Annotated in this window: 53 protein-coding genes, 1 tRNA gene and 1 pseudogene (2 of these 55 running past the window's edge); 18 read left to right on the top strand and 37 right to left on the bottom strand. The window is 51.0% G+C overall.

The window, feature by feature from the left end; genetic code table 11:
* Positions 1-786, bottom strand: the 5' portion of a protein-coding gene (locus tag H6G13_RS03390) for an AAA family ATPase (RefSeq protein WP_190481771.1). Its footprint begins 555 nt before the window's first position; only the first 786 of its 1341 coding nucleotides appear in the window; the start codon lies at positions 784-786; its stop codon lies beyond the left edge, outside the window.
* A gap of 244 nt (positions 787-1030) precedes the next feature.
* Here H6G13_RS03390 and H6G13_RS03395 point away from each other — a divergent pair, with 244 nt between their 5' ends.
* The gene (locus tag H6G13_RS03395; protein WP_190481772.1) at positions 1031-1846 is read left to right on the top strand and encodes a prohibitin family protein; all 816 of its coding nucleotides are present in this window, start codon (positions 1031-1033) and stop codon (positions 1844-1846) included.
* Between the two features lie 153 nt (positions 1847-1999).
* Here the strand turns inward: H6G13_RS03395 and map are convergent, their stop codons facing one another.
* Positions 2000-2821 (bottom strand): type I methionyl aminopeptidase, encoded by an 822-nt coding sequence (gene map / locus H6G13_RS03400; RefSeq protein ID WP_190481773.1) that lies wholly within the window; start codon positions 2819-2821, stop codon positions 2000-2002.
* 118 nt (positions 2822-2939) lie between these two features.
* On the opposite strand from map, the gene H6G13_RS03405 reads away from it, so the two are divergent.
* The 5 genes and pseudogenes from H6G13_RS03405 to H6G13_RS03425 all read left to right on the top strand — a co-directional run bounded on the left by H6G13_RS03405 (position 2940) and on the right by H6G13_RS03425 (position 6441).
* The gene (locus tag H6G13_RS03405) at positions 2940-3125 is read left to right on the top strand and encodes a CopG family transcriptional regulator (RefSeq protein WP_190481774.1); all 186 of its coding nucleotides are present in this window, start codon (positions 2940-2942) and stop codon (positions 3123-3125) included.
* A 345-nt stretch (positions 3126-3470) separates the two neighbouring features.
* Entirely contained in the window at positions 3471-3710 is a 240-nt protein-coding gene (locus tag H6G13_RS03410; protein ID WP_190481775.1) for a hypothetical protein, read from the top strand.
* A 124-nt stretch (positions 3711-3834) separates the two neighbouring features.
* Positions 3835-3942, top strand: a pseudogene (locus tag H6G13_RS03415) (DUF433 domain-containing protein); the annotation flags it as partial.
* Positions 3943-4003: 61 nt separating this feature from the next.
* Positions 4004-4576: a hypothetical protein gene (locus tag H6G13_RS03420; protein WP_199305718.1), complete on the top strand. Its 573-nt coding sequence runs from the start codon at positions 4004-4006 to the stop codon at positions 4574-4576.
* 323 nt (positions 4577-4899) lie between these two features.
* Positions 4900-6441, top strand: coding sequence for a GMC family oxidoreductase (locus H6G13_RS03425; protein WP_190481778.1), 1542 nt, complete (start codon positions 4900-4902; stop codon positions 6439-6441).
* Between the two features lie 115 nt (positions 6442-6556).
* Here the strand turns inward: H6G13_RS03425 and H6G13_RS03430 are convergent, their stop codons facing one another.
* The 7 genes from H6G13_RS03430 to H6G13_RS03460 all read right to left on the bottom strand — a co-directional run bounded on the left by H6G13_RS03430 (position 6557) and on the right by H6G13_RS03460 (position 19945).
* A complete protein-coding gene (locus H6G13_RS03430) occupies positions 6557-8605 on the bottom strand; it encodes an SBBP repeat-containing protein (protein ID WP_190481779.1) in 2049 nt (682 codons plus the stop codon).
* A gap of 203 nt (positions 8606-8808) precedes the next feature.
* Positions 8809-9336, bottom strand: coding sequence for a 3-hydroxyacyl-ACP dehydratase FabZ (gene fabZ, locus H6G13_RS03435; protein ID WP_190481780.1), 528 nt, complete (start codon positions 9334-9336; stop codon positions 8809-8811).
* A 41-nt stretch (positions 9337-9377) separates the two neighbouring features.
* The gene (gene fabF, locus H6G13_RS03440; protein WP_190481781.1) at positions 9378-10631 is read right to left on the bottom strand and encodes a beta-ketoacyl-ACP synthase II; all 1254 of its coding nucleotides are present in this window, start codon (positions 10629-10631) and stop codon (positions 9378-9380) included.
* A 49-nt stretch (positions 10632-10680) separates the two neighbouring features.
* A complete protein-coding gene (locus H6G13_RS03445) occupies positions 10681-11934 on the bottom strand; it encodes a glycosyltransferase (protein ID WP_190481782.1) in 1254 nt (417 codons plus the stop codon).
* 105 nt (positions 11935-12039) lie between these two features.
* Complete coding sequence (locus tag H6G13_RS03450; protein WP_190481783.1) at positions 12040-18048, bottom strand: type I polyketide synthase; 6009 nt, start codon at positions 18046-18048, stop codon at positions 12040-12042.
* Positions 18049-18132: 84 nt separating this feature from the next.
* On the bottom strand, positions 18133-19560 hold the full coding sequence (locus H6G13_RS03455) for a hypothetical protein (protein WP_199305719.1): 1428 nt from the start codon (positions 19558-19560) through the stop codon (positions 18133-18135).
* A 67-nt stretch (positions 19561-19627) separates the two neighbouring features.
* Positions 19628-19945: an acyl carrier protein gene (locus H6G13_RS03460; RefSeq protein WP_190481784.1), complete on the bottom strand. Its 318-nt coding sequence runs from the start codon at positions 19943-19945 to the stop codon at positions 19628-19630.
* A 1163-nt stretch (positions 19946-21108) separates the two neighbouring features.
* On the opposite strand from H6G13_RS03460, the gene H6G13_RS03465 reads away from it, so the two are divergent.
* The 6 genes from H6G13_RS03465 to H6G13_RS03490 all read left to right on the top strand — a co-directional run bounded on the left by H6G13_RS03465 (position 21109) and on the right by H6G13_RS03490 (position 28232).
* Positions 21109-22956, top strand: a complete 1848-nt coding sequence (locus tag H6G13_RS03465) for a fatty acyl-AMP ligase (RefSeq protein WP_190481785.1) — start codon at positions 21109-21111, stop codon at positions 22954-22956.
* Positions 22957-23093: 137 nt separating this feature from the next.
* The gene (locus H6G13_RS03470) at positions 23094-23936 is read left to right on the top strand and encodes a DNA-binding response regulator (RefSeq protein WP_190481786.1); all 843 of its coding nucleotides are present in this window, start codon (positions 23094-23096) and stop codon (positions 23934-23936) included.
* Positions 23937-24133: 197 nt separating this feature from the next.
* Positions 24134-25336 (top strand): ABC exporter membrane fusion protein, encoded by a 1203-nt coding sequence (locus H6G13_RS03475; protein ID WP_190481787.1) that lies wholly within the window; start codon positions 24134-24136, stop codon positions 25334-25336.
* 71 nt (positions 25337-25407) lie between these two features.
* Positions 25408-26559, top strand: coding sequence for an ABC transporter permease DevC (gene devC, locus H6G13_RS03480; RefSeq protein ID WP_190481846.1), 1152 nt, complete (start codon positions 25408-25410; stop codon positions 26557-26559).
* Between the two features lie 138 nt (positions 26560-26697).
* On the top strand, positions 26698-27462 hold the full coding sequence (locus tag H6G13_RS03485; protein ID WP_190481788.1) for a DevA family ABC transporter ATP-binding protein: 765 nt from the start codon (positions 26698-26700) through the stop codon (positions 27460-27462).
* A gap of 5 nt (positions 27463-27467) precedes the next feature.
* Positions 27468-28232: a thioesterase II family protein gene (locus H6G13_RS03490; protein WP_190481789.1), complete on the top strand. Its 765-nt coding sequence runs from the start codon at positions 27468-27470 to the stop codon at positions 28230-28232.
* Between the two features lie 21 nt (positions 28233-28253).
* Here the strand turns inward: H6G13_RS03490 and H6G13_RS03495 are convergent, their stop codons facing one another.
* From H6G13_RS03495 to H6G13_RS03505, 3 genes are all read right to left on the bottom strand, one after another.
* Positions 28254-28910 (bottom strand): GIY-YIG nuclease family protein, encoded by a 657-nt coding sequence (locus H6G13_RS03495; RefSeq protein ID WP_190481790.1) that lies wholly within the window; start codon positions 28908-28910, stop codon positions 28254-28256.
* A gap of 210 nt (positions 28911-29120) precedes the next feature.
* On the bottom strand, positions 29121-29660 hold the full coding sequence (locus H6G13_RS03500) for a DUF456 family protein (RefSeq protein ID WP_190481791.1): 540 nt from the start codon (positions 29658-29660) through the stop codon (positions 29121-29123).
* 17 nt (positions 29661-29677) lie between these two features.
* Complete coding sequence (locus H6G13_RS03505) at positions 29678-30529, bottom strand: M48 family metalloprotease (protein WP_190481792.1); 852 nt, start codon at positions 30527-30529, stop codon at positions 29678-29680.
* A gap of 370 nt (positions 30530-30899) precedes the next feature.
* Here H6G13_RS03505 and H6G13_RS03510 point away from each other — a divergent pair, with 370 nt between their 5' ends.
* The 3 genes from H6G13_RS03510 (at position 30900) to H6G13_RS03520 (ending at position 34318) form a co-directional block, all read left to right on the top strand.
* Positions 30900-31316: a DUF2267 domain-containing protein gene (locus H6G13_RS03510; protein WP_190481793.1), complete on the top strand. Its 417-nt coding sequence runs from the start codon at positions 30900-30902 to the stop codon at positions 31314-31316.
* Positions 31317-31994: 678 nt separating this feature from the next.
* Positions 31995-32231, top strand: a complete 237-nt coding sequence (locus H6G13_RS03515; RefSeq protein ID WP_190481794.1) for a hypothetical protein — start codon at positions 31995-31997, stop codon at positions 32229-32231.
* A 494-nt stretch (positions 32232-32725) separates the two neighbouring features.
* Positions 32726-34318 carry an AAA family ATPase gene (locus H6G13_RS03520; RefSeq protein ID WP_190481795.1) on the top strand — a complete coding sequence of 531 codons (1593 nt, stop codon included), beginning with the start codon at positions 32726-32728 and terminating at the stop codon, positions 34316-34318.
* Positions 34319-34562: 244 nt separating this feature from the next.
* On the opposite strand, the gene H6G13_RS03525 is transcribed toward H6G13_RS03520, so the two are convergent.
* Entirely contained in the window at positions 34563-35093 is a 531-nt protein-coding gene (locus H6G13_RS03525) for a transposase (protein WP_190481796.1), read from the bottom strand.
* A 118-nt stretch (positions 35094-35211) separates the two neighbouring features.
* Positions 35212-35289, bottom strand: a tRNA-Val gene (locus H6G13_RS03530).
* 111 nt (positions 35290-35400) lie between these two features.
* Here H6G13_RS03530 and H6G13_RS03535 point away from each other — a divergent pair.
* The 3 genes from H6G13_RS03535 (at position 35401) to H6G13_RS03545 (ending at position 38347) form a co-directional block, all read left to right on the top strand.
* Positions 35401-36036 (top strand): hypothetical protein, encoded by a 636-nt coding sequence (locus H6G13_RS03535; protein WP_190481797.1) that lies wholly within the window; start codon positions 35401-35403, stop codon positions 36034-36036.
* 315 nt (positions 36037-36351) lie between these two features.
* Positions 36352-36924 carry a hypothetical protein gene (locus H6G13_RS03540; protein ID WP_190481798.1) on the top strand — a complete coding sequence of 191 codons (573 nt, stop codon included), beginning with the start codon at positions 36352-36354 and terminating at the stop codon, positions 36922-36924.
* 220 nt (positions 36925-37144) lie between these two features.
* Positions 37145-38347 carry a pentapeptide repeat-containing protein gene (locus H6G13_RS03545; protein WP_190481799.1) on the top strand — a complete coding sequence of 401 codons (1203 nt, stop codon included), beginning with the start codon at positions 37145-37147 and terminating at the stop codon, positions 38345-38347.
* On the opposite strand, the gene H6G13_RS03550 is transcribed toward H6G13_RS03545, so the two are convergent.
* The 23 genes from H6G13_RS03550 to H6G13_RS03660 form a co-directional block, all read right to left on the bottom strand.
* Positions 38344-38571, bottom strand: coding sequence for a hypothetical protein (locus H6G13_RS03550; RefSeq protein ID WP_190481800.1), 228 nt, complete (start codon positions 38569-38571; stop codon positions 38344-38346). The two genes, H6G13_RS03545 and H6G13_RS03550, sit on opposite strands and share 4 nt — an antisense overlap.
* Positions 38568-38801 carry a hypothetical protein gene (locus tag H6G13_RS03555; RefSeq protein WP_199305723.1) on the bottom strand — a complete coding sequence of 78 codons (234 nt, stop codon included), beginning with the start codon at positions 38799-38801 and terminating at the stop codon, positions 38568-38570. Before H6G13_RS03555 ends, H6G13_RS03550 begins: the two co-directional genes overlap by 4 nt.
* Positions 38802-39479: 678 nt before the next feature.
* Positions 39480-39809 carry a hypothetical protein gene (locus H6G13_RS03560; RefSeq protein WP_190481801.1) on the bottom strand — a complete coding sequence of 110 codons (330 nt, stop codon included), beginning with the start codon at positions 39807-39809 and terminating at the stop codon, positions 39480-39482.
* Between the two features lie 20 nt (positions 39810-39829).
* Positions 39830-40936 (bottom strand): tail fiber protein, encoded by a 1107-nt coding sequence (locus tag H6G13_RS03565; RefSeq protein WP_190481802.1) that lies wholly within the window; start codon positions 40934-40936, stop codon positions 39830-39832.
* 2 nt (positions 40937-40938) lie between these two features.
* Positions 40939-41676: a hypothetical protein gene (locus H6G13_RS03570; RefSeq protein ID WP_190481803.1), complete on the bottom strand. Its 738-nt coding sequence runs from the start codon at positions 41674-41676 to the stop codon at positions 40939-40941.
* The gene (locus tag H6G13_RS03575) at positions 41669-41914 is read right to left on the bottom strand and encodes a hypothetical protein (RefSeq protein ID WP_190481804.1); all 246 of its coding nucleotides are present in this window, start codon (positions 41912-41914) and stop codon (positions 41669-41671) included. Before H6G13_RS03575 ends, H6G13_RS03570 begins: the two co-directional genes overlap by 8 nt.
* 32 nt (positions 41915-41946) lie before the next feature.
* The gene (locus H6G13_RS03580) at positions 41947-44022 is read right to left on the bottom strand and encodes a hypothetical protein (RefSeq protein ID WP_190481805.1); all 2076 of its coding nucleotides are present in this window, start codon (positions 44020-44022) and stop codon (positions 41947-41949) included.
* Between the two features lie 3 nt (positions 44023-44025).
* Positions 44026-44676 (bottom strand): phage tail protein, encoded by a 651-nt coding sequence (locus H6G13_RS03585; RefSeq protein ID WP_190481806.1) that lies wholly within the window; start codon positions 44674-44676, stop codon positions 44026-44028.
* A 10-nt stretch (positions 44677-44686) separates the two neighbouring features.
* Positions 44687-45883, bottom strand: coding sequence for a baseplate J/gp47 family protein (locus tag H6G13_RS03590; RefSeq protein WP_190481807.1), 1197 nt, complete (start codon positions 45881-45883; stop codon positions 44687-44689).
* 159 nt (positions 45884-46042) lie between these two features.
* On the bottom strand, positions 46043-46393 hold the full coding sequence (locus tag H6G13_RS03595; protein ID WP_190481808.1) for a hypothetical protein: 351 nt from the start codon (positions 46391-46393) through the stop codon (positions 46043-46045).
* On the bottom strand, positions 46393-47019 hold the full coding sequence (locus H6G13_RS03600) for a phage baseplate assembly protein V (RefSeq protein WP_190481809.1): 627 nt from the start codon (positions 47017-47019) through the stop codon (positions 46393-46395). Before H6G13_RS03600 ends, H6G13_RS03595 begins: the two co-directional genes overlap by 1 nt.
* A 141-nt stretch (positions 47020-47160) precedes the next feature.
* Positions 47161-49338: a peptidoglycan DD-metalloendopeptidase family protein gene (locus H6G13_RS03605; protein ID WP_190481810.1), complete on the bottom strand. Its 2178-nt coding sequence runs from the start codon at positions 49336-49338 to the stop codon at positions 47161-47163.
* On the bottom strand, positions 49338-49664 hold the full coding sequence (locus H6G13_RS03610) for a LysM peptidoglycan-binding domain-containing protein (RefSeq protein ID WP_190481811.1): 327 nt from the start codon (positions 49662-49664) through the stop codon (positions 49338-49340). The genes H6G13_RS03605 and H6G13_RS03610 overlap by 1 nt, the downstream gene beginning before the upstream one ends.
* Positions 49661-50401, bottom strand: coding sequence for a hypothetical protein (locus tag H6G13_RS03615; protein WP_190481812.1), 741 nt, complete (start codon positions 50399-50401; stop codon positions 49661-49663). Before H6G13_RS03615 ends, H6G13_RS03610 begins: the two co-directional genes overlap by 4 nt.
* Positions 50402-50456: 55 nt before the next feature.
* Positions 50457-51020: a hypothetical protein gene (locus H6G13_RS03620; protein ID WP_190481813.1), complete on the bottom strand. Its 564-nt coding sequence runs from the start codon at positions 51018-51020 to the stop codon at positions 50457-50459.
* Positions 51021-51104: 84 nt separating this feature from the next.
* Positions 51105-51824 (bottom strand): TIGR02391 family protein, encoded by a 720-nt coding sequence (locus H6G13_RS03625; RefSeq protein ID WP_190481814.1) that lies wholly within the window; start codon positions 51822-51824, stop codon positions 51105-51107.
* A gap of 64 nt (positions 51825-51888) precedes the next feature.
* On the bottom strand, positions 51889-53781 hold the full coding sequence (locus H6G13_RS03630; protein WP_190481815.1) for a hypothetical protein: 1893 nt from the start codon (positions 53779-53781) through the stop codon (positions 51889-51891).
* On the bottom strand, positions 53782-54021 hold the full coding sequence (locus H6G13_RS03635) for a hypothetical protein (protein WP_190481816.1): 240 nt from the start codon (positions 54019-54021) through the stop codon (positions 53782-53784).
* The gene (locus tag H6G13_RS03640; RefSeq protein WP_190481817.1) at positions 53963-54421 is read right to left on the bottom strand and encodes a hypothetical protein; all 459 of its coding nucleotides are present in this window, start codon (positions 54419-54421) and stop codon (positions 53963-53965) included. The genes H6G13_RS03635 and H6G13_RS03640 overlap by 59 nt, the downstream gene beginning before the upstream one ends.
* Before the next feature lie 141 nt (positions 54422-54562).
* Complete coding sequence (locus H6G13_RS03645) at positions 54563-55018, bottom strand: hypothetical protein (protein WP_190481818.1); 456 nt, start codon at positions 55016-55018, stop codon at positions 54563-54565.
* A gap of 30 nt (positions 55019-55048) precedes the next feature.
* Positions 55049-56527, bottom strand: a complete 1479-nt coding sequence (locus H6G13_RS03650; protein WP_190481819.1) for a phage tail sheath subtilisin-like domain-containing protein — start codon at positions 56525-56527, stop codon at positions 55049-55051.
* Positions 56528-56576: 49 nt separating this feature from the next.
* Positions 56577-57200: a hypothetical protein gene (locus H6G13_RS03655; protein WP_190481820.1), complete on the bottom strand. Its 624-nt coding sequence runs from the start codon at positions 57198-57200 to the stop codon at positions 56577-56579.
* Positions 57200-57671 carry the 3' portion of a hypothetical protein gene (locus H6G13_RS03660; RefSeq protein WP_190481821.1) on the bottom strand. Its footprint extends 5 nt past the window's final position, so only the last 472 of its 477 coding nucleotides appear in the window; its start codon lies off the right edge, out of view; it ends in the stop codon at positions 57200-57202. The genes H6G13_RS03655 and H6G13_RS03660 overlap by 1 nt, the downstream gene beginning before the upstream one ends.

The raw sequence follows: 57671 nt of genomic DNA on the forward strand, positions 1-57671 counted from the left end.
CTTCTTATCTGCGGGAACAATATCAAATCTTAGTTCTCTATTTACCTTTTTTAATGGAAAAGGATATGTCTGAATGGCTTTCTTGAGTTCTACCGATTTATCAGTTAATGCTTTGTAAACTGTATCTTCGGTGAGTGTTAACCCCAGGGAGTTGGTTAAGTCCTGTTGATTGGGATCGAAGTCGATAATTAAAACTTTTTTGCCCAAAGCAGTCAGAATGCCTGCCAAATTTACAGTAGTGGTGGTTTTGCCTACACCACCCTTGTTGTTATAGACTGCAACTGTTAAGGCTTTGTTCGGCTTTTCAATCTTTCTGCGAATTAAGCTGACAATATCATCAATATTATCTTCGTTTAAGGGAAGGCATTGAGTGGCCGGAAAAATCACCTTGCCGTGCTTTCTAAAAAGTTGAATATGGCAGGAATTCGTAATGATTCCCCATTGGGACATTTTGCAGTTGGAGCCAAGCAAATATTGCTTTAGCTGATTGACTGTTCTCTGATATTGCGCCGCATCAGTAGATAAATTTACTTCCCTGCCTTTTAGCTCAAGCAAAAGATAGGGATTTGTTTTTGTGTGTAAAAAAACATCGTCCCCAATAGTTTTTCTGGCAGCTTGGTCTACAGCTTTCCCGCCACCAGTAGGATATTGAGGATGAATTTCTCCGGATTGAAATCCCAAGGCTTGTAATAGTTGATTTGCAAAAAAATCATTAACAGTAGCCTCTGTTGCATTATCCGGAAGGTTTCTCAGGGCAGCTTTCAAGCTGAGTGATGATGTGCTCATAATGTGAGGAAGCTTTCAGCAGTGGCCCTTTCCAGTGTGCCCAATGGCTAATGTTGATTCTTACTTCCATAAATCTTTTTTAGGAAAATCACAGAGACTTCACGACTCGTTTGCAATCGTAAACGAGCAATCTCACTCTTCTTTCCCTACGATTCTGAACTCATTTCGCCATTGACGCCTGTAGGCAAACCTAGGTTTGCGCTAGAGTCAGATGGCGTAGAACGGTAAAATGCAGGAAATCTAGATGAAAGATCAGCCAAACTGGCAAACCCTTGTGCTGGTGGGCCTGGTGTCGCTTTTAGCGGTTGTCGGCCTCAATTCCTTTGTAATTATCAATCCTGGTGAGGCCGGCGTCCTCAGCATTTTGGGTAAAGCACAGGATGGGGCGTTGCTGGAGGGGGTACACTTCAAACCTCCCCTGGTTGCCAAAGTCGATGTTTACGATGTGACGGTGCAAAAATTTGAGGTGCCCGCCCAGAGTTCTACTAAGGACTTGCAGCAGCTCTCGGCTAGCTTTGCCATCAACTTCCGCCTCGACCCGATTGAAGTGGTGACTATTCGCCGCACCCAAGGCACACTGCAAAACATTGTGTCTAAAATCATCGCCCCTCAAACCCAGGAATCTTTTAAGGTTGCAGCCGCCCGCCGCACCGTTGAAGAAGCGATTACCAAGCGGGATGAACTCAAGCAAGATTTTGACGACGCCCTAGGGCAGCGGCTTGATAAGTACGGCATTATCGTCTTAGATACTAGCGTGGTCGATCTCAACTTCTCGACCGAGTTTTCTAAGGCTGTCGAAGAAAAGCAAATCGCTGAGCAGCGCGCCCAAAGAGCTGTTTACATTGCGCGAGAAGCTGAGCAAGAAGCCGAAGCCACGATTAACCGAGCCAAAGGACAAGCCGAAGCCCAGCGTCTGTTGCGCGAAACTCTAACGTCTGAACTGTTGCAGAAACAGGCCATTGAAAAATGGGACGGCAAGTTTCCCCAAGTGCTGGGCGGCGACGGAGCAGTTCCCTTTATCAACCTAGATCCACAAGACCTGCAAACCAATCGGCGCTAGTCATGAAGACGGATCTTCTAGCAACTAGTTAAACAACAGGGAAAAAGCCCCCCCCGAAGGGGTGCCCAAACGGTGGGAGGGTCAAGTGCAGTATTAGCAGCCCCTCATGTCTCTCAAGAACCCACCCATTGCCCCTCTCAGGAGGGGCTTTTTTTATAGTTGGGTCAAAATTTCGACCCCGTCTTGAGTAACGGCAACCGTATGCTCAAACTGGGCCGAGAGCTTTTTATCTTTAGTGAGAACCGTCCAGCGGTCAGCCAAAACTTTGATTTTGTAGGTGCCTTCATTCAGCATCGGCTCAACCGTAAATACCATTCCCGGTCGCAGCTTTAGGCCGGTGCCGCGCTTGCCGTAGTGCGGAATTTGCGGCTCTGTGTGGAATTGTCTGCCCACGCCATGCCCCACCATGTCGCGCACCACAGAGAACCCATTGGCTTCGGCATATTCCTGAATCGCCGCACCAATATCGCCAACTCTGGCTCCTGGCTTAATTTCGGCAATGCCTCGCATCATCGCTTCGTGAGTCACCTCGACCAGCTTTCGAGCCAGCGGAGACGGGTTGCCTACCAAAAATGTTCTCGATGTGTCGCCGTGGTAGCCGTCGAGAATGGGCGTGACATCGATGTTGATGATGTCGCCATCTTTGAGAATGTGCTTAGGACTGGGGATGCCGTGGCACACCACCTCATTCGCGCTAGTGCAAATTGAGCCCTTAAACGGCGGATGCCCCGATGGTGCATAGCCCAGCGGCGCGCTGATAGCTCCGTGGGCTGCTGTCCAGTGGGCGGCCTCGTCATTGAGTTCCTGAGTGCTCACACCGGGTTGAACCATTGGCTCTAGGTGATCGAGTAGCTGAGCGGCCAAATGTCCGGCGCGACGCATTTTTTCGAGTTCTCTAGAGGAGAGCAAGACAATGCCCGCAGGTGCGGCGGTTGGGGGGTTGACAGCGTTTGTTAGCAAGGTCTGGTAGTTCACAGCAAGATCCTTATGAAGCCTTATGCTAGGCCATGCTAGCACAGCATAGGCTAGCAAAACACAGGCTATGCTGTTACTTGTATCCTGGGGAAACAGAGCACCGGGAGTAGAGGCCAAAATGGGCGGAAAAACCGATTTAGATAGAGTGGTGGCCTATGTTCCGGCTGAGCACAAGAAGGAACTAGAGCAGTGGGCCGAGGCGGAAGAGCGATCGATCTCGTGGCTGGTCGCAAAGCTGATCGACAAGGCTCTGCAAGAACGGCAGCAACAGGTCGACTCTCCAAAGGTGGTTAATTTGCGCTAGGGGTTGGTGTTGGGTCGCGCTGCGCTTGACGCCAACTTGGGGAGTTCAACTTTAGGGCTGGCTGCGTTCCGCAGCTTGCTTTTTTTGAAGACGGTTGAACTTCTGATCTCGTTCTGATACCTTTAACAATCAGGCTGAGCAATCAGCCGTCTCGTAGAACTTAAGGCTCTGCGGGGAAAAGAGAGGATGGCACCCTCCCTAATCCCCTAACCTTCTCAACTTAATCACGGTAAGTCGATGGGCTAGAGCCATTTTAGGATCTAGTCTCTCCCTTTGCCTAAGCTAGCTTGAGAGACTGGGTCTTGAGTTCTACTTTCCTCAACTACAACGGAAGGTAGAACAACCATGTGTGAAGAAAATAAATTTGAACTGCTTCAGTCCATCCCGCTTTCGCCTAACCAGGCGATGCTGAGGCACATTCTGCTGGGCGACTACGGTGCGATTGTTAAAACTATCCAAGCTCTGGCCGTCTTTAACTACGCAGAACCTAAGCACTGGTCCCAAATCATCCCCACTGGCAGGAGCGGCGAATACCTCTCCATCCTGACCAAACGCGAGGTGGCTGAGGCGGATTCAGAAGGCTAGATTTCTTTTCTGCAAGACCTTGTAGGGTACGTTGTTGCAAAGCGCGACGTACCTTACGAGGGAGACTTGTCTTTGCAGAGTTAAACTTAGCCAATGGCCCTGTTATTTGTACCGAAAAGTCACCATGACTGCTCAAACCACGTTCCGCTACGTCAACCGGAACCCAGACATTTTGCAAGGGGAGCTAATCATTACAGGTACCCGCACAACCGTTCATGTAATTGTTGAACTGTAAGCGAACGATTTATATTGATCGCTGGCAACAGCTTTGGCAGAATCTACAAGCTCCGAGAGTGCCTAGTGAAGCGCTAGAGCAGCTGCTCCAAGCCTATTCATCCCCAGACCGCTTTTACCACACACTCACCCACCTCCAAGACTGCCTCTCCAAGTTCGACGCAGCAAAGTCTCTCGCCCGCTGCCCTGAGCAAGTCGAACTCGCGGTCTGGTTCCACGACGCAATCTATGATCCTAAAAGAACCGACAACGAGCAAAAAAGTGCTGAGTGGGCCAGTTCGGTTATCCATCAATCTGGCCTCAGCAGCGACATCGCCGAAAGCGTCTCTCAGCTCATACTCGCTACCCGCCACAACAGCGAAGTCAGCGATAGGGATGCTCAGCTACTGGTTGACATAGACCTTTCTATTTTGGGTAGCCAAGCTGATTTCTGGCAGTACGAGGAAAACATCAGAACAGAATATGCTTGGGTTCCTGTAGATCTGTTCAGGCAAAAGCGAGTTGAGATTCTGCGTGGGTTTTTAGAGCGGCAGCCGCTTTATTACCTTGATGCCTTTAGAGAGCAGTTTGAGGTGCAGGCGCGGGTGAACTTGAGAGATGCGATCGCAAAACTAGAAGATCACCAGAAATAGAGCTGCAGTAACTAAGTTCAACATAGTTAGTTAACAAAGTATCTGTCTAAAGGAATAGCTTATTGAAACAAGTAGAGCTGGGAGAAAGCCACTGTATTCTGTTTGTAAGTCAGTCATTGTTGTATTAATAAGTACCCAGTAGTAAATTGAAAGTGCGATAGTTAAACCCAGATTTTATGCTTCAAAATATGAAAATTTAAGAGGTTCTGCAGCGAATAGTTTGTATCCCGTTAAGCTAAGAAATACTACATCCTCTTATCAAATAATCAGCAAGCTTCTGTTTCCTTTCAAACTACTCTTGGAGGATAAAAGAACACAAAAAAATGGCTGGAACCTCCTATGACATTATTATCATTGGTACAGGAGCCGGAGGCGGTACGTTGGCTCACCGACTTGCTTCCAGCGGCAAAAAAATACTGCTTTTGGAGCGAGGGCGCTTCTTGCCAGTAGAAATGGCAAATCGAGACGCCGTTCAAGTTTTTCAAAGAGACCGCTACCGAACTTCAGAAGTATGGTTCGATAGAGACGACGAACCCCTTCACCCCAGCACGAGCTATTACGTTGGTGGCAATACCAAAGTCTACGGGGGAGCTCTGTTTCGGCTGCGAGAGCAAGATTTTGACACAGTTCACCATGACGGCGGCCTCTCTCCAGAATGGCCCTTGAAATATCAAGACTTGGAGCCCTACTACACCGAGGCAGAAAATCTCTACCAGGTTCATGGACAGCAAGGGCTAGATCCGACTGAGCCAGTGCGGAGCAAGCCCTATCCTTTTTCGCCGATTGTCCACGAACCTCGCATCCAAGAGATTCATGACGGCTTAAAAGGGCAAGGCTTACAGCCCTTTCCTGTACCCTTAGCAATTAAGCTGCATGAAGGCGATCGCTGCCTTAGCCAATGTGTTCGGTGCAGTACCTGCGACGGCTTTCCCTGCATGATCTATGGCAAATCAGATGCAGATATAAACTGTATTCGTCCAGCGCTGGGCCGCAACAGACTAACGTTAATTACCGAAGCAAAGGTAACTTGTCTACACACCAGTCCATCCGGGCGAGAGGTTATTGGGGTTGAGACACAAGTTGGCGACCAGCATCGGGTATTCTCAGCAGGCATCGTTGTTGTGGCTTGCGGTGCGGTTAATTCAGCCGCGCTTTTGCTGCGTTCAGCCAACGATCTGCACCCCAACGGGCTAGCCAACAGTTCTGACCAGGTTGGGCGCAACTTCATGAAGCATCAGAATGGAGTGGTCATGAGCGTCGGCTGGAAGATAAACCCAACCGTTTTTCAAAAGACGGTGGCAATTAACGATTTCTACTGGGGTGAACCGGGCTTCGATTACCCGATGGGGCATGTGCAGCTTCTAGGCAAAATTAACAAAGACATGCTTTCTTCAGAAGCACCTAAGTTTTTACCAGGTTTCTTGCTAGAAAAAGTTGCCCATCATTCTGTTGACTGGTTAGCCATAGCCGAAGATCTACCCGATCCTCAAAATCGAGTACGTCTTAAGGAGAATCAGATCGTTCTAGACTACCGTCCCAATAACACTAGAGCCTTTGATCGCCTGATCAAGCGGTGGATTGCTGTCTTGAAGTCGATTGATCGCAGAGACATTGCCTTTCCCTGTTCCCTTTACTTCTCCAAACGCGATCCTCTACAGCGAGTAGCCCATCAGGTTGGAACCTGTCGATTTGGCATTGACCCTCAAACCTCTGTTCTAGACATTAACTGCCGCACCCACGACGTTGACAATCTTTACGTTGTAGATGGCAGTTTCTTTCCCTCCAGTGCAGCCATCAATCCGGCACTGACCATCATGGCAAACGCTCTCCGCGTTGGGGACCACTTGTTAGAGCGTTTGAAGTAGCCAGTAACTGTAATAAAGATCCCCTTAATCCTCCTTATTAAGTAGAACTTTTCGCTCCCTTTTAAGGGGGATTAGGGGGAATCTAGGTTGGCTCTGCTACTTCTCAAACGGCCTCTTACACTGCTTTATCAAATTCTAAAGCGAGTTGGCCTGTTGGTTTTCTGATGGATCGCGGTTGAGGTCTGAGCTTTGTACTTGCCCATGCAGCTGCTGCTATCAACAACAGCCCTATCCCCGAGGAAGGCTCGGGCACAGCGGCTGAAGGAGGCATTGGTTGACCATAAGGGTTGCCCAAGTAAGCTTCCAGCCCAGTACCGTAGGAATCAATGTTAAGAGATGCCAAGAAGTCTTCGAAGAAAATGTTGATATAGCTGATATCTTCATCGGTAAGCTGTGGGGACCCAGCGCTGGCCCCAAGACTGGGCGACGAAACACTTTTGCCTGGCTGTGAAGTCCCACTAAAGTCAACCAGGGTGCCTGACTCAGCATCAAGCTTTGCCACCCAAGAGTCAAACGATCCGGCACTGACATCACCGAAAGAGCCCTGAGTTACTCCTGTAACAAAGAGACCGCCAGCATTGTCACCAGTAATCGCGTAAGCCTGATCAAAGTCAGAGGTGCCAAACTGCTGCCGCCAGATCTGCTGACCCTCGGTGTTGTACCGGGCTGCCCAGGCATCAAATGACCCGGCATTGGTGCCTGCTAAAGATCCATCCGTGAACCCTGTTAGGAAAAGGTTGTCGCTGGAGTCAATAAACAGGTCAAAGCCCTGATCATTATCCACAGATCCAAACTGTTGCAGCCACTGCTGGTTCCCCAGGCTGTCGTACTTGCTTAGCCAGACATCGTAAGACCCGGCATTAGTTCCTTCTAGATCACCCAAGGTCCAACCGGCAGCGTAGACATTGCCCTGGCTGTCTGTGTCAATGCCTGAGCTCCAGTCGTAATCTGAGCTGCCAAATTGTCGAATCCACTCACGCTCTCCCGCATTATCAAACTTAGTAATGTGGGCATCATAAACCCCAGCATTGGCACCAGGGGCTTCTAAATCTCCTAAGGTCCATCCGGTTGTGTATAGGCTGCCATCTTCACTAACAGTGATATCGTACGACTCATCAAAGGCATCGTCAAAGCCATTGACTTCTGTGAACCATTGTTGGTTGCCATTAGTGTCAAACTTAGCGGCCCAAAAATCATCGGTAGCTAGATCAATAGAGGGTTTAACATCGATTCCTGTTAGGTAAGCATTGCCATCTGCATCGACATCAAGACCAAAGCTTTGGAAGATAGAATTTTGTCCAAATTGCTCAATCCACAGTTGATTGCCTTCACTGTCATATTTGGCAACAAAGGCATCGGAATCGGTAGCCTGCATTGGGGCTGCTAGGTCGCCTGCTGTAATTCCGGTTACATACAGGTTGTCGTTTGGATCGGTAGCGATGCCATAAATGGTTTCAAAGTTTGAAGTGCCAAACTGCTTAGTAAACAGCAAATTGCCATCACTGTCATACTTGGAGATGACCGCATCGCGTGCCCCGCTGGAGTTGGACTTGGCAAGAGAACCCGTTGTTCCTCCGGCAACATAAACATTGCCCTCGGTATCTGTTGCCGTCGCTCCAGAAATATCGAACTCTGCCGTTCCCTGCTGCTGAATTTTCGGTAGCGTTGTCTTGGAGGGTGTAGAGCCTCGGAAGTTAAAATAGCTGTTTTCTAGAGTCAAACTGGAGCTGCCTAGCAAAAAGCCTACGGTGTCAAACCCAGTTTCTTGCTGCAGCAGTATTGCCGAGCCCAGTCCCACATCTAGCAGCTGATAGTTGCCGGAATCGCCGTGTAGCTGAATGGAGTCTAGTTCAGGGTTGAAGTCAACGACTAAAGCGTAGTCGTTGAGGCCAAAGTTGAAATTGTCGAGGTTGCCGTTGGCGTAGTAGGGCTTCGTCCAATCCCCCAGAACAAAGGTGTCGCTCCAGGAGCGAAAGGCAGGATCATCAAGGACTACGTCACCTACAAGAATGTCAAATTGAGACTTAACGGAGGTGCCTTGAACGGGCTGAAAGCCCAGCAAGGTATCATTCCCAGCACGCCCCCAAACCAACTGGTTTAGGTTAAAACCTGCGGCCAGGTCACTACCGGGCGTGTATACCTGCAGAAGGGGTTGATTTTCCACTGTGGTTACCTGATTAGCTGAAGGTGTTAAAGCTTGAAACAAAGACTGTAACGGTGCTCTAGGGGCCTCTATTCACTACGATTTCCCCTTTTGTAGAGTTTGATTTCTGCTAACCTTTTAAGGTTTGAAGCAGCATAAATCCACCGCTTGGCAGGGTGATTAAGCCTGCTAAGCGAAGTGCTCTCTGCTTTCTCGTTTCTCCTTTATGCGTTTAATAGGGAAAACGTAAGCTGTCCCTCAGAAGCCAGTTCACCATCTACTTCAGCCCATGCCTGCACCTTGCCAAAACGATGCTGTTTGACTGACAGGACTTCAACCGTGATGACTAGCTGATCGCCTGGCACGACTGGGCGACGAAACCGAGCTTTATCGATTCTGGCAAATAGAAACAGCCCGCTGTCAGATTCCAACATCTGGGTGAGGACAATGCCCCCTACCTGCGCCATTGCCTCTACGATGAGGACTCCAGGCATGATGGGATGTTGAGGAAAGTGACCTTGGAAATGAGGTTCGTTAAAGGTGACATTTTTAATGCCAACGGCTCGCTCTCCCGGCTTATATTCAATTATGCGATCAACTAGAGCAAAAGGATAGCGATGAGGCAGTTTCTTTTGAATTTCTTCCAGTGTCAGAACAGGCTTAGCGGTGTTCAAAGCAATTGAATCGGGTTGGTTATCATCAGCATTAGATAGAGAATAGTTAGGTGAATTAACGTTAGTTAAAGTTGACATTGGTGTGCTCCAGCTTTAGTTCGTGCATTAATTGCAATGGGCTATTGGAGTTCAAATTTTTTGAATGCAAGCGTGACGTTATGCCCGCCAAATCCGAAGGAGTTGGAAAGGGCAACATCTACTGGCTGGCTGCGGCTGTGGTGGGGAACGTAGTTGAGATCGCAGGCTGGGTCGGGGTGGTCGAGGTTGAGGGTAGGCGGGATCGTGTTGTTGGCGATCGCAAGTACTGTGGCTACAGCCTCAATTCCACCGGAGCCGCCCAGCAGATGCCCTGTCATTGACTTGGTGGAGCTGACCGCAACCTGAAAGGCATGGTCTCCCAACGCTCGTTTGATTGCTAAGGTTTCATTGATATCGTTGGCGGGGGTGCTGGTGCCGTGGGCATTGATGTAGCTCACCTGATTGGGAAACAGGTTGGCATCTTTGAGGGCTAGCGACATTGCGGCCGCCGCCATTTTGCCGCCGGGAACGGGAGCTGTCATGTGATGGGCATCGCAGGTCAGACCGTAGCCTACGATTTCTGAATAGATGGGAGCCTGGCGATTCAGGGCGTGTTCCAACTCTTCTAGTAGGAGAATGCCTGCTCCCTCGCCCATGACGAAGCCATCGCGATCGCAATCAAAGGGTCGAGAGGCCCGCGTCGGTTCTGCATTGCGGGTAGATAGCGCTCTGGCATTGGCAAATCCGGTAATCGAGAGGGGGGTGATGGCGGCCTCGGTGCCGCCGCAGATCATGGCATTGGCATAGCCCCACTGAACCAACCGAAAGGCTTCTCCGATCGCGTTAGACCCAGAAGCACAGGCGGTTACGGTGCAGGAGCAGGGGCCTTTTGCTCCGGTATGGATGGCGGTTAACCCAGCCGCCATGTTGGCAATCATCATCGGAATCATGAAAGGGCTGCAGCGATCGGGGCCTCGGGTTAGGTAGATCTCCTGCTGCTCTTCCATGACTTTGATGCTGCCCACCCCACTGCCGATTAAAACGCCCACGTCGTTGGCATTGAGGTCATTGATCTCAAAGTTGGCGTGTGCGATCGCATCTTGGCTGGCACAGACCGCAAACTGAGCAAAGCGATCCATTCGTCTAGCATCTTTGCGCGGTAAATAGTCGCCCGGATCAAACCCCTTGACTTCCCCGGCAATGCGGCAGGCGAGATGAGAGGCATCGAATAAGGTAATCGGCCCAATCCCGCTCTGCCCCTGCAGCAGGTTTTGCCAGTAGTCTTTAACCGTATTGCCTAGTGGAGTAATTGCGCCTAACCCTGTGACAACGACTCGCTTCAAAGACTGTGACATGGCTCTAAGCTCCGGGTTTGTAAAACAGGATCGTCAGCATGGGGTTTGCTTACAGCCTGCTTAGACTCGTTAAATCTTTGTCGTCTTGTTTAATGCCTAAAAGCTGCTGATAATAGCGGCTTAAATTCTCACACCCTTGATCCAGCGAAAACTGTTTAGCGTCTTTTAACGCTTGCTCAACAACGCCTGTAGAATTGCTGAGCAACACATTGCCAATGCCATTGGCTAACCCTTCGGCATCGTCAGGGGGAACAAGATAGCCATTAACTCGATTTGAAATGTACTCTGATACGGCACCACTATTAACCGTAACTATCGGCAGCCCTGAAGCCATTGCTTCGACAACAGTTCGCCCAAAGGTCTCATAGGGAGAAGGGCTACAAAACACATCGCAAGAGGCTAAAACATTGGCCTTTGTTTCTCCTAATAAAAACCCCGTAAAGTGAATGTTTGAAATGGGTTTTGCCAGTCTTTTGAGCGCATTAACCACAGTGTCAGGCCCATCGCCAGCAATAATTAGAGAGCAGTTGGGTTCCTTTTCCTGAAGCTTGGCAAAAGCTTGAATGAGTAAATCAACCCGCTTCTCAAAACCCAACCGCCCCAGGAACAGCAAAACCTTGTTGTGCTGCTCCTGTTCACTCAGCCACGGCTTTAGCCATTGCCGATTTCGGCGAGCCGGACTGTAAGTGGAAACGTCAATCCCCAGAAACGGAATTGTCTGAACACTGGGAATGCCCAGCTCTTGACAGCTTTGGCTAGCAGCCAGGCTAGCGCAGACTGTGACATCAAACTGGCGATACAGGTAGCTGGCCATTTGAGAACTTCGCGCCGCCTGCCGCAGCCACTGCCAGCCGGGGTAAGATGCCGAAAAGTTGTACAGATCCGTGTGGTACTCGGCAACGTAGGGGATTTGGTTGGCTTTGGCATAGCCTCTACCCGGCAGTTGCCAGGTGCTTAGCAGGAAATAGCGCTCTACGTCTGTTACAACGATTAGAGCAGGATTGTAGTTGCCTAGTCGCTGTTTAATGTATCGAGCAGCTTTGAACCGAGGTACATGGGTGGGAGGGTAAGGAATCCAAGGTTTTGAAGGATACCGCTCAATGATTAACTTGTGGCGCAAGTCGGGGGGAATTGAGAGACTTTCACTAGGTTGCTGCCAGTCAGGGGCAAACACAACGACCCGGTATTGCTCCTGTTTGGCAAACCACTGGGCGCGTTCCCAGTTAAAGAGTGAAACGCCACTCACATCGGGGGGAAACCCCGTGACCAGAAAGACCAGAGTGTGAATATTAGAAGGCTTCATGGGAGTTGGGGAATAGGAATTAGCAGGGATTGACGCTAGCCCTAGCAGAGGCTTTCGTCAGTGCAAGAACTCACGCATCTTGAAAGAGCGTTTAGACCAAGGCCGCTAGGACAGGCTGCTCACTTCAACCCTTGGAGCCTGCAGAAAACCACTGCGAATGAGATATGAGAAGTAGGTATTGATTAAGCGCGAATCGACTGGCGGGCAGGCAATTGCTGTGTTAGCCAAGCTGGCTACGGTGGCCTGACAGTTGAGCTTGGCCCGGCGTTGCCCCAATCCAGCAAAGGTAAGCTGCTCGTCAGACCAGCGCCGCAGGAAGAAGGGCAGGAGACCATTTAAGGCATGAGTTCCAGCATCGGCTGCTGTGGTAGATGCAATCAGCTCGGCTTCCCAAGCGTCATAGGGAATTTGACGCACTGGATAGCCGCATTGATTGATGGCTTCGGCCACTCCGCTCCAGCTAGAGAAATTGGGATTGTTTAGGTGGAAGGCTTTTCCTATCGACTCTGGCTGTCTAGAGAGGTAAACGATGGCCTGGCTAACGTAATCAACCGGAACCAGCGTAATGCCACAGTTCATGTCGGGCATACTCCCCATCTGGATGCAGCCTTTGAGGAATCGACAGGTAAAGTCGTCGGTGTTCCAGAGCCCGGTTTGGCTGTCGCCTGCAATGAGAGGCGGCCGGTAGATCGTGACCGGCAACCCACGATCGCCTGCCAAGGTCACCAGTTTTTCGGAGACCCATTTGGTTTGGGTATAGCCCAGGTCTATTCCGTCTGTGTGCAGAGTGGGCTCTGATTCGGTGACCTCTCTGCCGTAGTAGGCCGATGAATCAAACACTGCATCCGTGGAAACGTAGTGCAGGGGCTTAGTTTTAGACTGGCAGGCTAACCGCAGAATCTCCTGGGTGCCTAAAACGTTGGCGGACTTTAGCGCTGAATAGGGGTAGACGAAATTCAGAACGGCCCCATTGTGATAAATCACGTCTACTTTCTGGGCTAGCTCCCCAAACTGGGCATCTGAAAGACCTAACCGGGGCTGTGATAGGTCGCCCACAATGGGAACGATTCTGGAGCTGTCGTATTTTTGGGGGAAGAAATAGGTGTCTAGATTGGCCTGAATCTTTTTCAAACCATGCTCGGCATCTGTCGCGCGAACTAGGCAGTACAGAGTTGCCTCTGTTTGTTGAAGCATTTCCTTCAGCAGAAAAGCTCCTAAAAAGCCGGTTGCCCCTGTCAGCAGAATGGTGCTGGCTTCTGTGGGTTCAAAGGTGGCTGCGCTGGGATAAATAGCGCTGTCTAAAACGGCTTCCTCAGAGAGATTTAAACCGCTAACTGCACCTTCTATGGGCTCCTGCTCTGGCACATCCTCAGGCGAGATCTGCCGCAGCAGCAGAGCAGTTAACGCGCTGATGTGAGATGCCTGCATAAAGTCAGCGATGGGCAGCTCTACCTGAAGCTGAGCCCGCAGGGAGCTGACCAGCTCAACCGCCATGAGAGAGTCCATACCTAGATCAAACAAACCCTGCTCAGGGTCGGGCAGATCGGGCAGCCGCAGCACTGTGGCCACTGCCTGCTGCAGGTAAGTTTTGAGTAGGGAGTAGCGATCGCAACCCGCCGCCTGTTCTAACTGCTGCACAATAGCGGAGGGTTGCCCGGCGGCAGAGGACTCAGCCGTTGGTGTGAGGACTGTCGGGGAAGCGCCCAAGCCCTCTAGCAAGGGGCGTTTACCCCTAGCTTCAAATAAGTCTTTGAACCGAGCCCAGTCTACGTTAGCCACCGTCGTTTGAACCGAGCCTGCCGTGAGCAAGTAGCCTAGGGCAGCAATTGCCTGATTGGGCTGCAGGGCCTCTATGCCCATGCGGGTTAGCCAAACCTGAAACTCCTCTAGCGCCATGCCGCCGCCTGCCCAAGGCCCCCAGTTAACGCTGAGGGCAGGCAATCCCAATCCGTGTCGGTAGTGCGCTAGGGCATCGAGAAACTGGTTGGCGGCAGCGTAGTGGGCTTGCCCTTTAGACCCCCAGACCGATGAGATCGAGGAGAAACTAACGAAAAAGTCTAGGCTCATCTCCTGCGTCAGCTGATGCAGAATCCAGGTGCCCACTAGCTTAGGTCGCAGCACCGCTGTTAGGGCGCTAGGCTCCATATCGGCAATCGCCTCATAGCGAGAGACGCCCGCTGCATGGACGACGCCCAGTAACGGAGGCAGTGATGTTTTGATTTGCTCAAACAGCCGAGTCATGTCGACTTCGCTAGACACGTCTGCTTGGGCAATGAGAACGCTGACCCCCGACTGCTCCAGCTGATTGACCATAGCTTGCGCCTCTGGAGACGCCTGCTGCCGCCCTGTGAGCACCAGTTGACGCGCGCCCTGAGCGACCATCCAATGAGCCAGCTTGAGGCCCAGAGCACCCAGGCCGCCAGTAATTAGGTAGGTTCCCTCGGGCTGCAGTGAGAGGCTTTGAGGCTCTGGCAGAGACTTTCGCACTAGGCGCGCGACATAGCGAGTGCCCTCATGGAAGGCAATTTGATCTTCGCCCAGGGCATCGTCTAGCTCTGCCAGCAGCTGCAGCGAGGCGGTTTCAGGATCAGCCGCGACATCGATCAGGCCGCCCCACCAGTCGGGATACTCTAGTGCCACCACCTTACCCAGGCCCCAGAGCGGCGCTTGGGCTACGCCTGTGAGGGCAGCACCCACCGCAACCGCGCCCTGGGTCGCCAGCCACAAACGTGGGTGGGCCTGCTGGTTTTGCCCCAGAGCATTGTCGGGGTTTGCCAAGCTCTGCAGCAAAGGCAACAGGCTGCCAACTCCCAGCGTTTGGGCCTGTTCCAATGAGAAGAGCGTGGGGGGAACTGACGCTGCCTCCAGGCTCCACAAATGCACAATGCCTGTTAAGTCTAAATGTTGCCCTAGCGCCTGAAAGAGTCGGTCGAAATCGGCAGCCTGGGCCGGGTTTATCCGCCAGATTCCTGCTTCTTCTGCATAGGTTGTTCCGGGATACACCAAGCTACAGCGGTGTCCCTGCTCCTGTAGCCGCGTTGCTAAGGCTCGCCCAACTCCGGCGGTATCGGCAAAAATTAGCCAATGCCCCAGACTGCGGCCGCCATTTTCCACGGCAGGCTTTACTTGACGCGGCTGGGGCTGCCACGCAATCTCATAGAGCCAATCTTGAATGGAGGCTGCTGTTTGCTGCTGCTGATCTTGTTTCACCAGCAGATCTAGCAGCTTGGGTAATAGCTTCAGCTCATCCTGTGAGAGGGTGCCTGCGGCCTGTAGCTGTTTGACGAGGTGCTGGGTATCGCCGTGCAATAGATGGGCTAGAGCAGAGGAGTGCTCGCTGGTCTTAGGGACTGTAGGAATATCGACCCAATAGCGCTGCCGCTGAAAAGGGTAGGTGGGCAGCTGCAGCCGCCGCCGAGGGTAGGGCTGATCAAAGCTGGCCCAATTTACCGCTACGCCTTGCCCATACAGAGTGGCTAAGCTCTGCAACATCTGCTGCCCCTCATTGCGACCTGGGCGCAAGCTGGGCAGCCATTGAATCGGCGCTCCGTCTGCGGTAGCTTCTGCAAGGCAGTAGCGGCCCATGCCAATCAGGGTTGGCTTGGGGCCCACTTCTAAAAAGAGAGCGTATTTTTGCTGATGCAGCGTTTCTAGGCTCTGAGCAAAGCGGACGGGCTGGCAGACATGCTGGCACCAGTACTCAGGGGTTGCGATCGCATCTGTCACCCCCTCCCCGGTAACATTGGAAATCAGCTTAATCTGGGGCGGTGAGTAGTGAACTGCGGCAGCCACCTGCTCAAACTCTGCCAGCATCGGCTGCATTAGAGGTGAGTGGAAGGCATGGGAAACCTGTAGTGGTTGGGTTCTAATGCCCCGCGCCTGCAGTGGGGCAATGGCCGCCTCTACTTCCCGCTGCTGGCCCGATATCACAATGCACTTAGGGCCGTTAATCGCTGCAATCTCAACCTGCACATAGGGTTTAATCGCCGCCGCCACCTCCGTTTCAGGGGCAAACACCACCACCATCTCACCCTCTGCCGGCAGTGCCTGCATCAGCCGCCCCCGCTCAGCAATCAGCTTAAGGCCATCCTCTAGGCTAAAAACTCCGGCTACACAGGCCGCCACATATTCCCCGACACTGTGCCCCATCGCTGCAGCAGGCTCAATGCCCCACGATTTCCAGAGCTGAAACAGCGCATATTCCAGGGCAAACAGGGCGGGCTGCGTGTAGGCAGTTTGGTGCAGGAGCGTACTCTCTGCCGGTGCAAACATCACGTCCAGCAAAGGCTGCTCTAGGTAAGCGTGCAGAATTTCGCTGCAGCGATCAATTGCTTGGCGGAAGATCGGCTGAGTTTGGTAAAGATGGCGGCCCATGCCCTCATATTGCGAGCCCTGGCCGGTAAAGAGAAAAGCAATCTTAGGGCGCTTTTTGCTAGACGTGTGGTGATGCACAGCCCCCGTCGCCGCTTGACCAGATCCAAAAGCGGTTAACTGGTCATACAGATGCTCAACACTGTCTGTCACCACAGCGAGACGATGGTCAAAGTGCGATCGCCCCGTATTGGCCGTAAAGCAGATATCTGCTAGAGAGACTTCAGAATGAGTGTCTAGGAACTCTGCATAGCGCTGCGCCAGTTGCCTCAGGGCTGGCTCAGTTTTGGCCGAAAGTGTCAGCAGGTGGGAGGTGCGATCGCAAACGCTGTCACTGATTTGATTGTTGATTTGATCTAAGAGCTGCTGCCTATTTTGTGCAGACTGCTTGGCGTCAGGTGCAGTAAACTCACGCTTCAACTCTGACGACAGCCAAACTGGCAAGACAGGCGCTTCCTCTAAAACAACGTGACAGTTAGTGCCGCCAAAGCCAAAGGCGCTTACGCCAGCTAGCCGCCGCTCTGTGCTTACCCACCAAGGCTGACGCTCACTGGGAATTGAAAACGTCGTTCCCTCCAGAGAAATATAGGGATTCAACTCCTGCAGATGTAGGTGCGGCGGAATCTCCTGATGTTGCAGTGAGAGAACCACTTTGATCACGCTGGCAATTCCAGAAGCCGCCTCTAAATGCCCAATGTTTGTTTTTAATGAGCCCAGCCAACATGGCTGATCGACGCTTCGATCCGCCATCAGCACTGCTTTGAGAGATTTGAACTCAATCGGATCGCCAAGCGACGTGCCGGTGCCGTGCGTTTCCACATAGCTGATCTGAGCTGGCGTCACTCCAGCATTCTTTAGGGCTAGACGAATCACCGCCTGCTGAGAGGGGCCATTGGGCGCGGTCAAGCCATTGCTGAGACCATCTTGGTTAACGGCAGTTCCCCGCACAACGGCCAAAACCGTATCCCCCGCTTTAATGGCATCTGTCAGGCGCTTGAGCACGACTACACCGCAGCCCTCCCCTCGCACATACCCATCGGCGCGGGCATCAAAGGTTTTACAGCGACCGTCGGCCGCCATCATGTGGGCATGGGAATAGGTGATAAACGGCTCTGGAGACAGCATCAGGCTAACCCCCCCGACCAGGCAGGCGTCAGACTCACCGCTCTGCAGACTGCGGCAGGCAAAATGCAGCGCTACCAGCGAAGACGAACAGGCTGTCTCGACGACCACGCTGGGGCCTCGCAAATTTAGCGTGTAAGAGAGGCGATTGGCCGCAATCGAAAGCGTGTTGCCTGTGCCGTCGTAGGCATTAATCTGGCTTGGGTCTTGGGCCAACAGGCGGCAATAGTCATAGTTGCCAATGCCCATAAAGACGCCTGTTTGGCTACCGCTCAGCGCTTTGGGGTCAAGTCCGGCATTTTCTATGGCTTCCCAGGCCACCTCCAACACGAGCCGCTGCTGCGGGTCCATTCGCTCTACTTCTCGGGGGGAAATGCCAAAAAAGCTCGGATCAAACTGATCAACCTGCTCTAAGAAGCCGCCCCAGCGGGTACTCATTTTCCCAACGGTGCCCGGCTCTGGATCGTAGTACTCGTCAATGTTCCATCGTTCTGGGGGCACTTCAGTGATGGCATCTTCCCCTTGGTGCAGAAGTTGCCAAAAAGCTTCCGGGTTTTGGGCACCGGGAAACCGACAGCCCATGCCGATAATTGCGATCGCTTCCACGTCCGGACCTCTCACGCTGAGTATTGCTGTTGCTGTCGCAGCCAGTTAGTTCTAGTTCGCTCGCCGGCTGCGAAGAGTGGGGCTGTGCCAAGACCAAGGTCAGGCAACAGACTGAGAGAACTGTGCAAATGCTTTGGTGTTACTAGAGATTGCCTGCTCAATCGAGCCACCTGCCGCCATAACGCCCATCTCGCGATTGATCGGCCAAAGATAGTCAATCGGCTCAAACAGCCGCCGCAGATCGGTTACCAGCCGCTGATGGTACTTCAGCGTCAGATGAAAGCCGTCATGCTCTTGACACGTGCACTTCTCAAGCCAGTGCAGAGCCTCCTGAGCAGACATGCCAAACACAGGTGATTGCAGCAGCCTGTAAAAAGAGAGCATAAAGTCAGCATCCTTGCGGAAGATAGCAGGCATGCTGCCAGAGAGCCCGCTCAGGCCCACACTCTGCGAACGGTAGATAGTGATATTGGCGAGAAACTTTTCGTAGGCCGTTGGTTTAGCAAAATCTTTGTACAGATCTTGGGCAATGAGCTGCGATGTGGTCGTATGAAAAGCTTCATCCAAGAGATGGTAATGAGAAACGGCCAGAGGAGCCGGAATAAACGCCCCTTTGCGCTCCAATTCCCGGTAGTACTGAGAGTAGCGGTACTCGTAGTTCTTGATCAGCATGTTTGCCATGAAGCGAGTCACGTAAAACAAACAGGCTAAGAAGGGCGAGCTGCCACAGTTTAAGGTGAAGTATTGCAGAAATGGGCGAGGCGCTAGCTGCCCCAACAACCCCGTCGTTTGCGCTGGGATGGCCTCCCCTTTTTCCTCTAGATTGCGCAGGTACTGAGAGTAATAGCGCGTCTGATTTTTCAACATCACCTGATTGGTGACAAAGCGCAGGGCCGAGTCTTGAAATGCCGAGAGCGGTGAACTCTGCCAGCCAAAGGAAAAGAGTTGCGATCGCACCTTGCCTTTTGCCCCCTTGCCTAAACCGCCCTTTTTAGATGACTTTCCTTGAGACGACTTCCCCTGAATGGATGCATTGAACGCGGTAGGGCCTAGCACAGCCTTTTTAGTCTTGTACCCAATCATGTGAAAGGCGTGAATATGGTGCCGCTCCTGCTCAGTTTCAAGGTCAAGCTCCTGGCAAAGTGCGTCATATCCCCCGATTGCTTCAAAGACGCCTGCTGTTACCTGGTTATAGAGCACAGCATTCGCTTCTGTAGCTGCTGTCTGGTTGTATTGCGTAGCCCAATAGAGATGGTTAAGGGCTCTTCGCTGCGAAGGGGAAGCCTGCTCGTAGAGAGGAGTACCGTAGAGCAACGACAGTTCTGGCTCACTCCAATAATCCTTGCTATTGCTGTCATAGTCAAAGCCTTGATCCAACGCTTCTATCTTTTCGGTGTAGTCAGATTCAACGTTGCGTCGATAGTTAATCTCGGTCAGCTTAATGTGCTTACTAAGCCTTTCTCCAGAGGCATCGAAAGATTGATCTGGCTGATCTTGAGAGTCTGATGCTTGTGTGATGTCCGTCATGGTTTCTCCTGAGTTGGCAAGGGTGCAAAGCCGAGATTCGTTCTACAGGAGCGCTCACAATACTCTTTTAGCTAGCTGCTAAATGATGGGCTAAAGCTTGAACAGTAGGGTAGTCATACAGCAAAGTTGGATCGAGCTTCTGCCCTAGCCAATCTTCTAAATCACCGCTCATGCCGACTGCAGCTGCAGAATCTAAACCATACTGATCAAAGGGAATGGTGACATCAACTTCATCGGCGTCAATATCTAGCAGGTCAGCTAGGTAAGAAGCAATCCAGGCTTGGATCTCTGCTGCTGCGGGTAGCTTTGCGGGCAAATCTACCGCGGTCACCTCGCTGCTCTCTAACTCTGTAGGTGGCGAGATTTGGGAATTTTGAATTTCCATCTTTAAGCCTTTGAAACAATTTAAGCTGGCCGTTTCGGAGCATTTAATCATCACTCAAAAACTTGCTGGGCTGAGTTACCCCACAAGATATAAGCAAGAAACAGCGGCAGCAACCAAACTCTCGTCTTCTTTCGCTGAAGCTTAGTTGCCGGAGCAGTCTGATTTCAATGACTATTCTTTTGATCGGACTGACTATTTTTTAGATCTTCAGTTAAGAACTAATTAAGACGACGATTTTCCGCATTAAGGTTTCAGCTTGATTCCTAGCAGTAATTCAAGCTCCATTTTAAGAATTTGAGCCACCAGAGAATATTGTCTATATTGATCCTCGCAGCGGCTATATGTCTGAAACACGGCAATCGACCGTTATCAAAGGGCTTATTATTTGACAGCTTTGCAGAATCTTTACAAACCAAAATCGTAGGGAATGGAGTTTTAACTGCTGGACTAAATAGATAATTTTGCAGAATGCCTTACAGCTACTAGGTTGAAAGGATTTTAGAAAACTCGTTCTCAATGTACAGCCAGCTCGGTTAAGTCGGCTAAAACTACTATTTTCGTATCCAAAACGACTAAACAGACAGCAGTTTGCACAGTGCACTTTACACAAGCCTCATGATATAAAGCTGTTGTGTAGTCTTGTACACAAATTTGCATTCAGAAAAGTAAGAAAAGTTATTCAAAACTCAGTCTTTAGGTAGATGATTGAGGTGTCGAGCGTCAAAGGACCTATTCCCTCTCTTCCTAAAAGCAGACAGTGTCTTGAGTCTTTTGGAATAACCCTGTATAAACAAGTGATAGTTCAAGTCTTTTTTCTTTTGAATTATTTCTAGCTACATTGCTCTGCGGCAGCTGAGTAGCTCTTTTGTTCCAACATGTCTTCGTTCCAGCATGCTTCCGGTGTGACTTTTAATGATTAGAACTGTTCTTGAGCAACAGTTTTACAGTCTTGAAAGGGGTTAAGAGCGAATCTAAGATCTTTGAGACATTCGCTGATTGAACCGCCAGTATTTACATTTCTTCACCCATTGAGTTCTGCATTGAACTTGTTCGTCTAGCGCAGAGGAGCGTCTGGATAAGGTTGGGTTAAGCATTGCAAAAGGCTGTTCAAATAACGCTGCTCGAATTAACCGTACTCAGGCAAATTGCTTCAGGAGTTTCCAATGACTACTTGCTTTACTGATACGACTAATGTCGACTATAGAGTTTTGTCTTTCGTAGAGTTGCTCAGTTGTAGGGCGCACGACCAGCCCAACCAAACAGCCTATACCTTCTTGCAAGATGGGGAAGCGGAGGCCGTCGATCTAACTTACAGGCAGCTTGATGAACAGGCACGGGCAATTGCCGCTACGCTGCAGAGCTTAAACGCCACCGGATCTCGGGCTCTGCTGATTTATCCACCGGGGCTAGAGTTTATTGCCGCCTTTTTTGGCTGCTTGTATGCCGGGGTGGTGGCGGTGCCTGCCTATCCCCCTCGCCGGAACCAAAGCTTGTCTAGACTACATGCGATCGCAGCCAATGCAGAACCCAAACTAGCACTCACCACTGCTACCCTGCTCAAAGATATCGAAAAGCGATTTACTCAGGAACTGGGGCTCAATCAACTGCACTGGGTGGCCAGCGATGCCCTCGCCAGCAGCTTGGCTACAGCCTGGCAAGAACCAGACCTAAATCGCGATACGCTCGCCTTTTTGCAATACACCTCAGGTTCAACGGGAACGCCCAAAGGCGTAATGGTTAGCCACGGCAATCTCGTGCACAACTCCTCTCTAATCCACAAAAGTTTTGCCGATACGCCCCAAAGCCAGGGCGTGAGCTGGCTGCCGCCCTACCACGACATGGGATTGATTGGAGGCGTCTTGCAGCCCCTCTATGTCGGTGCGCCGACGGTGCTAATGTCTCCAATGGCGTTTATGCAAAAGCCGCTTCGCTGGCTGCAGGCTATCTCTCGCTTTAAGGCCACGACTAGCGGCGGCCCCAATTTCGCCTATGACCTCTGTATTCGTAAAGTCACCCTCAAACATTTGGCCAACCTCGACCTAAGTAGCTGGGAAGTTGCCTTTACCGGAGCCGAACCGGTTCGGGCAGAGACGCTAAGGCAGTTTGCAGAGGTGTTTGCCCCTTGCGGCTTCCGGGAGGAAGCCTTTCACCCCTGCTACGGCATGGCCGAAACCACGCTGATGGTCACAGGCAAAGTGAAGTCAGCATCTCCTGTCCTTCATACGGTGAGCAGCACCGCGCTGGAGCAAAACCAGGTGGTGCCAACCCCCAAGGCCCAAGAAGGATCTCGAACGCTGGTGGGCTGCGGTCAAACTTGGCTTGATTTAAATGTCTTAATCGTTGACCCTCAATCTCTAACGCTCTGTCCAGCCAACCAGGTAGGAGAAATCTGGGTATCAGGCCCAAGTGTGGCGCAGGGCTACTGGAATCGAGAGGAGCAAACGCAACAGACGTTTGATGCTTATCCGGTGGATGCACAGCCAGAGACATTAGAGCAGGGCCCCTTTTTACGAACAGGAGATTTAGGGTTTCTCTTAGATGGAGAACTGTTTATTACAGGGCGCATCAAGGATCTGATGATTATTCGAGGGCAAAATCACTACCCTCAAGATATTGAGTTGACCGTTGAAAGGAGCCATTCGGCACTGCGGGCCGGTTGCGGAGCAGCCTTTACGGTAGAAAACAAAGGCGAAGAGCGGCTGGTCATTGTTCAAGAGGTAGAGCGAAACTACCTCCGTAAGCTGAATGTGCAAGAAGTTGTCGGCAATATCTGTCGAGCCATCACTGCTCAGCACTCGCTACAGGTGTATGCGACTGTGCTAGTCAAAACTGGCAGTATTCCGAAAACATCGAGCGGCAAAATTCAGCGCCACGCCTGCCGAGCAGAGTTTTTAGCGGGAAAGTTGAGCGTAGTAGAGGATTGGAGTGAGCAGCCCCAAGGCAAAGCCAAGTTCTTGACTCTACAGGCCGATGTTGAGTCTTTGCTGCAGGAACTGACAATAGGAAAGTAGATTTTGGGCCACTTGTCATTTGCCATTTGTCATGGGTCGCTGTAGCCATACGGGTGGTGTTAGCAAGTGGCCGATGACAAATGGCGCTACGAAGTTTTGAAATCTCTATCCTTCCCCATTGTTCATGGGGGGCGCATATGAAAGATAAGACTTTAGGGAAGATACTGGTGATTGAGGGGCAGCGACAGGTTCGCGATCTCTTTGCTAGAGGATTGAAAGCCCAAGGGTTTACTCCCATTACGGCTGACAGTGGTCGTGTGGGGATTCAACAGGCAAAACAACATTTACCTGCTTTAATCACCTGTAGCATTGTGATGCCGGATGTTGCTGGGTATGATGTGCTGAAAATTCTGCGCCGCTCGCCTGCTACAGCGGTCATTCCCTTTATTTTTGTCGCCGATAAGGATGATCGGACAGAGCTTCGTAAAGCTATGGAGCTAGGGGCAAGTGACTGTTTAACAAAGCCCTGCACTGTAGAAGAACTGATCAGAGCGATTTCAGCCCAGTTTCAAAAACAAGATACTCTCCAGCAGTGGTATGAATCGCAGGCACAGCCCTCCTCTGAGCTATCTCCTGCGGGGAATGTCTCTCTAGCGACTGCATCTGCGCCGACCCCTGCCCTTGAATGGATTTTTCCGTCTGATTCTAGCTTGAGCGAAGTGTTTCACTTCATCGAAGCTAATTATTATCGTCCAATTACTCTGAGTGATGTTGCCGAGGCAGCAGGATATTCACCTGCTTATTTGACCAATTTAATCGGACGGCAAACTGGACAAACCGTGCAGCAATGGATTATTGCTCGACGAATGGCAGCAGCCCGCTCTTTACTGCTGGAAACCAACCAATCAGTAGAGCGGATCGCGGCTCAGGTAGGGTATCAACACTCTGTTCACTTTTTTCGGCAGTTTCGCCAGTGTCATGGAGTCACGCCTAGCAGCTGGAGAAGCACTCAACGTCGCTCGAATCCGATGCAGTATTAGTAATACCAATTCCACAAAAAAGTGCTGCAGATAGGGGGCAGAAGAGTGAATAATTAGTAACTATTTAGAGAATTGGCATAAGAGCGAAAGAATGGTTAGTGCAATCCAAAAAATAGTTCATTGCTTAGCTTACTGCGATTGAGTAAGCTACTTCGAAAGTTTCAATTGGGGACTGCGGAAACGCAGATGAAACTGCTATGACTCTTAATTCTGTTTCAGGGGATAAGCCTCTTCTCAAACCTACAGGACGGTGGATAACGATTGCCGCCATCGCTGCAGCCTTGACGCTCAGTGGCGTTACGTTGCGATACTTTTTGCAATTGCAACATCGCCCCCAAACCGCTTCAATGCTTGAAACCAGCGCCCCGGCTCAGGCTGTTTCTGCACTGGGCTATTTGAAGCCAGCGGGAGAGGTCATTTACCTATCGGCCCCAACTAACCCAACCGGGCTTAGCTCTAGCCGAGTGGCGCGGCTATTGGTGAGTGAGGGCGATCGCATTGAAGCCAATCAGATTGTTGCTGTCCTCGACAACCTAGAGAGCCTGCAAGCCGCTCTGAATCAGGCGGTGAAGGAGGTTGAGCTGGCCAGAGCCAATCTTGCTAAGGTAAAAGCAGGTGCAAAAGCAGGCGAGCTAGAAGCCCAAGGCACGACCATCACCCAGCTACAGGCCGATCTGCGAGGGCAGCTTGCCGCTCAAGATCAGGCGGTGGCTCGTCTTGCTGCAGAGCTGGAAAATGCTCAGCTTGAGCATCAGCGCTACCATGAACTGTTTGCAGCAGGGGCGGTGACAGCCTCTCAGCTAGACAACAAGCGTTTAGTTCTAGAAACTACTGAAAAGCAGCTCAATGAGGCCGCCGCCAATCGCGATCGCATTTCAGAAACCTTTCAGCAGCGAATTCGAGTTGCCCAAGCTACGCTCAGCCAGCTAGCGGAGGTGCGCCCAACCGATGTGCAGGTGGCTCAAGCCGAAATAGACAGGGCAATGGCTGACGTGACCAAAGCGGAGGCCGATCTAAAGTTGGCCTACGTCTACGCGCCTATAGACGGACAGATTCTAAAAGTCCATACGCAAGTAGGAGAGCTGATCAGCGACAAAGGCATTGTGGCGCTAGGGCAAACAGAGCAAATGACCGTGATTACCGAAGTGTATGAGCTGGATATTCACCGAGTTGAAGTGGGCCAAAAAGCCACTATTACCAGCCATGCAATTCCCACACCGCTTCACGGCACGGTTACCCAGGTGGGCTTACAGGTAAATCCCCAGGCTCTTTTGAGCACAAACCCCGCTGCAGATATTGACCGAAGAATCGTTGAGGTAGAAATTCGTCTCGATGCCGCCGACAGCCAAAGGGCATCAAGACTAACCAATTTGCAGGTTGATGTGGTGATTGATATTTAGTGTCTTTAGGTAAGTGCTACTTCTCAAATAGCCTTCAGAACAGCTTCTCCTCCCGTAGCCCAGGCTTAATGATGTTTGATATTCCCCTAGCATGGCTGCAGCTCAGCCGCGAAAGACTACGCCTGCTGATTGCGCTGGCAGGAATTGCCTTTGCAGTAATTCTCATGTTTATGCAGCTGGGTTTTCAGGCCGCACTCTACGATAGCGCCACCCGACTGCATCAAAGTTTGCAGACCGATCTGGTTTTAATCAGCGCCCGCTCCAAATCTTTGGGCTACATGAGAACCTTTTCTTGGCGACGCCTCTATCAAGTTCTGAGTTTTGAGGGAGTCAAATCGATCAGCCCGCTATATGTCGGCTTTAGAGACTGGAGAAACCCAGATACGGGGAGCTTTCGAGCCATTTATGTCTATGGCTTTAGGCCGGGAGATCAGGTTTTTCAGCTTTCTGAAATCAATCAAAATATTAATAAGCTTCAGCTCAATGAAAATATCTTGTTTGATCGGGCCTCTCGCCAAGAATATGGAGCGGTTGCCGCTGTCTTTGATCAGGGCATGTCTATTACTACTGAGTTAGGCGGAAAAAGAGTCAATGTGGCCGGTCTATTTACCCTGGGGCCTTCGTTTGGGGCGGATGGCAATGTGATTACCAATGATTTGAACTTTCTGCGGCTCTTTAGCGATCGCAAGTTGGGAGAAATCGACATTGGGCTAATTCAGCTGCAGCCCGGTACGAATGCTCAAAGCCTTTTAAGCAGAATAAAAGCTAATCTGCCTCAAGATATTAGGGTTTTGACCCACCAAGAATTTGTGGAGTTTGAGAAGAACTATTGGAAAACCAGTACTGCCATTGGCTTCATTTTTACGCTGGGCGTTGGGATGGGGTTTATTGTGGGCACTGTTATTGTTTACCAAATTCTCTACTCGGATGTGTCTGCCCACTTGTCAGAGTATGCAACGCTCAAGGCAATGGGCTACAAAAACCTGTACTTACTCTTTATCGTGTTTCAAGAAGCCGTTATCTTAGCGGCGCTGGGGTACATTCCTGGATTTGCGCTTTCTTTAGGGCTATACGATGTGACGAAGCAGGTTACTTTTTTGCCCCTAGCGATGGCTCCAAGGCGGGCTTTGCTGGTGTTGCTTTTGACTTTCTTGATGTGTTCGCTTTCGGGCCTGGTTGCTATGCGGAGGCTTCGGAAGGCTGATCCGGCAGATATTTTTTAAGGTGGCGGGCTGGGTGGATGAGTAGATTGGTGTGAAGGGGGATTAGGAAATTTTCACTGAGTGAGCGTGATGGGAAAAGCTTTTTAAGTGCTCGCTTGGAGCGAGGATGCTGAGAGTCCTTTGGAGCAGTATTAGCTGATGTCTAAATCCATCGTTACGGTTAGGGAGCTGAACCATTACTTTGGCAGTGGCTCTCTTTGTAAACAAGTTTTGTCTGACATCAATCTGGATATTCAGTCTGGAGAAATTGTAATTTTATCTGGGCCTTCTGGGTCGGGAAAAACCACGCTGCTCACTTTGATCGGTGGGCTGAGGGCCATTCATGAGGGCAGCCTTGTAGTTTTTAATCAAGAGTTACGGGGAATTAGTGAAGCGCAATTTGTCGGGGTTCGGCGTCATATTGGCTATATTTTTCAAGCCCATAACCTATTAAATTCTTTGACGGCTCAGCAGAATGTGCAGATGTCGGTGCAGCTGCACGAAAGTATTTCTAAGCAAGAGGCTCAGGCAAAAGCAGAAGCGGCTCTGCAAGCGGTTGGGTTGGGCGATCGCACAAGCTACTATCCAGAAAACCTGTCGGGAGGGCAAAAACAGCGGGTTGCGATCGCACGTGCCCTAGTCTGCAATCCTTCCCTCGTCTTGGCCGACGAACCGACCGCTGCCCTCGACAGTAAATCAGGCCGAGATGTGGTTAACCTGATGCAGCGACTAGTAAAGGAACAGGGCTGTGCAGTTCTCATGGTGACTCACGACAACCGGGTTTTGGATATTGCCGATCGCATTCTGCACATGGAAGATGGCCGCATTGTTACAGATCACGGTGAGCCGCAGGGTGCAGCCCCAGAGCAAGCGGTCGAGCTGCTAAATCACGTGCCTTATTCCATCTTGAATCACTCATCCTGATGCTCATGGGCCACACCCCCTGGATTAAATGTTTCAAGCCAAACCCCAGCGCCTCCCTTCGCCTATTTTGCTTTCCCTATGCAGGCGGAGGGGCTTCTGTCTTTCGGGCGTGGGCTAGCCAGTTGCCCCCCAATATTGAGGTGTGTGCGATTCAGCTGCCTGGCCGAGAAGATCGAATTAAGGAACCTCTTTTTACTGAGCTTCGGCCATTGGTGCAGACGCTTGCGCCCGTGCTTCGCCCCTACTGCGACATTCCCTTTGCTTTTTTTGGGCACAGCATGGGAGCCTTGATTAGCTTTGAACTGGCCCGTTACTTTCGCACCTTGCAACAGCCCGCTCCAGTTCACCTCTTTGTTTCGGGTCGCAGTGCTCCTCATCTCCCTGATAAAAATCCGTTCAGGCATACTTTGCCCGATCAAGCTTTCTTGCAGGCGTTGCGCGACTTAAATGGAATGTCTCTAGCGGTGCTCAACAATCCTGAATTGCTGCAGATGGTGTTGCCCATTCTGCGAGCAGACTTTTCGATCTGCGAAACCTATACTCACCAGGTTGAGCCTCCCCTTGACTGCTCGATCTCTGCTTTGAGCGGAGAGGATGACTTGGAGGCGACTTGCGATCGCATGCAGAGCTGGAATCTGCAAACTACTTCTACCTTCTCATTAACGATGCTTCCTGGTGGGCACTTTTTTCTGCAAACGAATCAGGCGCTCTTTCTAGAGCTGCTGAGCCGTGAACTGAACTTGCTGAAAGTATCGTCTGTGCTTGGATAAGTGGTCCAAAATAGTCATTATTTAGGCTTGAGTGTCCTGGGTTTGCTCTCGAATCAAAGCGCTCCAGTTATCATCCGTCACCGCTGCCGCTAAGTCTGCCTGCCGCTCCCCTGAGTTGTCGGCTTTGGCCTGATCCAGCTCTTGTGACAGTGAACCATCTGCCATGGCGCGACGAAGCTTCAGCTTTTTCTCTTCGTAAACGTCTCGCTCTGCTGCAGACATCACCTGAGTCGAAGCTTCGCGAATCGTTGCAGCCCAAGTGCCGTCTAAATTGCCGGGTGGAGGGCTGGGCAGTGCTGCAATCCATTCGTCTTGAAGGGCAACCATGTCATCTCGTTTGGGGAACTTAAACGGCTGCACCGTCACCAGAGCGCAAACCGCTTCTCCTTTCTGGCTGAGATGACTCCGCAGGGACAGGGAAATGTTGCGGGAGTAACCAATAAACTGGGTCTGCAGGTTGCGATCGAGCACTGCATAAACGCCTGCCACTTTGCTGTTTTGGGCAAGGTCGCACCAAGCTTGCACGGCCATAGGCGCATCTACCGTGTGCTCTAGGGCAGGTGCTTCTACGGTATCGGCAGCGTGTTCATCAGCCGCGCTGTACAAAAACTCGTGGAGACCCTGGTGGGCGACAGGGATATTTTGATGCTCGATTGGGTTTGGGTTTTCGTCGGGCAAGGGTTTTGCTGGGTTGACAATAGGCTTTTATTATCGCCTGTAGCCGCATCTTCGTGAGGCCACCCAGGCTTAGCAAAGTAGGATGGGCAAAGGGCAAAGCCCGTGCCCATCACAATCCCAAACATTAAGCAGAATGATGGGCACGCTTCGCTTTACCCATCCTACAAACTGGTTTGAAGCGCTGAAATGCACAACAGCGCCAAGGCTACCTTAAAGCCCTGCCACTAGCGGCCAGGTGCTCAGCACAAACACAAGAACGGCCACAATCGCCAGCAGCCCATCAATCAAATTTCCCAGTAGAGAGCCGACCACCGTACCGATGCTGGCGTGTAGCGCGACCTTAGCCTTAGACTCTCCCTCGACCTCCTGGCGGGTCAGGTACTCGCCCAAAAAGGCTCCAATAAACGGGCCTATCAAAATGCCCAAAATGGGGCCGCCCAGAGGTAGGGCAGGCAGCAGGCCCACCGTTCCAACTACCAGGCCAATCAAGGCCCCAAGCTGGCCCCATTTGCTGGCCCCAAATCGTTTAGCCCCCCAGTAGGCCGCTAATAGCTCAATAGCAGCGCTGGCAATGAGCATGGCAAACACAATCAAAATGGGCCAGCCAATGCCTGCAAACTGAGTAACGACTGACCAGATCAAGATTGCCACCAAAATCAGGCTCGATCCTGGCATGCCTGGAATCAATTCACCCACAGCCCCTACGGCCATGACCGCCACCAAGATCCAATACAGCAGGAGATAGTCCATGTTTTGACCTCACGGATTTAGCGTAGACGGGGCTGCACAACTTGGGAAAAGTCTTGTTGACCCTCTTCTAACTCTGGGGGCACCCCTTGAGGATAAGTCTCTTGAATCAGCGACTCTAGCCGCTCAACCCGGTTGCCCGGATTGGGGTGGCTGTTGAGAAATTCTGGCGACTGACCGCCTTCGCGCGCCCGATCTAAAATCTCCATCAGCTCCACCAACCCTTCTGGGTTGTACTGGGCGGCAGTCATAAATTCAAAGCCCAAGCGATCGCTCTCTAGTTCATCCTGACGGCCATAGTTGAGATTGACCAATTGATTGACCGCCTGAGCAATCATCGCCGCCTGCCGACCGTTGGTAGGATCATCGCTGGCAGCGACCCCAATCGCATTGACCAGAGCCACGCCTAGCTGCCGTCGGGCCAGGTGTTCTGAGCCGTGGCGGGCAATTACATGAGCGATCTCATGGCCCAAAACTCCTGCCAACTGAGATTCTGCGGTCAGTTGGCGGAGCAGGCCCGTGGTGACAAAAATCTGCCCCCCCGGTAGGGCAAAGGCATTGACGGTATTGGGGTTGTCTAGCAGGTGAAACTCGAAGGGATAGGGCGACTGGGCGGCAGCAGAACGGCCCACCACCTCTTGACCCACCTGATCTACATAGTTCTGCAAGACTTGGTCTGAGTACAGGCCGCCAAACTCTTGCATCACGTCTTGGCGGCCCTGCTGACCTAAAATAATCTCTTCTTGGGGAGATAGGGAAACCCGCTGTTTTTCTCCTGTGATCGGATTCTCTGACACTGCCGTGAAGTAGTTGAACAGCCCAAAGAGGGCGAACAGTACTCCGATAACCAGACGAACCAGCAACTTACCCACTGCAATCACTCCTCTCGCCCACGCTGACGGTACCGCGAATCTGCGCTTCTGGCCTCTCGCCCAAGGCTGACTTACAGATTTACCCGGATAAAGCGGTTTCAGCCCGTTATAGGCCCAGATTACGGTCGTCAGCAGCATCACGCCAATCGACTATGCTACGGCCAAGCTGAGCCGATCACTCTTCAGGCGTAGATTTTGGGGTGGAGCCGTCACTGTGCTGCATATTCAGACTAATCAGAGACAGAATCTGATCGCTATACCTTCTCAATCCACTTCTATCCTTTGAGCGACGCCTTCGCTTGCTCAGATCCTTTAATCTTCTACAGGCAATTAACGCGCATTTAAACCTACTAATTAAAGGAGAAATAGAATGGCGACCCAGCAATCATTTCTAGAAACGATTAAGACAAAGGGCAATCTAAAGGATTTGAAAGAAGCTCGCCACGCGGCTGAAGTTGTATATCGAAGCATGCGCGATGTCATGCCCAACGAAGCAGTCGATCGGGTCAGTGAAGAACTTGATGAGACCCCCGATGTTGCCGAAGACCTGTGGACTGATACGAATCCCCTGGTTTATTTTCTCAGCCGGCTGCGTCCTCAGCTTGATATCAAGCCTGAGAATTTTCTAGTTCGGCTGCGTCAGGAAGCTAATCTCCCTGGTGCAGATGCAGAGACCATCATTAAAGCGGTTTTTTCAGCGACTAAAGAGGAGCTTTCTCAAGAGCGGGCTGCTGAAATTGCCGAATATTTGCCTGGGGAAATTGGTGAATTTTGGAACGAAGCCTAGTGCTCTCGGCTCAGGTTGGGCTCTCTCACCCTCAACACCAGGCTGTGTACTGGCTTAAAGAACTAGCCGATCTGGTCTAGCTGCTGCCATTAGACTAGGCGGGTGCGATGACCCGTTCAAAACTCGCCTAGTCAAAGGCAGCGAATACTTACGAGCCTTTAGGTTGGAATAGTGGCGGTATTGCATAGCATTAGAAATACTCAGGAAATGTGATGCGATCGCAATTGCGCTGACGCTTTAAGGATGGGCAGGCGTTACTTTGCCCGTTTTACGAGTTAGGGTTGCGATCGCACTGCAAATGCATCAGGCGCTCTTTCTAGAGTTGCTGAGTTATGAGCTGAACTTGCTGAAAGTCTTGTCTGCGTTTAAGTAAGTGGCCCACAATGGTCGTTGCGCGCAAAGAGAAGCAATCTATACAAACGACAAGCGTGTTAGCTCTGTTATTAATGCCTTTTTAACGTCTACGGTTGAACTCACTGAGCAGTTCTGATACCGTTTTAAGTGCAGGGAGAGCCTAGACGGAGGAAAGAGAGACTTGCACTCTCTCAATCCCCCTAACGCTCCCAATCTAGAGATGGTAGAAAGGCAGCGCTAGGCTCATTTTAGCCTAGTGCCCCTGTTCGACTACCTTTAAGGGGCTACTAGTGACCTCCCTGTTTTCCTTTAAAAGGTAGAAACATGATCACTAGCAAAACTGAATTACTGCGCTCCATTCCGGTTCTCTCAGGCCAGGAAACGCTTAAGCATATCCTCATCGGAGACTATGGAGCAATCATCGCAACGCAAAAGCTACTTGCTACTTTGAATTACGCTGACAAGACTTTTTGGACTCAACCCCAACCCATAGGAGCAACCGGAGAGTACATCAGCGTCTTGATTAAGAGAAGCGCCCCTAATGCAGAATTAGAAAGCTAATCCATCCCAGCGAGATAGCCCCCTTCAAAATTGGCCGAAAGGGGCTATCTCTTGCAAAAGAGCAAAGTAGGATAGGCAAAGCTCTGACTAAAGAAATATAAATAGAGCCTCTAAACCAAAATTAAAAACGCTTAAAGCGATTGCTTCTATATTGGATATTTTTTTAGAAGAAGTGAAGGGAATGATCTGATATGGCTAAACCTAATAAATGGAAGCATAAGGAAACGGATGTAAGGCGCTATCCTAAAGCGTTCTTTCCTTTGTTTGATTTGCTGGCTATTACTCTGGATAAGCTTAGCAATGAGGAGATTGAGAGGCTGGTGAATGCTGTACAGAGCAGGTACACCTCCTCTAATTGAATGATTAAAATAATTTAAGAAGTATCATCCTGTAAGTAGAGGAGGTATTTCCTCTACTTTTATTTGAGTAAGTTGAAAGCTTAATTTTTTTTATAAAAGCTGTCACTTAAATTGATTTGCAAGTAATCTAGATGTTTGGTAACGCCTAAAACTGAAGTAAGCGTGCGAATTTATAAAATTGAGTTAAGCAATTTTAGAAGTTTTTCAGAAGCAGAAATCAAACTATCTTCAAGAATCAATTTGTTTATTGGCCCAAACAACTCCGGAAAATCAACCTTGCTCAAATCAATAGCTTGGATTCAGCAAGGTTTCCCAGTGTCAATAGACGATATTCGGCTCTCTAAACAGGAAGCTCATTTAATAATAGAGTTAGAAGACGTAACCAAAGACTATTTTAGTCAAAGTGTCAACAGCAACGAGACTATTCAAATCACCTTAAATAAGCCTGGCAACATTAGAATACTAGCAACTCATAAAGATGCAAGGAATCCTGCCAACAAAAAAATAACATTTGATAATACTACTACTTCGACTTCTTACTCATATTCTATTCGAAGTCAAGAACCAGACAATTTCATTTATCCATATTTCTCAAGAAGAAAGACTAGCCATTACGATGAGACGATAAACCTCTCAAGTGCTTCTTCAATAACTGGAAACTTTCAATATTTGTATTCAAAAATTGATCGAATTTCCAATTCACAGTTACCTGCGAATAGAGAATACGTTGAAGCATGTCAAGAGATACTAGGATTTCAAATCACGGCAGTTCCTTCTACAAATGGGAAAAGAGGCGTCTATGTGGTGAATAATTTTGAACATGTACCTCTAGATAAAATGGGAGAAGGCATTGCAAATATAGTTGGCTTGGTAGTTGACTTATGTGTGGCTGAAAATCAACTATTTCTAATAGAAGAGCCGGAAAATGACGTTCATCCAAAAGCTCTTAAAAAACTTCTCAAATTAATTGTCGAAAAGTCTAAAACGAATCAATTTATAATCACAACTCACTCAAACATTGTCGTGAAACACCTTGGGGGACAACTACAATCAAAACTGTTTAGAGTAACAATGAACTTTGAGAATAGAATCCCTACTTCAGTAGTAGAAGCTGTCAATGATTCACCAGAATCGCGCCTGCAAATACTAGAAGAGTTAGGATATGACTTCTTTGATTTTGATATTTGGTCTGCTTGGTTATTTCTTGAAGAGTCAACAGCGGAAAAAATCATTAGAGAGTATTTAATTCCTTGGTTTGCTCAAGAATTAGTGGGTAGACTTAGAACTTTCTCAGCTCGTTCATTGAGCGAAATTGAAAGCAAATTTGATTCCTTTAATAAATTATTTGTGTTCCTACACCTACAACCCCTCTACAGAAATTTAGCTTGGGTAATTGTTGACGGTGGGGCTCAAGAGAAAGGTTTAATTGAGAAACTACGAGCAACTTATCAAGCTGGTGGATGGAATCAAGATAATTTTTTGCAATTTTGTGAGCATGATTTTGAGAAATACTATCCACAGCAATTTCAGTCAGAGGTAGATAAAATCTTGGAAATGCCAAATGGCAGAGATAAACAAGCTTGTAAGGCAAAACTTCTTGGTAAAGTGGAATCTTGGATCAAGCAACAGTCAAGTGAAGCCAGAAAAGCCTTTGAAGGCTCAGCATCTGAGGTTATTCAAATATTGAAAGAGATAGAACACACTGTTGTTTCTTCCAAAGGCAATTAATAGAAGAGTTTTTGCCAGTAACTTGACGGATTTAATTTGGAGCTTCTTCAGGGCTGTTATGCTTTCCTTTCTTCAATAATTAAAACTATTAAAATATTTTTATTTTTCAAGGCAAGGTAAGATGGGCAAAGGGCAAAGCCCGTGCCCATTACAACCCTAAACATTCAAGCAAAATGAATGGGCACGCTTCGCTTTGCCCATCCTACGAATTAAGGCATTTAATTATTTCCCTTAAGCTTCTTTATTAATCTAACTCCATATCTGCATGAGAAAGAGCAGGTAATAAGCTTGCCCCCCAATCCTCCTCATACAAGCCCTGCTTAACTGATCGCTTAAAAGAGCTATAAGGCCAATCAGCAGGCGTCAAACAATACCCATGCTTAACCGGATTGTAGTGAATATAATCCAGGTGGCAACGCCAATCCTCATCATCACGAATGTAATGCTCCCAAAAGCGACGCTGCCAAATGCCCTTCTCCCGCTTTTTCTGCTTTGAAGCATTGACAGCACCCGCTCCAAGCCCCGTCGAGAACTTGCGCTTAATCACCATCCACCGAATAGAAAAGTCATCATCTCCATCCGGTAGACGCCATAGCGTATGTAAATGGTCAGGTAAAATTACGATTCCTTCAATGACAAAAGGATATCGCTCCATACCATAACGAAAAGCTGCCCGCAGACGGTCAATATGCTCAATCAGCAGAGGTTGCCTGTGTTCAGTAACCACCGTGAAGAAGTACGAGCCCCCAGGTTGGTAATAGCGACGGTATTCCATAGCATTAGGAATACCCAGGAGGTGTGATGCGATCGCACTTGCAACTATGCTTTGTAGATGGGCACGCTTCGCTTTGCCCATCCTACGGATCGGTGCTGATTGAAAACCTTGCGGGGACTGGATGGGCGGTACTGGACTCGAACCAGTGACATCCTGCTTGTAAGGCAGCTTTCATGCCTACCAAGATACCCACCCGTACGTCTCCTGTAAAGGCCAGCCGGTCTACGTTTCAGCGCCTCTCTCATTTAGGCTTTATACCTGGGGTCACTTTCAATGGACTAGATCTGGACTACACCAGGTAGTTAAGGTGACCCCACCCACAACCCGTATTAAAGTAACCATTCAGCTGGAGACAAAGGCTGCGCTAGAGGCAGTAGCGGCCCGTTATGGAATCAGCCTCAGCCATCTCATAGTATCCGCAGCTGTGGGTCGCCACTTGATGCCTAAGCAGGAGACTGCTGACTTGGAGGCCGTGATGGAATATCTGAGGAGGCTAGAGGCCCAGGTTGAGAACTTACAGGAATTTATAAAACAGACCCCACTTAGACCCCACCCCCAAACAGAGAAGCCGAAGAAGAAACGTTGGGGGCCAAAGCTAGGTGTCACCGGCTCTGCCAAGTCTGAACCCGTCCTCGATACAGAATCCCCTTCTGTTGTAGTAAGTCCTATACAGGCTATTGAGGAGGGATTGCCCGTACACATAGACCACCTGATTGACCGCTTCAACGGAGATAAAGTCCTAAAGGCTCGGCTGTGTCAGTTGGGCGGGCGCAAGGGCGACTTATTCAAGGGCTCTATCACCCACGCTCAGAAAGTCGAGGCAGTCACCCGTGAGCTGGACCCAGAAGGTCTGCCCTGGTTTCCCACGAGTCCAGACAGGGACTTCTGGGTCCAGACCAGCAGTGTGGTGTTCGTAAGAAAGGTGCTGACTAAGGATCTCTAGTGCTCATAGCATGGCCTCATCCAAACACCAGTAGGCCAATTAGCTTAGATATGTTGGCTGTCAACCAGACTCTACTTTAATAAGACGAAAGGCGCTAAACTTGCTCAGTGCTCTACGTAGCTCAATTTTGTTGTCTTACAAACCCTCAATCTGTTACCAAGATTGTCATTCAACAAATTGCAGCTAGCCTTGCTATAGATTTTGATGAGGTGTTTTATGCAAGAACCCAGTAGGTCTGAAGAGCCCCAAGAAAGTACATCCCAAGAGCAACGAAATTCATTAGAACTCCCTGTGTATAGATCCCCGAGAACCCAATTGGGATCAAAAAATTTCATTGCGTTTACTGGGTATGTAATGCTCTTTCTCAGCGCATTCTTAGCTGCCATCATGATAACGCCACCATTTTTAATAGGATATGAGAGGCCGATCCCTCCTCCTGAAATGGGGCTTGAATTCATGTGGTTTTTGCAACATTATGGAGACAGGCTCTTAGCAATAATACTTATTGTATTCTTCGCCCTTATCGGTCTTCAGCTGCTTGGCGTGGCTGGAAAAACAACACCACGTGTAATTCCTGATGAGGACAGAGGACTGCTTGAGCCACTGGTGCGTGAAGCGAACAAAGAAGCAATTAATCAGTATGTCATTCTTAGTAGCCTAGGTGGCTTTACTGGTACTTTTCAGAAAATTGGTTTTTCTGGATTGCCCCTAGCAACAGCAATGCTAACGCTCTTATTCTGCGTATTGTCGTTTATGAATCTGGAGTTTATTGAGTTTGCGAAGCTGACTCTAGGTGCTTTCATCGGGTCATTTGTTCAACGTAGCGCGGATACGGAGAAACTACGTCAAGTAATCACAAAAGATGGGGATTCACCTGTAGGAATGTAGTTGCTGGGTGTTTCTTATTGGTTCCCCGTACCCATTCAAGCCTCTGTCAAGTAGAAATATTTTTATTGATCCCGAATGAGCCTGTTCACTCTCATGGACGGGATTCTCGTCCAAAGCTGCCATGCGTCGATTCCACAACCTAGCTATTAGCATCCGGGGCAATCTACCCTCTCCTAGTCATAAGCAACTAGCATGGGCAGGGACCATAGGGGGTGCACTTGTGGTGCTGGCGCTGGTTATCTATCTCCCAATGTGGCAAGTCCCCAATAGGGTTACTGATGCCAAAGAGAGAGCTGATATTGAGAATGCTAGCCGTCAGACAGTTATCCAGGGTTTAGGAGGCTTGTTCTTTCTCGTCACTACAGGATTGACTCTACGTAGCCTTAGGCTTACTGAAGAAAACCTTCAGCTTACTGAGGATAAACAGGCCACTGAGCTATTTAGTAAAGCCGTTGAGATGCTTGGAAATCGTAAGCAAGTGGAGGTCAGATTAGGCGGTATCTACACCTTAGAGCGAATAGCCAAAGACTCACCTGAAAAACTGTGGATAGTTATAGAAGTTTTAGCAGCATTTATACGAGAACGAGCACCCTTAAAAGCTGAAGAACCTAGCGGGGGAATAAACGAATATGTTATACCCCCTCCGATATCACAGATGATTAAGGATACGGATATAGAAGCCCTAATGTTAATAATGCCAAAGATTTATCTTGATCCGTCCTCTACTACTTTTAAACGTCTAAGAGGTGAGTCCGACATACAAGTTGCATTAACGGCAATCGTAAGACTTACCCAGGAAAAAGAAGTTAACCAAAGCCTTAATTTTGTTGAAACCAATTTAATACGCTGCAATCTTAGTGGTGCTAACCTTCATGGTGCTGACTTACGTGGGGCAAATCTCTATAAATCTAATCTGATTAGGACTGACCTTAGTGATGCCAGGTTTTCGTTGGCCGAACTCAACCGAGCTGACCTAAGCGAGGCTAATTTAAGTGGTGCCGAGTTTGGTGTTTCCACCCTAAAAGGCGCACAGCTTCATAGGGCTAACCTCAAAGGTGCCACTTTTTTGAATGCTAATCTCAGCGGATCCGAATGTGAACAGGCTGACTTTAGCGGGGTTGGCTTCTATCACGGATGTCTTCTGCAGTTTGTTAATTTTAGGGGAGCCAAATTAGTTGGCACGACGTTTAAAGATGCCAACTTGCTCTACGCATTATTTGAAGACGCTGACCTAAGGGATATTACTTGGGATGACAAAACTCAATGGCCCTCTCCTAAATTCCTTAAGGGTGCTAAGAACATCCCTAAGGCGCTAAAGAAGCAGCTAGGCCTGACTGACTCGCCGGACCCGCAGCTAGAGGGCGATGATAAAGAGCCAGAGTCCCCAGCGGAATCAGGAGAGGGCAACGAACCACAGCCCTAGTCCCTCTTCTTCAGCACCACAGCCTGATCACCCGGCTCCAGATTCTCACAATCTGCCCCAGCCTCTTTAATCAGCTCGCCGTCAGCCCTTTGGATCACGCATTTTACAGTCGCAGTGGCATCTGGGTTCAGCACTAAGTAAAGCTTGAACCCGGCGACGGGGATGACGAATGGCAGGACTAGCCACAGTACTTTCTTCCAGCGGAACTTTGTCTTCTGCTTCATCGCCGGGTCTCACAACCTATGCCATCTTTGTCGCCATCGAACCGATGCGGGTCAGAGCCTACAACTCGGAAGTTACGGTGGCTGATGTCGCCGCAGTCCAAGTCAGGGGGTGGTGAGGGGATACACACGCCTGGGTAGGAAGGATCGCAGGCAGCGCCAGTCACGGTTGTTGGCTTAGCCACGATCATGAGAAAGAGCGCGGCGGCTAGGGCTAGGAATAAGGATTTCATACACCCAGTAGTGTTCGGTCTGCCTTAGAGTACCCAGCTACTAGCCACAAGAACGATGAGGATTAAAACGGTGTCTGCCGTATAGACCATAGTAGTTATTTGAGAACTAGCCTAAGCGGCCCAATATGCTGAAAACCGTTCCGCGCTGATCTCCACCAGCGTACTCTGCGTTAGCTGCTATATGGATACGGGAATTTTGTATAGGAGCACGCCTGCCTAATACGGCAAGGGCATACACGAGAACGGATTAGACGATATGAAACGGTTCCTGATTTCATCAGCATTTCTACTTGCTGCACTGATTGTGACGGCATCCCCAGCAAAGGCACAAAGAGTCCAGGGAGAGCTATCTCTGGAAGCGGAAAACGGTACTTTTCTCGGCTGTGTAACTTGTGATGATTGGCATCCGAGCAGTATTTGGAACCCCAGTGGCTTACATGGCTCAGTAAACGGTGGCTTTAGCGTCTGGAGCCCTAATGGCTTATACGGGAGAGCTAGCTCTCCCATGTCAATGTGCAACAACATTACCTATAACCAGTTTTACCTAGTTGACTCTAGGGGCCGTGTCCAGGATGAGATGCATATTTCGGACGGTGCGTACACTGAATTGGGGTTAGACCTGATAGATGCCATTTGCTCGCATCAGCAGCGCTTCAGTCGTTAGGATGCTGCATAGCTCTACTTACCCAGCATCCTTTCCACCCTATCCAGGTGGGCCTTGACTTCTCGGATTTCCTGCAAAATCTGTTTCTGCTCACCTCCCAGGTCATCCACCCCATCACTCACCTGTTTAACTCCCTCGGCTGTGCTCTGTAGTTTGTCAGCGAGGCGTTGGAAGTATAGGGCGGCGGGCTGGGACATCTGCTGCACAACCTGCCATAGCGCAAACAGGACAATAGCTAGCGTTATCAGAGCGGCCCAGCTACCACTCTTCACCTCGGTCATGACCGTAGTCACCATACCCGGGTCTGGTGAAGAGGGCACCAGTTCTACGTTTCGATGCTCCATAGCTGTTCCTTAGTTGTTCCTTAAAATGCTCGAATGAACGCGCTCAGCACCGTGCTGGGCTGCATGTTGTTGTGTGCTCCGCTACCCCCTTGAGCTGTGATGGCGATGCCAGTACCTGCACCAGCAATCCCGATATTTGAGCGGTTGTTGACCACGCTCATCCCTGTGCCATTCACCTCAGTCAGGTGTAAGGCTTGAGGCCCAAGCCCGTTAAGTCTGACAATCTCCTCCCCGACAACGTTGAAATTAGTTCCTTGGTTAAGAACACCCTCACCTGCTACGTGCCTGTGGCCAGGATCGTTCAGTGCGTGAACATGACCGGGGTCGTTGACGCCATGACTGTGACCAGAGTCTAAGACGCCGTGCCCGTGACTCGGCAACTCAGCAACAGTTAATCGGTGGTTCTCAGCCCCGACCTGCTGACCCAAGGTGCGGTTAGTCAACCCATCCCCCGCTCCAGAGCCAATAGCACCTCTGCCGCGTAAATCAGGTACTCGGAAGGAGCCCGCCGTGTCCCCAGGGATATTAAATGCCGTGCCAATAGCGCTAAACAGCAGGGGGTAGGCTGATTGAGCAAACAAGGTACCATCGCATCGCAGCCAGCCGTTCTCAGGGTTCAACCTGGCCGACCACTTCACATCCCCCACACTGAATTGGGAGGTAAAGTCTATGGTCTGGGGTCGCACAACCTCGATGAGCTGATAACGTAAATCCTCAAGGTTAGTGATTGTGCCGCCAGAGGTCGTGTACGCGGCTAAGGGTAAGCAGATAGTAGGTAGGCTGCTGCCTGTGGTTACCGCTCCAGTTTGACTAACAAAGATGAAGCCGCTGGAGTTATTGGGTAGATTCAGCGCGCCTGGTGATAGAGAGGTGCGAGCACCTGTAGGCAGCAGGATGGTGGCTCCTGTGAAAGTTACTTGGAGTCCACTGCCCTGGGTAACCTGGATACGATTACGCCAGCCGTAGAAGCGGGATTTAATCTGACTGGGGTCATCAGATAACCATTCATCTGGAACTTTATCGCCGTGCCCATATTCATCACTTCCATCAAGGATGGGTCGGCCCGCAGAGTTGGCCAGGTTCTCGTCCCAGAGGTCGCCCGTCGAAAGGGTAGGTCTTACTGCCATGTCTATACCTCAGTGAAGCTTGCGATTAAAGTTGCGGTGATAGGCGTAGCACCCGCCTCGGGCACCGCCTGGATGTAAAGACCCATCACACCTGCGGCACGGGTGATGTCATAGGTTTGCAGAATACGCCGCCGCCCATTCTGTGTCGTGGTGGATGTATTAGCTGGAGTAAGCTGCTCGTCATTACCTGAGCTATTCACCACTCCCAGACGGAATACCCAGTTTTGATAGCCTGCAGTGCTGAACACACTTAACCCTCTGACCAAGATCGCCCCGGCAAACGGCTTAGGGATAAACAGTGTTCTCTGTGTCGCCTGTACCTCTAGTTGGAGGGCTACACAAGCAGGTTGCTTAATAAGCTGTCCAAGCTGCGGGTCAGAGCCCATTAACTTAGCTACCCTCAACGCACTCGTATCCAGGTTGGTGCTACTAATGCCTGTCGGAATCAGGCTGCCAAACTGTACAGGGGTTGTGCTGGGTACGATGGCGTAGAAATCCAGCAGAGGACTATCCGCCCCAGTCTCGGTGAAGACGAAGTGGTAGGCCACCTGCTGGATATCGGTCGCGGGTAGGCTGATGTTGACTACACCGTTTGTGATGGTGAAGCTGTAGGGCTCTGTGGTGTATACGCTATCTGGGTTAGTAGTGTCATCGATAACAGGCGCGGGCAGGCTCACCGCCAGAGTTCCACTCAGCGGCAGTGCTGCGCTATCAGCGATTATTCCAAGGATGCTAGTCATCTTGTCCTTTTTGCTGTTCTAGTTCCGTATCCGCGAGAATGTACTGGCTCAGCTTCGCCACGTATTCAGCTCGTGAGGGAAGGTCAGTACCTATCTGGTTGCCATCAATGACGATGCAATGGACTTCCTCAGTCCACCTTTCAAATGTGGCTGTAGGGTCAAAAACAAATCCCGGCTCTAATTCAAGAAACCGGGGTAGTGTCACACAGTGGATTATGTTTTCGTCGGTAATGGTCACAGTGCCATTACCACAAGTGAAGCTCTTCATTTTTAGACCTCTACAAATCCCGCAAAAATCTGATACTGAAGCGCCGCCCAGGGTGACATGTTGTTGTGCGCGGTTCCTGAGCCATTGTTATTTGTTGTTATGCCAGTAATGCTGGAAGCAACGGGCACACCCGCATTAGTACCACCCTGGAAGAGAGATTGAGATCCTGAGCCAGTGTTTACGTTAGCTAGTAGAAGACCACCAACCCCCTCTGTGTTGGCAGCGGCTGCAACGTGCGTGTGGCCGGGGTCAGTGACTCCGTGGTTGTGGGAGGGCATCTCAGCCGTCAGGAGCAAATGAGTCTCAGCACCCCCAGTCTGATTGAGGCTTCGAGTTGTGAGCCCGCTATTAGCGCCCGTACCGATGATGGTTCTACCCGCGTAGTTGGGCAACACAATCCGCCTATTAGCCGTGAAGTCAGCAGCAGCAGACGCGCCATAGGTAGTGTTGGCACCTGCAGATGTTTGAATCACCAGAGGGACACCCACAGCCCGCAGTGCCCACAGATGTTCAAAAAGCTGCTGAGTCCATGCTGCAGCAAACCCGGCACCACTGCCGACGTTTCCGATGGAGTCACCCAGCAGTCTGACCCAGTAAGCTCGAACAGCTCCGTTACCCGCCATCTGAATCTCTTCAAACGCCGCACCTGCTCGGGTAACGATATCGTCAAAGCGAGTCTCTACCGCCCCAACCCTGCGGCTAAGCCTAAGCAGGTTCACAAAGGTGCTGTTAGGCAGTGTCGAGATGTTGGTGCTGGGCTCGTAGCGCAAGTTTGCCGACGAATAGACTAGCACTTGGCCGTTGGTGGGCGTCGTGGTGTGAACGGCAACACCCTGTATTCTGCGGGCATCGCCTACTGTGTTAACTACCCCTGCAGAGCTTCGGGTTCTGAGTTCGCCGCCCTCCGCATATACAACACACCCACCAGCCGGGTTGGTAGTCGGCAGAGTGGTCGCGTTATTGATGCCTATCATGCCGCCTGAGCCACCACCATAGGCCGCAGAGGTGCTGCCTACCTGTAAGCCAGGGCCTGTGAAATAGGCATTCTGCTGAGTTACCAACTGCCCCTGGCTGTCCACCCTTGTGCGCACAGCACCATCCGAGGCACGCCTAAACTCCATCAGGTTAGCGCCAGTGGCAGAGTTAGCCCGAATTGCCAACCCAGCTTCGGTGTCGTTGCTGAGCCTGACGGTGAGCCTAGCATCAGCCGCGCTGAAGTCATCCGCCAAGACGAGCGCACCTGTAGCTGTAAGCCGCAGTCTGGCAATACCATCATTTCGCAGATCGAGCAGAGCACCCGTTGTGCCGCCTTGCGTAGCATCCATAAAGATACCCTTAGCAGCTGTACCTGTGCCCTTCAGGTCGATGCTTAAGGCCGAGGCGTTACCATCAGCGGCAGCGGGCTTGACGTGTGAGATTTTGAGTGATCCGTGTCCCTCTTCCATCCCCGTTATCTGCGCGGCAGAGAACTTGGTATTTGAAGAGCTGGCATTCAGAGCTGCGATGTTGTCGCCCACTGTGGCGTTCTGGATAGCCGCTACAGTGTGGTCACCCGAAGCTGTGCCTGTGTGAACAGAGTTGATTTTCTGAGCGGTCAGAGTAGAGCTAACACTAATCGTGCCGTTGGACACAAAGCCGTTGTTGACGGTGATGGTGCCTGTGGCTCTGTTGACGGTGAGCGGCGTAGACATCAGCGCGCCATTATCAGCGTACCGATTGAGTGCTAGGTTGCCTCCTGAGTTACTGCCGGTTTCAGCATCCGCAGACTTTCTGAAACTCCAGCGGAGGCTACCCGCCGATTCAAAATCAACCCGACCAGCAGTTCCAGCAGCAGTATCTACCTCGATAGCTTGAGAGGTGTTTGTGAATTTGACCGTGCCATTGAAGGTTTTAGCACCTTGGACTGTCTGGTCGGTGGCTGTGGTTACCAGGCCATCTTTTAAAGCAGCGACAGATACTCTACGGCCCACCCCACCCTGCTCAATCAGGAGCAGATCGTTATCTGCTGCAACTGTAGCGGGGTCAAGGTCGCCCAGCTTCTTGAGAGTTACGTTATCTCTGGATTTAATTTCAGTCATGGATTACACCTCGATGGCTACGCCTGTGGATGTGCTGATGAGGATGAAAGGAGCTTCTGGGTTACCGGAGGGATACCCTAGAACCTCGTAGAGGATGTTGTACTTGTCGTCGTAGAGAATTTCGCTGCTACACCAGCAGGGGCCAAACAACTCATTAATGCGCTCTGTGAGTTTGGCCTCGGGCCTGCCGTAGTAAGAGGTAGGCAGGATTATGTCGTAGTCCCAAGCAACCAACCCCAGGGGGTCGCCCACTTGGCCTACGCCGATGATGAAGCTTTGGCCTTGTTGGATGACATGGTTGATGCCTAAGGCAGTGAGTACAAAGCTCAGCACCTGCTGGCTACCCTTGCTAGGCCAGATTAGTGTGTAGGAATTCCGCAGCAGAGTACGTTTTGCGGTCACTGGCCAAGCTCTATCCCAGTACTCGCCGTGCCACCCGCACAACGGAGCTAGGTAGTCCAGCCAGTCAGCATCGCAGTTATCGGGGTCGAGCTGGCGCGGCAGGTCGTCAATCTTGGCCTTGGTACCTACTAGCAGGCTGTCTGGATAGTCAGTTAGCCAATCAGCGACCTCGTTGCCGGTGTAGCTATCATTTATCCCGGGCAGGCGCGACAAAACAGGGCGACCACCCGCCCAAGCACTGTATGTATCCATCTAGAGTTTCCTAAGCCTGGGGGTCAAAGTCAGAGGGTTCACCCGCGCCTCTGAGCAGCTGGGTAATGTTGCCGTTCTCATCGACCAGCGACATACTCAGGCTGTATGCCACAGGCAGGGTATAGGCATTTGGCATCGGGATATCGAGGAAGCCGCTATTTAGCCTCAGCTCATCGATAAACTTCAGCCCGCCCACAAACCTCAATGCGTGGCGCAGTTCCTGTATCAAGAGCGTTTGGCCGGGTTCGTAGGCAGCGGGGGTGAGATATGCCTGGTAAGCTTCCCAAATTGCTTCAGCTACCACAGTAGGGTCTGCCTCGGGCTGCAGCTTAGCAATTACTTCAGCGTCTACTTCCAGCAGTTCCATAGGGCTGGTGTACAAGGAGGTACCCAGCATCAGCGTTTGCGACAGGTTGTTAAATACAGAGCCCAAAACAGCTTGGTTAGCGGGTTCACCAGTAGCATCTAGGCAAAACACATGGACAGCACCGGGTTGTCTGGTGACCTTATCCGAACCCAGCAGGCCGATAGCTTTAGCCCGACTGCCGCTGCCCATAACTGCCTCAGCTGCTTCTCTAAAATCCAGAGCGGAGACCAGATTTCTACGTCTGAGTACAGCCAGCCCGCGTGCGATCGCACTTTCTATTGATTCAGCAGCCGCGCCGCCCTGTGCTGGTTCTGTGTTAATCACTCCAGCTAGGAATGCCAGGGGCTGAGTTATTTGATTAATCGTGTAGGCAGGGAGATTATAGGTCGGCCCCTCAGCAGCGGCTGTGGCAGTGACAGTACCCGACGACGCACCCGCAGGGATAGTTAGTAGGGAATCTGTGTAGAAGGAGTATTCACCTGTGTTGTTTGTGATCTGAAATCCAGCCGGGACTGTGTAGGCCGAACTTCTAGGTGCTGTGAGAGTGAATGTGATTGTGACCTGTGCCTTCTGCCCCAACAGGCGGGCCGTACCCGTAACCTCTAGGAACTTAAGCACCAGGGCCACGGGCATTTTATTAGCCCGGTAGAGCAGTTCCGCCCCGCTGAAGGCTTGTGCCCTTAGTAGAACTCCGATCGGCCCACTATCACTGAAGTCGTTGATTTGCCCTTGTGAACGGGTGGCAACCACGTTCTGGGCCTGGAGATACAGGGTCTCCTCTGACCTGTCATCTAGAGCTGGGATGTAGACCCCAATGCTCTCTGTATTGATATCAGCCATTTAGGTAATCCTTGCTGTGGTTGGGGCTGCTCTATTTGATTCAAGTAGATTCTAAATAAATCTATTTAATTTTAATTAGCTCTATTTAACTTTATTAGGATCAAATAAAATCAAATAGCTTTATCTAGACTCACTTAGCATCTATTAGGATCGTAGGGGTTAGCCTAGTTGGACTATGATTGGCTCTTGGCTTAGTTCCTGGACTTGCCAGTAGATTTCTAAATAAGCGGCCCCACCGTCTTCTAATCGGCTGTTCACAGCGAAGGTGGCCTGAGGTATTTCTCTAGTCAGGCGGCGCTGCACATCAGCTGCGTATGCTGACCAAGACTGCTGTGATTCAAAAAGTGCACCGGGTATGCCGTAGCCAGGTCTCATCGGGCTCTCCCCTGGTTCCGTCTCCACCATCGAGATGATGTGGGTAGCAATGAGGTCTTCGTCGCTGACGACCTTCAGGTTCCCTGTTCGAGAGTCCACTTCAAGGGGGTAAGAAATTCCAGTTAATGCAGCCATTACCAGCCTCTACTAATAGTTGTGTCTCCATCGGAGTCAACAGACCCAACGGTTGCGATCTGTTTCCCAGCTACACTCAAGCTGCTGGTGCTGAACGCAATACCGCCCGCTAGGTTCATGCTGTTGCCCGCAGCATCTTGGATAACTACATTGCCATTAGCAGCCAGAGTTATAGATGCTCCTGCGTCGTTCTGAAATGTCAAAGACTTGCCCACCCTAACAATGCGATCGCCCTCAGTGCGCTCATCCTGCCTGCCGGGTACCTGGCTGTACAAGTCGTCTTGAGCGGAGGACTTAGGCAGCGGTGGGTTGGTGTCGTTTACGACCTGTAAGTACCACCCGTTTAGCTCAGCGCCATCGATGCTGAAGACAATAACGGTCTGACCTACAGCAGGTAGCGGCGGGTCAAAACCAGATGCAGACTGCAGGCGTCTGAGCCAGTCAGTTTGTATCCCCGGTGAGTGAGGCGAGACACACTTAATTCGTCTGCGGTTCTGAGGGTCGTTGTTGTCGCTGACAATAGCCAGGTAGGGGTAGACCGCTCGCCCCTCTTGGTCAAGGGCAAGTTGATTCGCCCGCTGGCTCTGGTGGAGCAGCGAAAAGATCTCATCTAGAGGCGTGGACATGGAAGCCTTGATATATAAAGGTTTCAGGCACTCCGCTCAGAATGCGCTGTAGCAAGCTGTAGGTACAGACACACCCGAGAGTTCGTTACCAGCTGTCTGAGGGCAATCTGAGTGGAGTTAGTTGGTATCCGGTGATACAAATTAGAACTTGATGTAGTTTTCAGGGTTTTGAGCCGTTCCACCCTTCCGAATCTCGTAATGGAGGTGTACACCTCGACTCGCGCCTGAATTTCCCATAGTTCCAAGCAGCTGACCTTGCTTCACCTGCTGACCATTCGACACCGACACCGTAGCCAAGTGAGCGTACCGGGTTTGAAAGCCATCGGCATGGTTGATATAGGCACGATTCCCGTATCCGCCCCCGCAGCTATCCTGGGCTGTTAGGCCGGGGCAGCTTGTCACCACACCAGAGGCAACTCCGTCAGCTGAAGCATAAATAGGTGTCCCAGCTCTATCTGCGATGTCGATCCCCTGGTGGTTAGGTCGTCTTGCAGTTCTAAACCGGCTGGTCACTACTCCGCTACAGGGTCGAATAAACCCATTGGCATTCAGCGGTGGCGGAGGTGCACCTTCGGCAGTGCCAGCAGTAGCCGCAGTAGGGGCCTGCGGAGGTGGCTGAGGGTACTTATTCTTTAACGGTGTGTAGCAGGTGCCGCTGCTGCTAAACCCGCTGCTTACATCGAGCTGATGAGTGATTGTGTCAATTACCCACACCCGATCGAGTGTCTTGGTGACCCCCACAGTCCGCAGCAAACTATCTGGGTCTAGAAGCAGCAGCTCGGGGGTAGTCGGGGCTTGCCAGTCCGCGATAATGCCCTTAATTCGTAGTTCGCTCTCCCGTCTAGCAGCGTCCGCCTCAGTAGTAGCTCCATCAGTGCGAGGAGCTAGAGCCACTGTGGACGCCCCGGTTGTGGACTGTTCAGGCCCCTGCCCCGCACCCACTGGACTCTCAGGCTGAATAACTTTCTGCTCCCCAGTGTCGGGGTCGAGTATTACCTTTCTCTGTCCTGTTGAGGTTTGCTGCGATGGTTCGCTACTACGGGCACCACCGCTGGAATCCGACTGGGCTTGGTGCTTAACCGTAAACGAGAGACCGAGATTATCGCCAAACTCAAGGGTAAAAGCATCTTTACCCGCCTCTCTAGGCTTGATAGATAGTGTGTTGCCCCGGCACTTGACCCTGTAGCCGATACGCCGTGCCTCGATCAACAGAGCCTCATAGTCCGTCTGGCCGCGCTGGGGAAAGTACTCGTACTTAGGCCCGTCGTTGGGCATATCCAGAGTTAGACCGTAAGCGGCACATATCTTCTCAGCGACCTGTTTGAATGTGACGTTGGTATAGGCTGTATTACGCTTCCGTTGCGTCAGAACCCACACTGCAGCTTGGCCCCCAAACACCAGAGTGTCGTGGTCGTACATAGAGTACTCAAGGCTAGTGTGTAGGAAAGAGTAGGCCACCAGCAGCTTCCCGTTGAATCCCAGCTCTACTGTGATTTGTGACCCTGCTAGTGCTTTCTGCCGGGAGGCTTGCTGCTCTGGAGTCACAGCTGTTGTGGTTTGAACAGAGTCGGTTGCTGCCTGCTGCTCTTCTTTACCTGGGTCGTAGGAGCCTAGACGAGCATTTAGGAAGTCATAACACTGCTGAGGTGTTTTGGTGCCCTGACCTGAGTATCTGAAGCTCCCTGTGGAGGTGGGGAGTGATGCCCATTCCCATGAGATTTTGTCCAGTAGGGCGGGCCAGTTGGCGTTGGCTACATCTGCCGTCGCGCCTCTAAACTCAATACGCTTGATAGCAAAGCGGTCTTGGCTCTGGGGTGTGAAGTCGGGGAGGTTAAGTTGATTTTTGACCTCATCCCAGGTGGTCTCTAGAGCCTGGTAACGACCAGCAGCGGATGAACTGAACCCACTCCTACGAATCACACGCCGAGGGTGGTCAGCAAAACTGCTGAAGGTGCTGCCGCCGAATAATGTGTTGTAGTTAGCCCCTTCGGCCCATGCGATTAAGTCTAAAACTGCCTTCATGTTGGCATTCAGGTCACCCGTAGACGTGCCCTGTGCGCCTGTGGACGTACCAGTTGTACCTGTAGAGCGTGTCTGGCTCTGGGGTACCCTTAGAGGCTCTAGACCCTGTATCTCCTCGATGTAGGCAAAGTACTTATCTGCGAACTTACGACCTGGATCGTAGATAGCCAGACGGCAGCTAGAGCTATTCTGCCCCTCACCTAGGGTGACCTCGACGCTTTTGACATAGCCATCACCCCAGGTAAATGTGTCGCCGCCGATCGTGACCCTGGCATATGGAGCTAGAAGTCGAGTCATTAGAGAATCCAAGAGATGAGGTTGTACTCGCCCGCAGCCTCTGGTTGTTTAATCCCTGAAAGGTTCAGCTGTTGCGTCACGCTCTCCAAGGTAGAAGTAACGGTCTGCTGGATTTGAGCCTGGGCTTGGGCTACCAGCTCACCTACCTGTTCCTGCGTGGGGATCTGAATTGACTGGCCGATAGGCAGCTGCTCAAAGATATCTATGTCGTTGATATCGGCCAGTTCACGCCAGTTTGATTGGTCACCCAGCAGCTGGTGGGCTATCAGGTCTAGGCTGTCACCAGATGACAAGGTGTATTGCCGGTTTAGGGGCTGAGTGCTCATTGCAGTAGCTCGCTGCTAGGTTTCCATGTGAATCCGTCCCACACACCCGCAACCCCAATAGGCTTGCCAGTGGCATCTGTGATGGTGACTTCACCTTGTTCATTGGTTAGGTATCTGAACCTGCTGGCCTGCACCGCCTCGCGCACTTGGGGGTTTAGACGGGTAAGGTTCTGGTTGAGCCAGCTACCCGCCTGACCTCTGGCATCAGCGCGTTGACGATCGGTTAGGGCGACGTTACCCGTAGGGGCTGCGACGGTGGATGTGGGTGTTTCTGCCTCAGGAATCTGTAGCAAAGAGAGGCTTACCCGTGCCTCAGCAGGTTCACCTCCTAACCAAGCTGTCTCCGACCAATCTATGTTGGTGACTACCGCAGGCCCGAATCGCTCAGTGCCCCAGATAAATAACACTGGCTTGGGTGTGAAGGTTGCGGGGTCAGCGATTAGCAGCTGCTCCAGCCCTTCGATTAACTGTCGTAGAGATTTACCCGCTGCGTAGGACTCCATCAGCAGGTCAGGCAGCTCTAGGGTGCGACCCTTGGTGTAGAGATAGTTTTGTGCCGGGACAGAAGTGACACCAGTGGCAGCTTCGCCGTACTGTGCGTTCCGGCTGTAGCGCTTAGACTCGGGGTTGTAGAGGAAGTTGTAGGCGACAGTGCCGTTTAAGTCGATGAGCTGGGCGTAGATATCAACAGCACGGTCAGCGGTCTGAAGCTGGTTGAGAACTTGAGGGTTAGCCATAAAAAAGCCGCCCCTGTTTAGAGGCGGTGTAGGGAGACTGATTTAACCTTGAACACTATTCACCAGCTAGCCACTCAGGAGACTGCCAAACATAACTCCAGAGGATATTAGCTTCCTCGTCGTAGTTTTTCATTCCCAGTTTTTTCCATAGGTGCCGTAACCTAACACACTGACGAGCTTTCTCTTCATCAGTACCTTCAAATTTCCAGGGGCACGGCATAAGGAATACAAAGCCATCATTAACGACAACATCGATGTAAGTAGCTACTGCCTTCAGGACGTTAAATTTGCCGCGCCACTCTGGCTCTATAAACACGTTCTCTATGTACAGGCAACCATAATTTAACGCCATCTCTATCTCGTCAGGGTCAGGGTGATTTGCCAGCCACTCAGCCGCTATATAAATATCGTCACCTCTTATATCCGCCCAATTGACAACTTCGTCAATTTGACCCGAGAAGCGAACCCCAGAGATCTCTCCTAATTGAATGAAGTCCTCTTCAAAGACTCCGCTGGAGATGGTCCCTGTAAAAGTCTGAATTATCCTACGGTTGGCCATTTCGTGAGCGTCTACGATGGCACAAACTTTAACGGAAAGGTTTCTCATGCGAATTGTCAAAGCTTGCTCCTATCCTAGGAGACTGGGGCAAGTTCTGACTGAGCGCGCGATTCTATCTATTCGGCGCGCAATCGTAAACGTGATTTATTCTTCCTTAGCCTCTGTCAGTTCATCTAGCTTCTTGAGAAGCAGGTCGATGAAGAGCATAATTGCTGCACCCTCTTCAGGTGATGGGTCCATGAATCGATGAGCATAAGAATTACGAAAGACGCCAATCATACCTGCATATAAATCCCGATATGCTTGATGTTTACCGTTTAGCTGTTTGCCCCAAGGCCCATCCTTCTCAAAAAGCTTGTTCACAATCTTGTCGCCAGTAGAAGTAGGGTTAATGGCATCAATATTGCCTAATCTACGTAACCTCTCTTCTAAAACAGTTGTGGCTTGGCGTATTGCCTGATCCCATGCTGTAGGGTCATCCCCAGCGCTAATAGCGAAGCGGATTCTCTCCCACAGCTCTGGGTCTAAGTGTTCCATCAACTTAGGCGGTACTAAACGAGACGAACTAAGCAACTCAAGATTACCAAAATTAGTATCTACAGCTTGGTAGGAGAGATAGTTCAAGGCCAAGTCATATTGCACATAACTACGGAGACTACAAACCAGCAGCTCATGCTCTATCAACGCATCCAGAGTAGAGGATCTTATTTTAGGAATTGATCCTCCATAGCCCTGGATATGGCAGGACTCTCCTGAAAACAAAACCCATGTAATTCTCTCTTCTTGAAGTGCTCCAGCGCGAACTCTCTCTACAATCCATATGAGAGTATTCTTCTGTTTTTCAGTTAGAGTGCTGAATTGCATCTTAAAGCCAAGCCCGCTAGCTTAGGGAGGAGTGACTGTAGTACATATTGCCTCCCATAGCTTATCAAGCAAGTCCAAGCCGGGACTGGCCGTAACGACTCCACTCATCAGCAATTGCAGCTATTACCTGCTGGGCTAACTCCCGTGGGTTGTCGGTATTAGCGTTGATGGTGATGTTATCAATAGACAGTCCGCCACCTCTTGGTGCCATCAAACTATTAGCCAGTGCGGCCTGCTGCCTACGGTTGAGAATCGCTTCAGAACTGTTGGCCATCACCAGACCTGCACCAGAGGGCATGTTCTGCCCCTCACGCACAGCCGCAGATAGCAAACCCCCAATCATCCCAGCGTCAGCATTAGGGATGTAGCCGCCATAGCGGGAGCCGATTGCTACTCTGGCTATCCCCGCACCCGGCACCATGTTCACAGCCGCCGAGCCTGCGCTCTTTGCGAAGTCGGGTATAGCGTTCCAGGCGCTGCGGATGCTGTTGCCAACAGCCTGAAGGAATCCTGAGATGGCCGACATGACGTTATTCCACTGGCCCACCCAGAAGCCCTTGATCGTGTCCCAGTTACGGACGATGACAGATACAAGACCAACTATTGCAGCGGTGACGGCCAGCGGGATGAGTCCGATACTGCCTAAGAATGCTGCAGTTAGGCTACCTAGGACGAGACCGCTGATGAGCTTCAGAGCAGCCCCTGCGAAGTCACCCCATTGAAGTTGCTCAAAGGCCAAGCCCAGCATGTTGATCGCACCCAGCAGCATCTGGCCTGTGACGGTGATTAGCTGCATCGTGTCTATCTGATTGATGAAGTCAGCAGCTTCATTGATGATGGTGGCCAGGAAGTTACCCACCTTACCCCCAAGCCCGCCGTAGTCAACATTACCCAGGGCGTCTAGAGCGTTGTTAAACCAACCACTCAGCCGTTCACCCAGCATGTCAGGGTCTATGTTGATAGCTCCCATGCCGAGTAATTGGTTGACATTGCTTAGCCAGCTGTTAAAACCATCCAGCCAGTTAAATAGAGCCAGCATCGGGTCTATGGTGATGCCCGCCTCAGATGCGATCGCAGACAACTGAGAGAAGATGCCGTTATCACCCAGGAGGAGCTTCAGGGTATCTGTGAGCTGAGTAATGACAGTTTGGTTGCCCGCATCCTTAGATAGGTCGCGCATTAGGCCAAAGACGCCGGTCTGAGGGTCGAGCAGCATCGATTGGAAGCTAGCGACCATACCATTGATAGTCTCGGTGCTGGCCTTGATAACTTCGTCAGGAACGGCTAGTGCCTTCTGTAGAACCTCAGCACGCTCACGCTGGGATAGGTCTTTGATATCTTTACCGAGGGCAGCAGCTTCTTGCTCCAGTGCTGCTAAAACGGCTGGAGACGCCTCAAAAAACTTAAGCTGCTGCAGACTAGCTAATGAGGCACCGCCTAGAAACTTACTGATACCTAAGCTGGCGAGGCTAACATCCACCCCACTGTTGACAGCTCGGAAGGTAGCATCGCGGCTGATGTTCTCTAGTGCCTTACTAAAATCAGCATTGTTTAGGGTGCCGTCTAGGTTCTTGAATGCGGGTACTAGGTTGTCCATGATGCCCTTACCCAGTTTCACGTACTGTGCCGTTTCACCAGGTAGAGCTGCTGCGACCTTGGCCATCTTTTCAGAGAAGCCATCTACGAATTGGGTGGCCTCATTGAAGCTCTTACCCGTCAGCTTCATGAAGTCGCCAGCGACTGCGACATTCTCTTGCTGGATGTTGACAGACTGTTTTAGCCCATCCACCAACTTGCCTACAGCAGCAGTCGCCGCACCCATAGCACCCGTGACAGCACTAGACATTAGATTAGCTGCGAAGACATTCCCGCGCAGCATGCCCCCGATACTCTCAAAGGCTCTCTTAGCTTGAGAGGCGTCAACTGTGACGGTTGTCTTGACCTGGTTACCGGCCATCTATTCCCACTCCAAATCTTCGCCCCATTGAGGCTTTTCCTTATCTTTGTGAATGCGTGTCTGCACCGCCTGTACGACCTCCAGGTGATAAATAAGCTCTGACACCTGCAGCTCTAGTAACTCAAAGTAGCCAGAGTTTATGTGGCCACCGCAGGCCAACAGAGCCATCTCGTAAAGGTCGTTAGCCCTGAACGCCCGCCCCTGCACGTTGAACTGCAGACATTCGTTTAACTCTCTCACCGAGACCTCGAAAGCAGCTCAGGGCCGCGCCCAGCCTCTCCATATCTTCCAGTTCTAGGGCGTCAACAAAGGCGTCAAATCCAGGCTTGTCACCTTGGATGCAGCCGTGAACCAGCTTTACCGTGGCGAAGGCATCAGACTGGTACTCGGAGGGGGCTTTGGCATACCAGCCCTGCATTAGCAGGAATGCCTTGGCCTTGGGTTCTTTGATGGTGTACTCAGTGCCGTCTAACAAAGCAAAGGTGACGGTGCCAGCTTCTTCATCGTGCTGGACGGTGTAGCCCTCCTGCTCGGGTTCAGGTGCAGCTGGGGTAGCGGTCGGGGGTTTCTGCTCCTGCTCGGGCTCAGGTGCAGCCGCAGGTTTAGGGGCCTGAGGTACTTTTTTCTGGATGTGTGCCATTGGATTGCCTGACCTATTAGATGCTGGATAAATCTATTTGCTTCTATTTAGATCTAATAGGTTTTATTAGATCTAAATAGAAGCTAGATAAACCTAAAAGCTACAAATAGAAGCCAATAGATTTATCTAGAATCGGGAGGGTTATGCCCAGCTAGCCGACTCGACAGTTAGGGTGACGGTAAGCTTGGCTACTTGGTCACCTGCGGCGGTGTCCATGCCGGACATCACCTCATATTCTTTGACTCGGCAACCAGAGAGACTCCAGGCTTTGGTGCCGCGCTGCTCAATGCCGTTGGCGCGTCGGACGGGGCGAACGGTCACATCGAAAGTGTCGAGACTGGCTTTGGCCTCTTTAATCCAGGTCAAGATGGTGTCGTCTTGCTCAGGATCAAAGGCTTTGGAAATGGTGATGTCGGCGTACTCTGTAGAACCTGATGCAGCCTTACGCTTGACGTTGCTGAGCCCGTCGCTGTAGGTGGGACGGGAGATGGTTTCTTTCACCCCTGAAAATTCGGACCAATAATTTGGCAACCCTGCGATTGTAATGAGGCTGTCTGCTGTAGTTATCGGATTGGTATTTTGGAGGCGGACTGACATATCAAATGACTCCTGAATAGATTAGGTAGGTTAGTTAGCTGTGATTTGACCGGCGGCAGCGGCCGACTGCACCTGCCCCACGGGGACCCTGATGGTGTTAATCAAAATGCGTTCTACTGCGGGGCTGGGGGCGGCATACACCTCAAGCAGCACATTCCCTCTTTCCAGCTCGTCAGAGAGGTTGTTCTCGAAGTTGCAGCGAACCTCGAATGCATCCTCTTCGGAGTTACCAAACAGGGCCTTACCAATCCACATGCGGCGGCAGACAGCGCGTGCAGTCTCCTCAATACGGCTCAGCAGCACACCCTGGCCGTCGATGCTGTTGAAGAGGTCGAAGTCGAAGCCCCGACGCAGCGTGCCATTCAGCACGTTCATAATCACACGGGTGACACCGAAGGTGTAGAAGGCATCTGCACTACGGGTCCGCATGGCCCAGCTGACTACGCCTTTATTGCGTAGGTAGCGCACCAAGTTGATGCCCAGCGGGTTCAGAACACTCTGGTCTTGGTTGTTGAAGCGGTGGGTTACGTCTTTCACACCCTGAAGTGGGTACTTAGCACCCGCAATAGGCTGGTGGAAACCCTCTTCCTTAAATCGCTTAGTAGCTAGACCTGCGATCGCAGGTGACGCGGGTACAACCACATCATCCAGGTCGGTTACGTAAGGTGCGTAGTAAAAGGTATGACCTTGAGGCGAGACGTACTGCTGCCCGTCTGTCTGAGCCTCAGCAACGGTATCAACAGCGGGACCGCAGTCTACCAAAGCTACCCAGTCAAAACCCTCTTCAGCAGCTAAGGCGTGCATGGCATTACCCACTGCCAGACGATCGGTAGCCTGGGGCAGCAGCTGGAATGCCTGAGGTGCAATCAGGAATCCTTGTGCCCAATCTTCTTCGTAGTCAAAGGTGTTCTCAATGGCGTAGACGTAGTCAGCTGCCTTAGGAACTATAGGCGTGCTGGTTGTCAGCGTCATACGCGCTGCGTTCTCGTCTAGGGTCACCGTAGGCATGGTACCTAGCGGGTTATCCTGACGAATCAACAGCTGGTTAGCCGTCATGCCCGCTACAGCAGTTACAGCAGATGCAGCAGCAGAGGTGTTGATGCCCTGAATCAGAAGAGATGCGATACTCGCGGGGGTGTCAGCGGCGACAGCAGTAGCCTCGACTTCAACACCATTGATATCGACGCCGTAGGTGCCCGCACCAGCGGTGTCTACCGTAACGGTGTACTCAGCAGCAATAGGTGTACGGATGAAGTAAAGCAGGCCGCTGCGGTCATTGCGGAAGTAGAGTTTGACAGCTGCTTCTGAAGTAGAAGAGCCAAACTGGTTGGTGAAGTCTTCTAGAGAGCGCACCAAGGTAGGTTCTAGAAAGTTGCCAGTAGTGGCAGAGCCAATCATATACACAGCTTGGAAGCTGGCAATCTCTAGAACACGGTAGCCAGCGGTGGTTTCTACAACGCGGACCCCAGGGCGCGTGAAATTAGCGAACGCGGTAAGAATGTTCGTCATCTTGAATTCCTTAAGTTAGTCGTCTAGCTATTGGGCTGTGTGTCGCTGACTATGGCTGTGGGCGGGTGATAACAATCTCGGTGTCTAGGGTGTAGTCAGCGGGGACATCAGCGTCGAAACCCACCTCAGCCCTGTTAACCGCGATCGTCAGCTGGTCAATACCCACAGGCTGCTCCGGTGCTGGACCGAAGTCAGGGTCTAGGTCAAAATCTGTAAGGTTGAACTCAATGAGCAGCGCAAGATTGCAGTACACCAGCCAGTCATCCTGGTCAGTGCCGTCGCGCTCTAGCTGAATAGGAAACTCTTCTGCATCCGGCTCAACGTGTTTAATGCCACCAGACCCGGCTAAACCCAGCAGTGACATACCTTGTAGGTACTGAACTACGCCCTCTAGCTTCTGTATGGGAATTTCGTCTAGGGTTAGTTCACCCGGATATCTGTAAGCAATGGAGTAGGCGAAACGTCCACGCCCACAGATGCCCTGCAAATCAGTACGCTCGTAGACCAGGTCTTTAACTGGGTAGGCAATACATGTGTTGGCTGGGCGAAGACTCTGCTCTGTGCTGCTGGGGCTCAGAAGTGCCTTAGGCGGGTCAGCGTCAAAGGCGTCAATGCGAACTAGCCCTGTTATCCACGACTGGAGACGCTGTCTGACGGTTTGGATATTTGACATTAGTCTTTATCTCTCCGCAAGATGAGCTTCCACAGCGTGGGGTCAGACGTACCAACCTGGATAATCCGACAGGGGGTGCCGCCCGCCAGCTGCTTAGTCACAGGGTTGGTATATTCCACTGCTACAGAACCGTCTGAGAACGTCTGAACAGAAGGGTCAACGACAGCAGTGACACGCTTACTATCTGGGCGCACCAACCACTCATAGGGTGTGACCCGAGAGAACTCAGCCGTTAAATCAGTACTGGAGACGCTTACACCTTGCTCCTCATTCCCAATTAGCAGGCCGATCAGGCGAGGTGAGGCTGTGTTGATAAGTGGCTTGGGAAGAATCAGATAATCAGTGAGGGTGGGTCGCTTCTGTTCGTCTACGCCATGATGTCGGACTAGCAGGTAGCGTCTTTGCGGCACACCCAGCCGGGTCTCAATCTTGGCCCCAATATCTTCAATTGCTGCGAGCTTGTCAAATAAG

Origin of the sequence: Pseudanabaena sp. FACHB-2040 (assembly GCF_014696715.1) — a bacterium.
Lineage (GTDB): Bacteria > Cyanobacteriota > Cyanobacteriia > Phormidesmidales > Phormidesmidaceae > JACVSF01.

Bases quoted from the DNA above. Each gene is read 5' to 3' on its own strand.
- H6G13_RS03395 (WP_190481772.1), top strand. From the start codon at position 1,031: ATGAAAGATCAGCCAAACTGGCAAACCCTTGTGCTGGTGGGCCTGGTG.
- H6G13_RS03405 (WP_190481774.1), top strand. From the start codon at position 2,940: ATGGGCGGAAAAACCGATTTAGATAGAGTGGTGGCCTATGTTCCGGCT.
- H6G13_RS03410 (WP_190481775.1), top strand. From the start codon at position 3,471: ATGTGTGAAGAAAATAAATTTGAACTGCTTCAGTCCATCCCGCTTTCG.
- H6G13_RS03425 (WP_190481778.1), top strand. From the start codon at position 4,900: ATGGCTGGAACCTCCTATGACATTATTATCATTGGTACAGGAGCCGGA.
- fabZ (WP_190481780.1), bottom strand. From the start codon at position 9,336: ATGTCAACTTTAACTAACGTTAATTCACCTAACTATTCTCTATCTAAT.
- fabF (WP_190481781.1), bottom strand. From the start codon at position 10,631: ATGTCACAGTCTTTGAAGCGAGTCGTTGTCACAGGGTTAGGCGCAATT.
- H6G13_RS03445 (WP_190481782.1), bottom strand. From the start codon at position 11,934: ATGAAGCCTTCTAATATTCACACTCTGGTCTTTCTGGTCACGGGGTTT.
- H6G13_RS03455 (WP_199305719.1), bottom strand. From the start codon at position 19,560: ATGACGGACATCACACAAGCATCAGACTCTCAAGATCAGCCAGATCAA.
- H6G13_RS03460 (WP_190481784.1), bottom strand. From the start codon at position 19,945: ATGGAAATTCAAAATTCCCAAATCTCGCCACCTACAGAGTTAGAGAGC.
- H6G13_RS03465 (WP_190481785.1), top strand. From the start codon at position 21,109: ATGACTACTTGCTTTACTGATACGACTAATGTCGACTATAGAGTTTTG.
- H6G13_RS03470 (WP_190481786.1), top strand. From the start codon at position 23,094: ATGAAAGATAAGACTTTAGGGAAGATACTGGTGATTGAGGGGCAGCGA.
- H6G13_RS03475 (WP_190481787.1), top strand. From the start codon at position 24,134: ATGACTCTTAATTCTGTTTCAGGGGATAAGCCTCTTCTCAAACCTACA.
- devC (WP_190481846.1), top strand. From the start codon at position 25,408: ATGTTTGATATTCCCCTAGCATGGCTGCAGCTCAGCCGCGAAAGACTA.
- H6G13_RS03485 (WP_190481788.1), top strand. From the start codon at position 26,698: ATGTCTAAATCCATCGTTACGGTTAGGGAGCTGAACCATTACTTTGGC.
- H6G13_RS03490 (WP_190481789.1), top strand. From the start codon at position 27,468: ATGGGCCACACCCCCTGGATTAAATGTTTCAAGCCAAACCCCAGCGCC.
- H6G13_RS03500 (WP_190481791.1), bottom strand. From the start codon at position 29,660: ATGGACTATCTCCTGCTGTATTGGATCTTGGTGGCGGTCATGGCCGTA.
- H6G13_RS03510 (WP_190481793.1), top strand. From the start codon at position 30,900: ATGGCGACCCAGCAATCATTTCTAGAAACGATTAAGACAAAGGGCAAT.
- H6G13_RS03515 (WP_190481794.1), top strand. From the start codon at position 31,995: ATGATCACTAGCAAAACTGAATTACTGCGCTCCATTCCGGTTCTCTCA.
- H6G13_RS03525 (WP_190481796.1), bottom strand. From the start codon at position 35,093: ATGGAATACCGTCGCTATTACCAACCTGGGGGCTCGTACTTCTTCACG.
- H6G13_RS03550 (WP_190481800.1), bottom strand. From the start codon at position 38,571: ATGAAGCAGAAGACAAAGTTCCGCTGGAAGAAAGTACTGTGGCTAGTC.
- H6G13_RS03555 (WP_199305723.1), bottom strand. From the start codon at position 38,801: ATGAAATCCTTATTCCTAGCCCTAGCCGCCGCGCTCTTTCTCATGATC.
- H6G13_RS03560 (WP_190481801.1), bottom strand. From the start codon at position 39,809: ATGGAGCATCGAAACGTAGAACTGGTGCCCTCTTCACCAGACCCGGGT.
- H6G13_RS03565 (WP_190481802.1), bottom strand. From the start codon at position 40,936: ATGGCAGTAAGACCTACCCTTTCGACGGGCGACCTCTGGGACGAGAAC.
- H6G13_RS03570 (WP_190481803.1), bottom strand. From the start codon at position 41,676: ATGACTAGCATCCTTGGAATAATCGCTGATAGCGCAGCACTGCCGCTG.
- H6G13_RS03580 (WP_190481805.1), bottom strand. From the start codon at position 44,022: ATGACTGAAATTAAATCCAGAGATAACGTAACTCTCAAGAAGCTGGGC.
- H6G13_RS03585 (WP_190481806.1), bottom strand. From the start codon at position 44,676: ATGGATACATACAGTGCTTGGGCGGGTGGTCGCCCTGTTTTGTCGCGC.
- H6G13_RS03590 (WP_190481807.1), bottom strand. From the start codon at position 45,883: ATGGCTGATATCAATACAGAGAGCATTGGGGTCTACATCCCAGCTCTA.
- H6G13_RS03595 (WP_190481808.1), bottom strand. From the start codon at position 46,393: ATGGCTGCATTAACTGGAATTTCTTACCCCCTTGAAGTGGACTCTCGA.
- H6G13_RS03600 (WP_190481809.1), bottom strand. From the start codon at position 47,019: ATGTCCACGCCTCTAGATGAGATCTTTTCGCTGCTCCACCAGAGCCAG.
- H6G13_RS03605 (WP_190481810.1), bottom strand. From the start codon at position 49,338: ATGACTCGACTTCTAGCTCCATATGCCAGGGTCACGATCGGCGGCGAC.
- H6G13_RS03610 (WP_190481811.1), bottom strand. From the start codon at position 49,664: ATGAGCACTCAGCCCCTAAACCGGCAATACACCTTGTCATCTGGTGAC.
- H6G13_RS03615 (WP_190481812.1), bottom strand. From the start codon at position 50,401: ATGGCTAACCCTCAAGTTCTCAACCAGCTTCAGACCGCTGACCGTGCT.
- H6G13_RS03625 (WP_190481814.1), bottom strand. From the start codon at position 51,824: ATGCAATTCAGCACTCTAACTGAAAAACAGAAGAATACTCTCATATGG.
- H6G13_RS03630 (WP_190481815.1), bottom strand. From the start codon at position 53,781: ATGGCCGGTAACCAGGTCAAGACAACCGTCACAGTTGACGCCTCTCAA.
- H6G13_RS03640 (WP_190481817.1), bottom strand. From the start codon at position 54,421: ATGGCACACATCCAGAAAAAAGTACCTCAGGCCCCTAAACCTGCGGCT.
- H6G13_RS03645 (WP_190481818.1), bottom strand. From the start codon at position 55,018: ATGTCAGTCCGCCTCCAAAATACCAATCCGATAACTACAGCAGACAGC.
- H6G13_RS03650 (WP_190481819.1), bottom strand. From the start codon at position 56,527: ATGACGAACATTCTTACCGCGTTCGCTAATTTCACGCGCCCTGGGGTC.
- H6G13_RS03655 (WP_190481820.1), bottom strand. From the start codon at position 57,200: ATGTCAAATATCCAAACCGTCAGACAGCGTCTCCAGTCGTGGATAACA.